58 protein-coding genes and 2 pseudogenes (2 of these 60 cut by a window edge) are annotated in these 55,133 nt (G+C 58.7%); 31 read left to right on the plus strand and 29 right to left on the minus strand.

Annotated features, from left to right (window positions below; genetic code table 11):
- Together ACQQZ8_RS01630 and ACQQZ8_RS01635 are read left to right on the plus strand one after the other, a co-directional pair.
- A protein-coding gene (locus ACQQZ8_RS01630; RefSeq protein WP_431711013.1) for an FUSC family protein crosses the window boundary here: on the plus strand, positions 1 to 164 show its final stretch. 919 nt of this gene lie to the left of the window's left edge; the window shows 164 of its 1,083 coding nt (coding positions 920–1,083); the start codon falls outside the window, past its left edge; the stop codon is at positions 162 to 164.
- 27 nt (positions 165 to 191) lie between these two features.
- Entirely contained in the window at positions 192 to 884 is a 693-nt protein-coding gene (locus ACQQZ8_RS01635) for a class I SAM-dependent methyltransferase (protein WP_431711014.1), read from the plus strand.
- A 41-nt stretch (positions 885 to 925) separates the two neighbouring features.
- On the opposite strand, the gene ACQQZ8_RS01640 is transcribed toward ACQQZ8_RS01635, so the two are convergent.
- Positions 926 to 1,465 carry an NUDIX hydrolase family protein gene (locus ACQQZ8_RS01640; protein ID WP_431711015.1) on the minus strand — a complete coding sequence of 180 codons (540 nt, stop codon included), beginning with the start codon at positions 1,463 to 1,465 and terminating at the stop codon, positions 926 to 928.
- 191 nt (positions 1,466 to 1,656) lie between these two features.
- On the opposite strand from ACQQZ8_RS01640, the gene ACQQZ8_RS01645 reads away from it, so the two are divergent.
- Positions 1,657 to 3,102 (plus strand): MDR family MFS transporter, encoded by a 1,446-nt coding sequence (locus ACQQZ8_RS01645; protein ID WP_431711016.1) that lies wholly within the window; start codon positions 1,657 to 1,659, stop codon positions 3,100 to 3,102.
- Between the two features lie 130 nt (positions 3,103 to 3,232).
- The gene (locus ACQQZ8_RS01650) at positions 3,233 to 4,009 is read left to right on the plus strand and encodes an SDR family NAD(P)-dependent oxidoreductase (protein ID WP_431711017.1); all 777 of its coding nucleotides are present in this window, start codon (positions 3,233 to 3,235) and stop codon (positions 4,007 to 4,009) included.
- 7 nt (positions 4,010 to 4,016) lie between these two features.
- Here the strand turns inward: ACQQZ8_RS01650 and ACQQZ8_RS01655 are convergent, their stop codons facing one another.
- From ACQQZ8_RS01655 to ACQQZ8_RS01690, 8 genes are all read right to left on the minus strand, one after another.
- Positions 4,017 to 4,916, minus strand: a complete 900-nt coding sequence (locus ACQQZ8_RS01655) for a hypothetical protein (RefSeq protein WP_431711018.1) — start codon at positions 4,914 to 4,916, stop codon at positions 4,017 to 4,019.
- Positions 4,917 to 5,004: 88 nt separating this feature from the next.
- On the minus strand, positions 5,005 to 6,030 hold the full coding sequence (locus tag ACQQZ8_RS01660; protein ID WP_431712109.1) for a pseudouridine synthase: 1,026 nt from the start codon (positions 6,028 to 6,030) through the stop codon (positions 5,005 to 5,007).
- A gap of 11 nt (positions 6,031 to 6,041) precedes the next feature.
- Positions 6,042 to 6,857: an Fpg/Nei family DNA glycosylase gene (locus ACQQZ8_RS01665; RefSeq protein ID WP_431711019.1), complete on the minus strand. Its 816-nt coding sequence runs from the start codon at positions 6,855 to 6,857 to the stop codon at positions 6,042 to 6,044.
- Positions 6,858 to 6,959: 102 nt separating this feature from the next.
- Complete coding sequence (locus ACQQZ8_RS01670; protein ID WP_431711020.1) at positions 6,960 to 11,621, minus strand: ATP-dependent helicase; 4,662 nt, start codon at positions 11,619 to 11,621, stop codon at positions 6,960 to 6,962.
- A gap of 141 nt (positions 11,622 to 11,762) precedes the next feature.
- The gene (locus ACQQZ8_RS01675; RefSeq protein WP_431711021.1) at positions 11,763 to 12,245 is read right to left on the minus strand and encodes a hypothetical protein; all 483 of its coding nucleotides are present in this window, start codon (positions 12,243 to 12,245) and stop codon (positions 11,763 to 11,765) included.
- A gap of 91 nt (positions 12,246 to 12,336) precedes the next feature.
- Positions 12,337 to 12,645 (minus strand): transcriptional regulator, encoded by a 309-nt coding sequence (locus ACQQZ8_RS01680; RefSeq protein WP_431711022.1) that lies wholly within the window; start codon positions 12,643 to 12,645, stop codon positions 12,337 to 12,339.
- Entirely contained in the window at positions 12,623 to 13,087 is a 465-nt protein-coding gene (locus tag ACQQZ8_RS01685) for a hypothetical protein (protein ID WP_431711023.1), read from the minus strand. The genes ACQQZ8_RS01680 and ACQQZ8_RS01685 overlap by 23 nt, the downstream gene beginning before the upstream one ends.
- 71 nt (positions 13,088 to 13,158) lie before the next feature.
- Positions 13,159 to 13,617 carry a 23S rRNA (pseudouridine(1915)-N(3))-methyltransferase RlmH gene (locus ACQQZ8_RS01690; RefSeq protein ID WP_431711024.1) on the minus strand — a complete coding sequence of 153 codons (459 nt, stop codon included), beginning with the start codon at positions 13,615 to 13,617 and terminating at the stop codon, positions 13,159 to 13,161.
- 45 nt (positions 13,618 to 13,662) lie between these two features.
- Here ACQQZ8_RS01690 and ACQQZ8_RS01695 point away from each other — a divergent pair, with 45 nt between their 5' ends.
- Both ACQQZ8_RS01695 and ACQQZ8_RS01700 read left to right on the plus strand, forming a co-directional pair.
- A complete protein-coding gene (locus ACQQZ8_RS01695) occupies positions 13,663 to 14,388 on the plus strand; it encodes a phosphatase PAP2 family protein (protein WP_431711025.1) in 726 nt (241 codons plus the stop codon).
- Positions 14,381 to 15,139 (plus strand): DNA methyltransferase, encoded by a 759-nt coding sequence (locus ACQQZ8_RS01700; protein WP_431711026.1) that lies wholly within the window; start codon positions 14,381 to 14,383, stop codon positions 15,137 to 15,139. The genes ACQQZ8_RS01695 and ACQQZ8_RS01700 overlap by 8 nt, the downstream gene beginning before the upstream one ends.
- A 69-nt stretch (positions 15,140 to 15,208) precedes the next feature.
- Here the strand turns inward: ACQQZ8_RS01700 and pcaC are convergent, their stop codons facing one another.
- From pcaC to ACQQZ8_RS01735, 7 genes are all read right to left on the minus strand, one after another.
- Positions 15,209 to 15,613, minus strand: coding sequence for a 4-carboxymuconolactone decarboxylase (pcaC, locus tag ACQQZ8_RS01705; protein ID WP_431711027.1), 405 nt, complete (start codon positions 15,611 to 15,613; stop codon positions 15,209 to 15,211).
- A 15-nt stretch (positions 15,614 to 15,628) separates the two neighbouring features.
- Entirely contained in the window at positions 15,629 to 16,429 is an 801-nt protein-coding gene (locus ACQQZ8_RS01710) for an alpha/beta fold hydrolase (protein ID WP_431711028.1), read from the minus strand.
- A complete protein-coding gene (locus ACQQZ8_RS01715) occupies positions 16,411 to 17,808 on the minus strand; it encodes a lyase family protein (protein WP_431711029.1) in 1,398 nt (465 codons plus the stop codon). Before ACQQZ8_RS01715 ends, ACQQZ8_RS01710 begins: the two co-directional genes overlap by 19 nt.
- Positions 17,809 to 17,924: 116 nt before the next feature.
- Positions 17,925 to 18,503, minus strand: a complete 579-nt coding sequence (pcaG, locus tag ACQQZ8_RS01720; RefSeq protein ID WP_431711030.1) for a protocatechuate 3,4-dioxygenase subunit alpha — start codon at positions 18,501 to 18,503, stop codon at positions 17,925 to 17,927.
- Complete coding sequence (pcaH, locus tag ACQQZ8_RS01725; protein ID WP_431711031.1) at positions 18,504 to 19,337, minus strand: protocatechuate 3,4-dioxygenase subunit beta; 834 nt, start codon at positions 19,335 to 19,337, stop codon at positions 18,504 to 18,506.
- Between the two features lie 43 nt (positions 19,338 to 19,380).
- Complete coding sequence (locus ACQQZ8_RS01730; RefSeq protein WP_431712110.1) at positions 19,381 to 20,574, minus strand: 4-hydroxybenzoate 3-monooxygenase; 1,194 nt, start codon at positions 20,572 to 20,574, stop codon at positions 19,381 to 19,383.
- Between the two features lie 173 nt (positions 20,575 to 20,747).
- The gene (locus ACQQZ8_RS01735; RefSeq protein ID WP_431711032.1) at positions 20,748 to 21,206 is read right to left on the minus strand and encodes a MarR family winged helix-turn-helix transcriptional regulator; all 459 of its coding nucleotides are present in this window, start codon (positions 21,204 to 21,206) and stop codon (positions 20,748 to 20,750) included.
- A 140-nt stretch (positions 21,207 to 21,346) separates the two neighbouring features.
- Between ACQQZ8_RS01735 and ACQQZ8_RS01740 the strand changes: the two genes are divergently transcribed.
- The 12 genes and pseudogenes from ACQQZ8_RS01740 to ACQQZ8_RS01795 form a co-directional block, all read left to right on the plus strand.
- Positions 21,347 to 22,276 (plus strand): SDR family NAD(P)-dependent oxidoreductase, encoded by a 930-nt coding sequence (locus ACQQZ8_RS01740; protein WP_431711033.1) that lies wholly within the window; start codon positions 21,347 to 21,349, stop codon positions 22,274 to 22,276.
- Positions 22,277 to 22,291: 15 nt separating this feature from the next.
- Complete coding sequence (locus tag ACQQZ8_RS01745; protein WP_431711034.1) at positions 22,292 to 23,188, plus strand: amidohydrolase family protein; 897 nt, start codon at positions 22,292 to 22,294, stop codon at positions 23,186 to 23,188.
- The gene (locus ACQQZ8_RS01750) at positions 23,181 to 24,362 is read left to right on the plus strand and encodes an acyl-CoA dehydrogenase family protein (protein WP_431711035.1); all 1,182 of its coding nucleotides are present in this window, start codon (positions 23,181 to 23,183) and stop codon (positions 24,360 to 24,362) included. Before ACQQZ8_RS01745 ends, ACQQZ8_RS01750 begins: the two co-directional genes overlap by 8 nt.
- A 63-nt stretch (positions 24,363 to 24,425) precedes the next feature.
- Complete coding sequence (locus ACQQZ8_RS01755) at positions 24,426 to 24,881, plus strand: MaoC family dehydratase (protein WP_431711036.1); 456 nt, start codon at positions 24,426 to 24,428, stop codon at positions 24,879 to 24,881.
- Between the two features lie 157 nt (positions 24,882 to 25,038).
- Entirely contained in the window at positions 25,039 to 26,568 is a 1,530-nt protein-coding gene (menE, locus tag ACQQZ8_RS01760; RefSeq protein WP_431712111.1) for an o-succinylbenzoate--CoA ligase, read from the plus strand.
- 228 nt (positions 26,569 to 26,796) lie between these two features.
- Positions 26,797 to 27,786, plus strand: a complete 990-nt coding sequence (locus ACQQZ8_RS01765) for an ABC transporter substrate-binding protein (protein ID WP_431711037.1) — start codon at positions 26,797 to 26,799, stop codon at positions 27,784 to 27,786.
- 73 nt (positions 27,787 to 27,859) lie between these two features.
- The gene (locus ACQQZ8_RS01770) at positions 27,860 to 28,831 is read left to right on the plus strand and encodes an ABC transporter substrate-binding protein (RefSeq protein ID WP_431711038.1); all 972 of its coding nucleotides are present in this window, start codon (positions 27,860 to 27,862) and stop codon (positions 28,829 to 28,831) included.
- Positions 28,828 to 29,664, plus strand: coding sequence for an ABC transporter permease (locus ACQQZ8_RS01775; protein ID WP_431711040.1), 837 nt, complete (start codon positions 28,828 to 28,830; stop codon positions 29,662 to 29,664). Before ACQQZ8_RS01770 ends, ACQQZ8_RS01775 begins: the two co-directional genes overlap by 4 nt.
- Positions 29,661 to 30,434, plus strand: coding sequence for an ABC transporter permease (locus ACQQZ8_RS01780; protein ID WP_431711041.1), 774 nt, complete (start codon positions 29,661 to 29,663; stop codon positions 30,432 to 30,434). The genes ACQQZ8_RS01775 and ACQQZ8_RS01780 overlap by 4 nt, the downstream gene beginning before the upstream one ends.
- Positions 30,424 to 30,861: pseudogene (locus ACQQZ8_RS01785) on the plus strand (ATP-binding cassette domain-containing protein); the annotation flags it as partial. The gene ACQQZ8_RS01780 and the pseudogene ACQQZ8_RS01785, both read left to right, overlap by 11 nt.
- Before the next feature lie 105 nt (positions 30,862 to 30,966).
- Positions 30,967 to 31,866: an IS982 family transposase gene (locus tag ACQQZ8_RS01790; RefSeq protein WP_431711042.1), complete on the plus strand. Its 900-nt coding sequence runs from the start codon at positions 30,967 to 30,969 to the stop codon at positions 31,864 to 31,866.
- A 31-nt stretch (positions 31,867 to 31,897) separates the two neighbouring features.
- Positions 31,898 to 32,356 (plus strand): annotated as a pseudogene (locus ACQQZ8_RS01795) (ABC transporter ATP-binding protein); the annotation flags it as partial.
- 80 nt (positions 32,357 to 32,436) lie between these two features.
- Here ACQQZ8_RS01795 and ACQQZ8_RS01800 read toward each other — a convergent pair.
- Positions 32,437 to 33,033: a PadR family transcriptional regulator gene (locus tag ACQQZ8_RS01800; protein ID WP_431711043.1), complete on the minus strand. Its 597-nt coding sequence runs from the start codon at positions 33,031 to 33,033 to the stop codon at positions 32,437 to 32,439.
- Positions 33,034 to 33,199: 166 nt separating this feature from the next.
- Between ACQQZ8_RS01800 and ACQQZ8_RS01805 the strand changes: the two genes are divergently transcribed.
- The 3 genes from ACQQZ8_RS01805 (at position 33,200) to ACQQZ8_RS01815 (ending at position 36,808) form a co-directional block, all read left to right on the plus strand.
- Positions 33,200 to 34,294, plus strand: coding sequence for a Rieske 2Fe-2S domain-containing protein (locus ACQQZ8_RS01805; RefSeq protein WP_431711044.1), 1,095 nt, complete (start codon positions 33,200 to 33,202; stop codon positions 34,292 to 34,294).
- Positions 34,295 to 34,334: 40 nt separating this feature from the next.
- The gene (locus ACQQZ8_RS01810) at positions 34,335 to 35,348 is read left to right on the plus strand and encodes a PDR/VanB family oxidoreductase (protein WP_431711045.1); all 1,014 of its coding nucleotides are present in this window, start codon (positions 34,335 to 34,337) and stop codon (positions 35,346 to 35,348) included.
- Positions 35,349 to 35,545: 197 nt separating this feature from the next.
- Positions 35,546 to 36,808: a multidrug effflux MFS transporter gene (locus tag ACQQZ8_RS01815; RefSeq protein ID WP_431711046.1), complete on the plus strand. Its 1,263-nt coding sequence runs from the start codon at positions 35,546 to 35,548 to the stop codon at positions 36,806 to 36,808.
- 329 nt (positions 36,809 to 37,137) lie between these two features.
- Here ACQQZ8_RS01815 and ACQQZ8_RS01820 read toward each other — a convergent pair whose 3' ends face one another.
- Positions 37,138 to 38,556, minus strand: coding sequence for an MFS transporter (locus ACQQZ8_RS01820; protein WP_431711047.1), 1,419 nt, complete (start codon positions 38,554 to 38,556; stop codon positions 37,138 to 37,140).
- A gap of 28 nt (positions 38,557 to 38,584) precedes the next feature.
- Entirely contained in the window at positions 38,585 to 39,655 is a 1,071-nt protein-coding gene (locus ACQQZ8_RS01825) for an MBL fold metallo-hydrolase (protein ID WP_431711048.1), read from the minus strand.
- A gap of 154 nt (positions 39,656 to 39,809) precedes the next feature.
- Here ACQQZ8_RS01825 and ACQQZ8_RS01830 point away from each other — a divergent pair, with 154 nt between their 5' ends.
- Positions 39,810 to 40,700 carry a LysR family transcriptional regulator gene (locus ACQQZ8_RS01830; RefSeq protein WP_431711049.1) on the plus strand — a complete coding sequence of 297 codons (891 nt, stop codon included), beginning with the start codon at positions 39,810 to 39,812 and terminating at the stop codon, positions 40,698 to 40,700.
- A gap of 124 nt (positions 40,701 to 40,824) precedes the next feature.
- A complete protein-coding gene (locus ACQQZ8_RS01835; protein WP_431711050.1) occupies positions 40,825 to 41,619 on the plus strand; it encodes an aspartate dehydrogenase domain-containing protein in 795 nt (264 codons plus the stop codon).
- A 31-nt stretch (positions 41,620 to 41,650) separates the two neighbouring features.
- Here ACQQZ8_RS01835 and ACQQZ8_RS01840 read toward each other — a convergent pair whose 3' ends face one another.
- A complete protein-coding gene (locus ACQQZ8_RS01840; protein WP_431711051.1) occupies positions 41,651 to 42,400 on the minus strand; it encodes an IclR family transcriptional regulator in 750 nt (249 codons plus the stop codon).
- A gap of 145 nt (positions 42,401 to 42,545) precedes the next feature.
- Between ACQQZ8_RS01840 and ACQQZ8_RS01845 the strand changes: the two genes are divergently transcribed.
- From ACQQZ8_RS01845 to ACQQZ8_RS01860, 4 genes are all read left to right on the plus strand, one after another.
- Complete coding sequence (locus ACQQZ8_RS01845) at positions 42,546 to 43,757, plus strand: thiolase family protein (protein WP_431711052.1); 1,212 nt, start codon at positions 42,546 to 42,548, stop codon at positions 43,755 to 43,757.
- A gap of 33 nt (positions 43,758 to 43,790) precedes the next feature.
- On the plus strand, positions 43,791 to 44,462 hold the full coding sequence (locus ACQQZ8_RS01850) for a 3-oxoacid CoA-transferase subunit A (RefSeq protein WP_431711053.1): 672 nt from the start codon (positions 43,791 to 43,793) through the stop codon (positions 44,460 to 44,462).
- Positions 44,462 to 45,118: a 3-oxoacid CoA-transferase subunit B gene (locus tag ACQQZ8_RS01855; RefSeq protein ID WP_431711054.1), complete on the plus strand. Its 657-nt coding sequence runs from the start codon at positions 44,462 to 44,464 to the stop codon at positions 45,116 to 45,118. Before ACQQZ8_RS01850 ends, ACQQZ8_RS01855 begins: the two co-directional genes overlap by 1 nt.
- Positions 45,119 to 45,231: 113 nt before the next feature.
- Positions 45,232 to 46,020 carry an IclR family transcriptional regulator domain-containing protein gene (locus ACQQZ8_RS01860; RefSeq protein ID WP_431711055.1) on the plus strand — a complete coding sequence of 263 codons (789 nt, stop codon included), beginning with the start codon at positions 45,232 to 45,234 and terminating at the stop codon, positions 46,018 to 46,020.
- A gap of 15 nt (positions 46,021 to 46,035) precedes the next feature.
- Here ACQQZ8_RS01860 and ACQQZ8_RS01865 read toward each other — a convergent pair whose 3' ends face one another.
- From ACQQZ8_RS01865 to ACQQZ8_RS01885, 5 genes are read right to left on the minus strand one after another with little or no spacing between them, the layout of a single operon-like run.
- The gene (locus ACQQZ8_RS01865; protein ID WP_431711056.1) at positions 46,036 to 46,278 is read right to left on the minus strand and encodes a DUF1653 domain-containing protein; all 243 of its coding nucleotides are present in this window, start codon (positions 46,276 to 46,278) and stop codon (positions 46,036 to 46,038) included.
- 9 nt (positions 46,279 to 46,287) lie between these two features.
- The gene (locus tag ACQQZ8_RS01870; RefSeq protein ID WP_431711057.1) at positions 46,288 to 46,779 is read right to left on the minus strand and encodes a MogA/MoaB family molybdenum cofactor biosynthesis protein; all 492 of its coding nucleotides are present in this window, start codon (positions 46,777 to 46,779) and stop codon (positions 46,288 to 46,290) included.
- Complete coding sequence (gene moaC / locus ACQQZ8_RS01875) at positions 46,769 to 47,245, minus strand: cyclic pyranopterin monophosphate synthase MoaC (RefSeq protein WP_431711058.1); 477 nt, start codon at positions 47,243 to 47,245, stop codon at positions 46,769 to 46,771. The genes ACQQZ8_RS01870 and moaC overlap by 11 nt, the downstream gene beginning before the upstream one ends.
- Positions 47,238 to 48,470, minus strand: a complete 1,233-nt coding sequence (locus ACQQZ8_RS01880) for a molybdopterin molybdotransferase MoeA (protein WP_431711059.1) — start codon at positions 48,468 to 48,470, stop codon at positions 47,238 to 47,240. The genes moaC and ACQQZ8_RS01880 overlap by 8 nt, the downstream gene beginning before the upstream one ends.
- Before the next feature lie 3 nt (positions 48,471 to 48,473).
- Entirely contained in the window at positions 48,474 to 48,725 is a 252-nt protein-coding gene (locus ACQQZ8_RS01885; RefSeq protein ID WP_431711060.1) for a MoaD/ThiS family protein, read from the minus strand.
- A gap of 36 nt (positions 48,726 to 48,761) precedes the next feature.
- Between ACQQZ8_RS01885 and ACQQZ8_RS01890 the strand changes: the two genes are divergently transcribed.
- The gene (locus ACQQZ8_RS01890; protein ID WP_431711061.1) at positions 48,762 to 49,937 is read left to right on the plus strand and encodes a ThiF family adenylyltransferase; all 1,176 of its coding nucleotides are present in this window, start codon (positions 48,762 to 48,764) and stop codon (positions 49,935 to 49,937) included.
- 2 nt (positions 49,938 to 49,939) lie between these two features.
- The gene (locus tag ACQQZ8_RS01895) at positions 49,940 to 50,347 is read left to right on the plus strand and encodes a molybdenum cofactor biosynthesis protein MoaE (RefSeq protein ID WP_431711062.1); all 408 of its coding nucleotides are present in this window, start codon (positions 49,940 to 49,942) and stop codon (positions 50,345 to 50,347) included.
- Between the two features lie 480 nt (positions 50,348 to 50,827).
- Here ACQQZ8_RS01895 and ACQQZ8_RS01900 read toward each other — a convergent pair whose 3' ends face one another.
- Genes ACQQZ8_RS01900 through arsB form a run of 4 tightly spaced genes read right to left on the minus strand, consistent with a single transcriptional unit; the run spans position 50,828 to position 54,392 of the window.
- Complete coding sequence (locus tag ACQQZ8_RS01900) at positions 50,828 to 51,487, minus strand: three-helix bundle dimerization domain-containing protein (protein ID WP_430267884.1); 660 nt, start codon at positions 51,485 to 51,487, stop codon at positions 50,828 to 50,830.
- Positions 51,488 to 51,496: 9 nt separating this feature from the next.
- Positions 51,497 to 52,942, minus strand: coding sequence for an FAD-dependent oxidoreductase (locus tag ACQQZ8_RS01905; protein WP_431711063.1), 1,446 nt, complete (start codon positions 52,940 to 52,942; stop codon positions 51,497 to 51,499).
- Positions 52,943 to 52,973: 31 nt separating this feature from the next.
- The gene (locus ACQQZ8_RS01910) at positions 52,974 to 53,390 is read right to left on the minus strand and encodes an arsenate reductase ArsC (protein ID WP_430267886.1); all 417 of its coding nucleotides are present in this window, start codon (positions 53,388 to 53,390) and stop codon (positions 52,974 to 52,976) included.
- Positions 53,391 to 53,402: 12 nt separating this feature from the next.
- Positions 53,403 to 54,392, minus strand: a complete 990-nt coding sequence (gene arsB, locus ACQQZ8_RS01915) for an ACR3 family arsenite efflux transporter (protein WP_431711064.1) — start codon at positions 54,390 to 54,392, stop codon at positions 53,403 to 53,405.
- A 209-nt stretch (positions 54,393 to 54,601) separates the two neighbouring features.
- On the opposite strand from arsB, the gene ACQQZ8_RS01920 reads away from it, so the two are divergent.
- Both ACQQZ8_RS01920 and ACQQZ8_RS01925 read left to right on the plus strand, forming a co-directional pair.
- The gene (locus tag ACQQZ8_RS01920) at positions 54,602 to 54,985 is read left to right on the plus strand and encodes an ArsR/SmtB family transcription factor (protein ID WP_431712112.1); all 384 of its coding nucleotides are present in this window, start codon (positions 54,602 to 54,604) and stop codon (positions 54,983 to 54,985) included.
- A 2-nt stretch (positions 54,986 to 54,987) separates the two neighbouring features.
- On the plus strand, positions 54,988 to 55,133 hold the 5' end (the start) of the coding sequence (locus ACQQZ8_RS01925; RefSeq protein WP_430267889.1) for a low molecular weight phosphatase family protein. The gene runs 289 nt beyond the window's last position; the window shows 146 of its 435 coding nt (coding positions 1–146); its start codon is at positions 54,988 to 54,990; the stop codon falls past the right edge of the window.

Consider the following 55,133-nt stretch of genomic DNA (forward strand, 5'->3'; position numbering starts at 1 on the left):
TGGCGCTGGTGGGTGTTTCACTGGTCTCCGGGCTATCCACCGCGGTGATGTACGACCGGATCGTTGAAACCCTCATCGGATCCGCGGTCGGCATCCTCGGCGTCCTGGCCGGCAGCCTCTTTGGACGCTTCCTAATGAAAATGCGGGGTATCACTCCGGCGTAGCACCCATGACCGTGCCATACTTCTGAGATGCACTCGCAACGCAGTGAGTCAGCGCTAAGGAACGAGCTCATTGACGGTCTGCAGCAGACGCACGCGCAGGCACGGATGAGCGGCTGGGATTTCTCAGCACTGGCGGGTCGGCTGCGTGCCGATGAACCCTGGTGGGATTTTGAACAGGACTGCTTTGCGGCGTTGCAGGCCAGTGAAATCGGTGCATTGGATCTCGGTACCGGCGGTGGCGAACGACTCAGCGGTTTACTCGACCGGTTTTCCCACGGTACTCAGTTACCGCCCACGGTGTTGGCGACAGAGGGCTGGAAGCCTAATGTCCCGATCGCTAGAACCCGGCTGGCCCCCTATGGGGTTCAAGTGATCGAATACGATTCTGAGATCAAACAGCACTTAGACTTGCCCGAGGGCCGGCTGGATCTGGTGATGTCACGGCACGAAAGTTTCGATCCGGGTGAGCTCTCCCGCGTACTGGTTCCGGGCGGAAGCTTCCTCACCCAGCAGGTGGACGGGTTTGATGCGCCGCAGTTACACCGCTGGTTCGCGGCACCATTTACCTATCCCGAAGTCACCGCGAAGAACTATGCCACGCTGCTGACGGAGAGTGGATTTCGGATCGAGCACCATGCTCAAACACTCTGGGAGTTGCACCAGCACGAGCCAATCGAGGTGACACAGCGGCGTTTTAGGATCTATGCCACGCGCTGCTAACGGACGCACCCCAGTCTTGGAGTGCGTCCGTTCGCAAGCTATTAGATGTTGATTCCTACATGTGCCAGCGCCTGACGCAGCACGTTTTCACGCCCGCCAACAAACTCGGACTGAATCTGCTCGCTGAGCGCCTCAGCGGGGGACAGCCAAGTCAGCTCCAAGGCATCTTGGCGGGGGGAGGACTCGCCGCGTACTGGAACGATGTAACACATTGCTACCGCATGCTGCCGGTCATCGGTCAGCCCGGTCTCGCTGGGTGCAGGGAAATACTCGGCCACTGTGAATGGCGCGGGGCTCGGTGGCAGCTGCGGCAGGACGAAGGTGCCCAAATCCTTTTCGATATGACGAATCAAGGCAGCCCGAATGGTCTCACGGTACATCACGCGCCCCGAGACGAAAGTCCGGCGCATCCGACCATCGCCATCGGCGGTCAGTAACAAACCGACCTCATTGACGTAGCCCAGCGGATCCAATCGGACGGGAATCGCCTCAACATAGAGCATGGGAAGGCGTTGGCGGGCCTCGTGAAGGTCTTCTTCACTTAGCCATCCTGGGTACGGGTCAGGTGTGCGCACATTCATATCTCCATCTTCTACCACGGGTTCACGAATGACATGTAGCCCGGGGTTGTGTTGCGCAATTCACCATCTCAGTTCTCTCCGGGCGGTAGCCACCGTTGACACCCACCGGTAAACTGGTTGAGCTTGTTCAACGACTGCTTTTGGGGTATTCGCCCCGCTTTTTGACCTTCACCATGAGACCGGGGACCGTCTTGACCACTTCCACACAGCGGCTAAGCACCAAAGACTTTACGACGATTGCGGTGCTGATCGTCTCGGCATTCGTGGTCATTTTGAACGAAACCATCATGAATGTGGCCTTGCCGGTGCTCATGGAGCAATTCCAGGTCACTCAGGACACGATCCAGTGGTTGACCACGATCTTCATGCTCACCATGGCCGTGGTGATCCCGGCTACCGGGTTCCTATTGCAGAAGCTGAGCACGCGCAGTGCTTTCGTGTTGGCCATGGGATTATTCACGGTAGGTACTGCGTTGGCAGCCGTGGCTCCGGGCTTCACCGTGTTGCTGATCGCCCGGATGATTCAGGCCTCGGGAACCGCGATCATGATGCCGCTGTTGATGACCACCATCCTGACGCTGGTTCCGGCCGAACGTCGCGGTGTGTTGATGGGCAACGTATCGATCGTCATTTCTGTAGCGCCGGCGGTGGGCCCGACGCTCTCCGGGATCATCCTGCAGTACTTCTCTTGGCACTTCATGTTTATCTCAGTGCTTCCGGTAGCGATCTTGGCCCTGCTAATCGGTACGCCACGACTGGATAAGACCCCGGGTGTTTCTCAGGCACCATTGTCTATCCCGTCGTTGTTGCTTGCGGTTCCGGGCTTCGGTGGTCTGGTCTTTGGGTTGAGCCGACTATCTGCCAGCGGACTGGATCTGATCAGCGCGGCTGTCTTGATTGTGGCGTTGGTCTGCTTGGTCAGTTTCACAATGCTTCAGGTGCGTCTGCAGCGCGAGGATAAGGCGTTGTTGGATCTTCGTTCATTCACCTACCGGCCTTTCACCCTTTCCTTGGTGCTGATGGTGCTGGCCATGGTGGCGCTGTTCGGGGTTATTATCCTGCTGCCAATGTTCTTCTCGATGGTGCTGGGCATCGATACGCTGACCACCGGCCTGATCATGCTGCCTGGTGGATTGCTGATGGGTTTATTGGCTCCGTTTGTTGGTCGCCTCTTCGACAAAGTTGGGGCTCGGCCGCTGCTGGTCCCCGGTGGCCTGATTCTGACTCTAGTGCTCTTAGGCTATGCACTGATTCTGGATGCCAGCACCCCAATCTGGTTGTTGGTGCTCATGCACCTAGTGATGAGCACGGGTATGTCGCTCATTTTCACCCCGGCGTTCACCACGGCGTTGAACCCGTTGCCAAGCCATCTGCACTCCCACGGTTCGGCCGTGCTTTCCACCTTGCAACAGCTCGGTGGAGCGGTGGGCACCGCCATGGTGATGAGTGTCGTGGCCGCTAGTACCGCGTCGAAAATTGCTGCGGGAATCGGCGAAACCGACGCCACCGTCCAGGGCTTCTCGGCCGGGTTCATTATCGGGATGGTCTGCGGAGTTGCGGTGACTATCATCGGTTTCATGCTTGGTGACAAGCAGCGTAAGGATGCCGAAGCCGAGACACCGGTGGCCGCACACTAAGTGTGATCCGCCCTCCTGCTACCTCTTCAAAAATCTGCGCGGCCAAACTAGGCTGTTTTCACCACGGCTTTTCGGTAATTAACGCTTAACCGATAGGCCAGGAGCGGATGTCCAGACGAAGAGGTGGCAGGTGCAGATCAAAGATTCGGTAGCGCTGGTAACCGGAGGACTATCCGGACTGGGGCGGGCCACCGCACAGAAACTGGCCGACGCTGGTGCCGTAGTCATCGTTGTTGACCTGCCGGACGAGCAAGGTGAAGCCAAGGCCGCAGAGCTGGGCGGACAAGTTCACTATCACTCCGCGGACGTCACCAACCCGGAACAGGTACAGCAGGCGGTGGATGCCGCTGTCGCCCGGGGTCCGCTACGGATTGTGGTGAACTGCGCCGGTGTTGCTACCCCCGGCAAGGTCTTGGGCCGCAACGGGGTGTTGCCTCTGGAGAAATTTGCCCGGGTCTTGGACATTAATGTCACCGGAACTTTCAACGTTATTCGCTTAGCCGCCGAAGCGATGAGCCGCACCGAAGCAGTGCCGGGTTTAGCCGGCACCGGCGAACGCGGGGTGATCATCAATACTGCCTCGGTGGCTGCCTTTGACGGGCAAATTGGGCAACCGGCCTATGCTGCGTCTAAGGGAGCGGTTTGCGCGATGACTCTTCCCCTGGCCCGGGAATTGGCCGCTTATCAAATCCGGGTGATGACCATTGCTCCGGGGATCTTCCATACCCCGATGATGTCCGGTCTACCGCAAGCCGCCCAAGATTCACTTGGTGCCCAAGTGCCACATCCCTCGCGTTTGGGCCAGCCCAGCGAGTATGCGGCATTGGTCGAGCATATTGTGCACAACGCGATGCTTAATGGTGAAACGATCCGCTTGGATGGTGCGATTCGGATGGCTCCGAAGTAATCAGTCCCTAATCTTCGACAGGCAGTCCGCGGGCCGCACGATGTTCGGCATGAGTGATCTGGTGACGTCGGTTCTCCGCGGCCAAGACCACGCTCAGGCCGCAGAGTGCACTGACAATCGAGAGCCACCAGGGGCCGGCAGCGTTGAGCCAGAGGGCCAAAGCGATGGCACTTGTGCCGATGGCAAACCCCAACGCGAGGGCATGGCGCCCACGTTCGGAATGTGCGGCCACCGAAGCGATAACGCTGATCCCTAGCAAGGCCACCAATGCTTTGAGGACATGGGTCTGGTCATCCCACCCGGCGGCAGCAAAATACAGTTGCCCAGTGACGACCAAGGAAAAGCCGGTGCTGAAACTCAGCGGAGCATCGGTCAGTAACCGTTCCACCGTGGTGCGGGCGGTATTCCGGTTGAGCATTCGAATTCCGAGCAGCCCTGCGGCACAACTAAGCACCGCCAAGACCACTGCGGCCCAGAACATGAAGGAGGCTGCCAGAGTCAAGGCACACCCCATAGTCGCGGCCATGACGCTGGAGTAGATACTCACCGCGCGTTGTCGTCGGGAGCTGAGCTGGCTGGGAAGTAGCGCATACAGCGAACTGAACAAAACAATCAGGGCCACCGCGGGCCACATCAAGTTTTGCACGGGTCGCACGTTAAGCAGTTCGCTCGACGCCCGTTCCATGGCACTGCTGGCGAACACCAGCACGGTCACCAGCAGCAGGATGGCGGCAAGAACAAATGTGCCGGCTCTGATCCAATCCAGGTTTTCCCGTGCCGGGTTGGGTCGATGATCGGGGGCCGCGTACGGTAATTGCACCGTGGCGCGTTGCCGCTTCTCGGCAAAGAGCTGCCGGGTGGAGTCCACCACCGATTGCAGATCTTGCCGGTCACTTGGGGTGGACATTTCATACCGTCTTTTCCGGCCCGGAAACCCCGGTGCCCAGTCTTCCGCTTGGTGATTGTTAAAGACTAGGAACAAAAACGGGCTATGGCTAGAGGGGTTTTGAGATCTGCTTTGGACTTTCAGACAGGTGTCGTTTTGAGGTGAAGCAGCGTTCCTGCCCGGTGAGCGGGTCGGTGAAGGCGATTGACTTAGCCAAGAGCTGCAGTGGTCGCGCATAATCATCCGGGGCTACATCCCATAACCTCGGGTAGAAGGCATCGTTAATGATTCCCAATCCCAGTGAGGCCAGATGTACCCGTAACTGATGGGTTTTCCCAGTGAGCGGATCAAGGTCCAATAACGCCACCGGCAACCCCGAAAAGTGCCCGTTGCTGTGCCCCTGGTCAGCCAAACGGATATGTGTTCGGGCGTTCGCTGGGCCTTGTTCCACGACGGAGCGTAGTTGTCCCTTGACCTTGGTCATGCGATTTTCATAGTCCATCGGTAAGTTCTCCAGCAGCTGCCGCAATTGTTCGGCATCGCGCTGAACCAGATTGTCATTGGGTCCAAGGACCTTGCCCGTTTCCAAGCCTGGTCCCGTTTCCAAGGGCACGACTGCTTGGTAACTCTTGCGGATTTCACGCCGTTCAAAGAGGCTTTGGTAGACTCCGCGGGTGGCGGGGTTCGCGGCGAAGAGTATTACCCCCGCGGTGGCACGGTCTAATCGGTGCATTGGCACCAGATCATCGATCCCGGTTTGATTTCTTAAGCGGACCAAAGCGGACTCTTGAATAAATTTCCCGCCGGGGGTGGTGGGCAGAAAATGTGGTTTATCCAGTGCGATCAGGTGCTCATCCTGATGCAGGATCTCGGCTTCGAAAGGTATTGGAGTCTCATTTGGCAGTGAACGGTAGTACCAGATGAAATCGTGCTCGCCCAACGGTGTGGTGACACTGAGCGGGGTGCCGCCCAGACCGACGATTTCTCGCTGGTCAAAGCGGCGCAGGATTCCCTCGGGGTCCACGTGGCCGAAGCGTTCCAGCAGGTAGTCGGCCACGGTGGGCCAGGGCCCGGACCCAGGCAGGCGCAGGCGAGTGGCATTGACGCCATTGCGGACAGGGAGCGGGGAGATCATTGCCATGGCCACTATTCTTCCAGTTTCTGGCACGCCGGGCAGTAATAGCAGTCTCGTTCGTGGGCACCGAATTCATCAGAAAGCGCCATCAGCTTCACTGGCGTTGCGCAACGCAGGCAGGGCTTGGCGGTGCGCCCATAGACCCAGAACGGATCGCGGGTACGCGCCGTTCCGGTAGTGACGCGGCGGGCACGATCCTTGTTCGCTTGCAATAGTCGATACGACATGGCCACAACCGCGTCCATGTCCGGCACCTGGCCGCACGGCGTGAGGGGGTGCAACCGGGTCAGGAAGAGGATCTCGCAACGGTAGATGTTGCCGATACCGGCCAGCAGCCGTTGATCCAGCAGCGCCGTGCCGATCGGGCGGTGCGGTTCATTCAGCAGGTTGCGCGCCGCGCGGTCCGCGTCCCAGTCGGTCCCCAACAGGTCCGGCCCCAGATGACCCACGAGTTCATTCTCTTCTTCGGCGGGCACCAGCTTCAATTGCTGGACTTCGAAGGCCACCGCGCTCACGTCCTGAGTTTCCAGTACTAGCCGAGCCAGATGGGCCGGGCGTTTCCAGCGTTCACCCGGCTGGTACAGGTCCCAGCGTCCCTCCATCATCAGGTGCGAACGCAGGCAGAGCCGGGAAGGCAGTCTAGATTCGTTGATGCTCAGGTGGATCAGCAGGTGCTTACCGCGGGAAGCTACTTCTTCGACTCGGTATCCGGACAGATCCGTGGTGGCTAGCTGCGGGACGCGGAACCTAGTACTGGTCAGCGTCGAGCCTGCCAGAGCCGCGTCCAGCCGGCGGGCCAATCGGTAGACGGTATCTCCCTCGGGCATGGGTCCTCCTTCGATAAAGTCGGTGTGCTGCACCCAATCTACGCGCAGTCGGCAGTGAGCGTGATCCGGCTGGGGGTCCGCTGGAGCTAGAGGCATCACAGCTCAACGGCGGAAGCGGATTCCCTGCGGGGTGGTGTAGAACCCTGCCTGCAGCAGCGCCTTGGATAAGCGGTGTTCGAGTACCGGCTGCCCGTTGACGGTGGCGATGGCGACCTTGTCCACCGCGGCGGTCCGCAGCGCGGCGACCACGGCACGGCCCAGCCGGTTCAGCTCCTCGTCCGTCGGGTCGCCGAAGGTCAGCACGGTTCGTCCGCCGCGTTCAAGGTAGAACGCCAGCTGCCCATCGACCAGACCGACAAGGGCCCCGGCCTTGCGCCCGGGGCGGTGCCCGGTACTGCTGCTCGGCCAGCGCAAAGCCGCACCATAGGGGTTGGCCGGGTCGGTGGCGGCCAACACGTGGACGGTCGCGGTATGCCGCGGTCCACGGTTTTCCGCGGCAAAGGAACGCAACCGGTCGACGGTGTTGGCCGAAGCGAATTGGGCGGCGCCCAACCCTTCGATGAAATAGCCGCGGCGCGCATGCCCGGCCTCTTCCAATTTGGCTAACATTCGGTAGATAGCCGCGAACCCACCCGGGATCTGCTCTGCAGCCACCGCACCTCGGGTTACCACCCCATAGCGTTCAAGCAGTACCTCGGCCGCGGCGTGCGTCCTGATCGTCGGGTCGCTCACCGGCGCAGGTAACTTACTCCAGCGCGCCCCGCCGCTACGCGTCGTTGAGGAAGGTGCCGGGGTAGAGCCAGCTAGCCGGGTCAGCCCGGAGAGCCGGTTCAGCCGTGCCGCTCGGGCGCGTGGGGTGGGTTTGGCGATTTTGTGGGCGGTATTTCCGTCGGCGAGGTAGCCGCGCAGTGGAGCAAAAGTGTCCGGGCTAATGAACCCTGCCCAGAACAAGGTCCAGCAGGCCTCATTGACCTCGGACACCGAAGGTTCAGTTGGTAGGTCGGCAGCCATCCGCTGGGCGAGTTCCGCAACAAAGTAGGCGCCGCTGTCGCCGAAAGCGTTCAGGGTGCGACGCTCCAATTCACTGAGTTCGTCAGCTTCCGGGACCTCCATGGTGAGCGTGGCGTGTTCAGCCGGATGCAGTGAAACCCACCCGTCCCTGCCGCCTGCAGCCCCTTGGCCGCGAATGAGCACATCCCCGGAACTGCATAATTCATCGAGTAATGCCGGCCGGAAGGTTGCGATGCGTGCGGGCAGAATGAGGGATTCGAGGGCACTGGCCGGGAGCGACACCCCCGCGAGCTGGGTCGTGGCCTCATACAGGCCGTCTGCTCCTTCCAAGGTCGAGCCGAGCTGCTGCCAACTAGGCAGGAAGCGTCCCAAAGCCGGCTGGTCCACCGGTTCGACTTCGGCCCGCAAGGCGGCCAGCGAACGAGTTCGAATGGTACGTAGTACCTGAACATCACAGTATTCATCGCCGGAGATTCCCTCGGGGACCAGCTCCAAGGGCCGAAAAGCTCCGATAGACAATCGTCCCGCGGCCACCAGAGCATCCAGGACCGGACGCACTACGGCCACCCCGAGCCCCAAACTGGCGGACGCCTCGGTGGGGGTGAAAGGCCCATGGGTGCGAGCATAGCGAGCCAGCAATTCCTGCACCGGATCGGCTACCGGTTCGAGGAAGGCTTCGGCGATCCCGACGGGCAATGGGGTGCCCAATGCGTCACGCAGCTTCCCCGCGTCCTCTACCGCGGCATAGACATTCACTCCGTCGCGGCGTAGTGGAAAAGCACGCCGGGCACTGACCAGCATCTCGGCATATCCGCGGGCCGTGGTTTCGTCGGTAGGTTGCTGAGTTTGATCGGGGTGGGTGAGGCGCGCGGCTAAGTCTTCGGCGCTTAGTGGGCCGAGCAGGCGGAGTAAGTCGGCTGCACCTTCTACCCCGCTCAATCTCCGGTCGGGGGCTAGCCGCTGCAATTGGGCAGCGAACTTTTCGATGACGTCTGCATCCAAAATTTCGCGCACATCATTACGCCCGAGCAGTTCGCCCAGCAGCACCGGATCGAGGCTCAGTGCCGCGGCACGTCGTTCGGCCAAGGGCGCATCGGACTCGTAGAGGAACTGTGCAACGTAGCCGAAGAGTAGGGACTGGGCGTAGGGCGAAGGGGTGGGAGTCTGTACCTCGATAAGGCGGATGCTCCGTGAGGCCACGTCCTTTAGGACCTGCACCAGTGCCGGGAGATTGTAAACATCGTTGAGGCACTCACGTACGGTCTCTAAGATGATCGGGAAATCCGGGTACTTGCGGGCCACATCCAGTAGCTGACTGGCACGCTGCCGTTGCTGCCACAGCGGGGTGCGTTTGGCCGGGTTGATTCGTGGTAGCAGGAGAGCGCGGGCCGCGCATTCGCGGAAACGCGCGGCGAATAGGGCCGAGTTAGCAACCTGGGTGGTGACTGCATCGATGATCTCATCGTCGGCGAAGTTAAAGAGTTCGGCTCCGGGCGGCTCATCCTCCATGGCAGGGATGCGCAGCACAATCCCATCATCGGCGGCCATGGCCGAGGCATCTAAGCCCCAGCGTTCACGCACTCGGGCTCCGATGGCCAAGGCCCACGGCGCATGCACGGCCAAACCCAACGGCGAATGGAGCATCACCCGCCAGTCGCCCAGTTCATCCACGAAGCGTTCGACCACGAAGGCTTGGTGACTTGGAACCGTACCGGTGGCACGCTTTTGTTCGTGTAAGTAGTTCAGCAGATTGCCGGCGGCGAATTCATCCAACCCCTGTTCACGCAGTTGTTGCAGCGCCTGCGCTTCGCTGGCGGCTAAGAGACCGGTGGTGAAGCGACCAAGCTCTTGGCCCAATTCGATGGGGCGTCCTTGCCCGTCACCATGCCAAAACGGGAGTTTACCCGGTTGCCCGAATGCCGGGGAGACCAGAACCCGGTCGTGGGTGATATCTTCGATCCGCCAGCTGGTGGCTCCGAGCGCGAACACGTCGCCAACGCGGGATTCGTAGACCATTTCTTCATCCAGCTCACCGACCCGTTTCGGGGCCTTGGAGTCTGCGGAACCCACCAAGAAGACACCGAAGAGACCGCGGTCAGGGATGGTACCCCCGGAAATCACGGCCAAACGTTGTGCACCGGGCCGGGCGGTCAATGTCCCAGCGTCCCGGTCCCACACCAGCCGAGGTTTGAGGGTGGCGAACTCATCGGAGGGGTACTTGCCCGAGAGCATGTCCAAGGTCGCGAGATAGGCGCTGCGTGGCAGCTTGGCGTAGGGTGCAGCCCGGCGCACCGTGTCGAACCAGGCTTCGACCTCCAGATCTTCCAAAGCCACCGCCGCGAGCGTTTGCTGGGCCAAGACATCCAAGGGGTTGGCTGGAACCACCAACTTTTCAATCTGCCCGGCGCGCATCCGGGTGACCACTAGCGCAGTGGAGAGCAAGTCCGCGCGGTGCTTGGGATAGAACACCCCGCGGGAGACCGAACCTACCTGGTGTCCGGCACGCCCCACACGTTGCAGACCCGAGGCCACGGAATTGGGGGATTCCACCTGAATAACCAGATCAACGAGCCCCATATCGATGCCCAGTTCCAACGAGCTGGTGGCGACCACGGCCCGGAGCCGACCGAGTTTTAGGTCCTCTTCGATCTGTGCGCGGGTTTCCTTGGCCACCGAGCCGTGGTGTGCGCGGGCCAAGACCGGAGCCTGTGGATCGGCAGCTGGGCTGGAACCTGCCTGGGCCATGATCGCCGCTGGGGAGCTCCCGATTGTTTGTGGGGTAGTGAAGCCCTGATGTTCCGCGTAGAGCTCATTGAGTCGACCGGTGAGCCGTTCGGCCAGCCGCCGCGAGTTGGCGAAGATAATCGTTGATTGGTTGGCCAGCACGAGTTCTACCAGTTGCGCCTCAACATGCGGCCAAATGCTAGCCCCCGCTGCCGGGGAAGAACCCGGCCCAGCGTCATGGGCTGCGGCCGCCGCGGGGAGATCGGTCATATCCTCCACCGGGACCCGCACGGTTAATTCCCATTCCTTCGTCGCGGGTGGGCGCACAATATTCACCGGTGCGGCACCCGCGAGGAAGCGGGCTACCTCTTCGGGGGGCTCGACCGTTGCCGAGAGGCCAATGCGTTGGGCCGGGCTGTCTAAAAGGTTATCCAACCGTTCCAGTGAGAGTGCTAAGTGACTGCCACGTTTGGTGGCCGCCATGGCATGGATTTCGTCAATGATCACGGTGGTGACGGTGGCGAGGGTGGATTTTGCCGCGCTGGTGAGCATCAGATAGAGCGATTCGGGGGTGGTGATCAGAATATCCGGCGGGCTCTTCACCAATGCGCGGCGCTCGGCTGCCGGGGTGTCACCGGAGCGCACTCCCACCGTGATCTCTGGTTGGCTGATCCCCATCTCATGGGCGGTTGCGCCGATGCCTGCCAACGGGGAGCGGAGGTTGCGTTCCACATCTACGCCGAGGGCTTTGAGCGGGGAAATATACAGGATTCGGGTCCCCGAGTTGTGGCTTCGCGGTTCGGGGATCCCCGGGAGTGTTGGGGTGGAACTGGTGGCGTTCAGTAGGGAATCTAACGCCCAGAGGAAAGCGGCGAGGGTTTTGCCAGAACCGGTGGGAGCGATCACCAGTGTGTGTTGATTTGCGGAAATGGACTCCCACGCCCCGGTTTGCGCGGCCGTGGGCTGATGAAACACATCGGTGAACCAGCGTTGGGTAGGGGCGCCGAAACGCGAGAGGATATCGCTCATGGGATCGATACTACGTTCTGTCTAAGTCCGTGACGTATATTGCCAGCTGCGTGCAAGCGAGGGCTGCTCAAGCTAATTTCCTCTGCAAGAAACCGAGAGAAGCCCAGGCACGCCGCTGATTAATGAATTATCTGCGTTGAGCTAAAGCGAGATATCTGTGCTTTTCGAAGTTTGCGCTGCTTGGGCAAGGCGCGCATTGTGTTGTGCACCGAAGCTTCTGCCGATGATATCTGCTGCTACACCCAAGCTGGCAATGAGCGCGAGGAAGTAAAGGCGGGAGGTATAACGGCCCGCTTCATGGATACCGGATAGCTGCTGCGAGATCGTGGTGAGCGCATCGGTAGTGAACCAGCCGTTGACTACTTGCTGTTGCGGTGCCCCTTGCGCTCTTGAATCGTTGCTTGACTTTGTCAGTTCGGCCACAGCCATCTGATTCTCGGCCGAACTTGGATCTCCAACACTGGCCAGGCCGATGAGAGTCAATAGGGCGCATACTGCGACGATGATCCAAACCCAGGCCCGATAAGCATGCTTGTTGAAGCTACGCGGCTGTTTAGCCTTCGAACGAGGTTGTGTCGGAGGGATTTGCTCGTTCGGCGGTGGGGACATTGGAACCTTGTCCATGGGTACTTCCTTTACGGGGTGCGAGGTGAACGAAAATACTCAGAATGCTCAGGACTATTTTCACCTTCACCCTATGAGCACACCCCGACAATTAGTCACCAAGGGTGATGTGGTGCAGGGCGGCCACGTGACCCACGTAGGCTTCTCTGCCCTGCTGACTCAAGGCGAGGCGTACATGGCTTCGGCCGAGTTTATTAAATCTTTCGATCTGTACGTACCCGGCTTCGCTAAGCAGCTTGAGGTGTTTGCTCAACACCGAATCAGCGACCTGGAGTCGGTCACGGACCAGGGCGAATTCCGCCCATTGCACGGGGGAGAGCATGGCGCAGATCCGTAGTCGGAGCGGGGCATGAATCAGCTCGTCGAAGACGCCGTTCTCAGAGGTGTTCTTCACGCGCATCCCGGAGTCGATCTTGTTGGTAAACCCGCTGCATCCGGGAGAAAAACCAGACTAACCCAAGGAATGTCACCAACCATTTCAAAGCGATCTGCCACCAGCTCGCTACATCCCAGAAATTTAGTAGCTGAAGGAAGAGCAGACCGAGCAGCGAGAGACCGGTGTAACTACCCGAAAAACGCAGAATGGTTCGAGGCTTGGAACGTGCGCGCGTGGCAAACCACATCCAGAGGCCCAAAGGGAGAGCAAGAAGGAGTAGCAGCAGACCGGCGGGGTAACCGATCACCGGCATGAAAGTCACTATGCTGGCAACTGCCGCAGCAAGTACGGGGTAGAAACCACGTGGTGAGTCGCTGGTTTTAACCATATACTTCGCATCTTGCATGGCCAAGGCTAGGGGTTCTTGTGGCTCAGTGGAGGAAGATTTATCCGGTAAGTGTGTCATCACACCTCGACTTTCCATTATGGAAAATCGTATCTTTCCGTAGTGGAAAGCGTCAACAGCTACCCCGGGGATTAAACGTGGTGGTACTTGCCGCCCGCCAAAATATCCTGTGCACGGTAAAGCTGCTCGGTGAGAATCAGCCGGACCAATTGGTGGGGGAACACCAATTTGGACAGCGACCAGGTGAAATTAGCTCGGGCATGCACCGAGGCGTCCACCCCATAAGCCCCACCAATGATGATCACTACATTGCGCGAGGAGTCGATGGGGGTGCGCAGGGTATTGGCCAGTGTGGGGGAGTCCACGTTCTTCCCGCGCTCATCTAACAGCACCACGAAATCGCGCTCATCGATCTTCCCAAGGATCCGTGCCGATTCCTCGGTCCGCGCCGCATCATGTTCCCGCGACGAATGGTTCAGTAGCTGCCATGACAGGTCAAAGGGTTTCTTCAGCCGCTTCGCATAGCGGTCGATGCCTTCATCCACCCAGGATTCATGTTTTTTGCCGATTGCCAACACCTTGATCGTCATACCTTCCATTCTTCCGTAGCGCCGTGGGCTACTACGATGAAAGACATGCGTTCTTCCTGGTACTTCCGGCAAGGCTCGACATCCCGTCCAGCGCAAATTGGTTGGATCATCTTCGGGCTGATCGTCACGATGTTCTACTTCACCCGGCGAGTCATCGTTTCCCTCGGGGTGGGCGGCTGGGTCGACACGGTGGATGCGCCAGTGTATGACTGGGTGCTAGAACATCAGATTCCGTGGGTGCAGGGTTTGGCCAAGGTGCTCTATTGGTGGGGATCCACTCCGGGGATGACCGCCACGATGATAGTGCTGACGCTCTGGCTCTGCTGGGCTAAACGTTCGTGGTGGCCACTGGCCACGGTGGCTTTCACCGCCCTGGGATCGGTGCTGACAACGATACTGCTCAAGCGGGTGGTGGCGCACGACCGCCCCACCGGGGTAGATCCATCCTTCCCGCCGCCCGAGTCCTATTCTTTCCCCAGCGGACACACGCTGAATGCGACGGCACTCATCGGCATGATCAGCTATTTGGCTATCGTCTACGGTCTCTATCGTTGGCGGTGGTGGTTATCAATGTGTGCGGCGTTATTCATCCTGCTGATGGGGGCCTCACGGGTCTACTTGGGCCATCATTGGGTTTCCGATGTCATGGTGGGATTGCTGATTGGTGCTGGCTGGGGTGCCGTGGTGGCGATCTTGCATTATTACTTCGTCCCACGTGCCACAATGACCAGTTCGCGGGTACCGGGTGAGAACCGAGCAACCGATGGGTGAGCAGCGCACTGAGCCGGGGCCAGGCACCGGGCGGCTTTCCCCGCTGCAACCACGGCTGCGTGCACACCAGTCCACGTTCCTTGCCGAACATCCCGGACCGGAGCACGAAGCGATCCATATGATCGCGGCAATCGTGGATCACGTCATTGAACGCTGTAGCAACCCCCGGGACGTAGTTTTTGATCCCTTTGCCGGGTATGGCACCACCCTCAAAAGGGCGCTTGCTTTGGGGCGTGAAGCAGTGGGAATCGAACTGCTTCCAAACCGCGTGGATGAGTTACGGAAACAGATCCCGCAAGCCCACGTGATCGAGGGAGATTCGCGCGAACTGCTGCGTCTGCTGCGCGCTGTGCAGCCGCCACATCCGCGAGTTCCAGTAGATCTGATCCTCACCTCGCCGCCGTATATGACTGAGCGGGATCATCTGGCGGACCCCTTGAGTGGATACCTGCAAAACGATGGTCACTATGTTAGATACCTGCGCGAATTGGAGCTGGTTGCTGCGCAATGCGCGCGTAGTGTGGTTCCCGGTGGCTGGGTGATCTGGAATGTGGCCGATATTCATCACCAAGGGCACACCACCCACTTAATCCGGGATTGCGCCGAGGTATTGGGCAGACACCTGTCTCAGGTGGGGGTCAGCGAAATCTTCTGGGATCGTTATCCGCATGACCTTGTCGCGGATGCCTTGCTTGTCTATCAGCGCCCTGACACGTCTTGTGAGCGCGTGGTGGACGCCGTAGAAAACTAACGCGACGCGCGATCCTGCGCCACCAAAACCGCTGGCAGCTTAGGAACGCGCGTCGCGCAGGACAGGGTGTTAGTTCTGACCGGATTCGTATTCGGCCAGTACCTGCTTGCCGATCTTAAAGGCCACGTTTGCTGCCGGGACCGAGCAATAGATCGCCGACTGCAGGAAAACTTCCTTGATCTCATCCGGGGTCATTCCATTGCGTAGTGCAGCGTGCACATGCATTTCTAACTCTTCCCAGTAGCCGCCGGCGATCATCGCGGTGAGTGTGATGGCGCTGCGGGTGGTTCGTGGCAGCCCGTCACGGGTCCAGATAGTTCCCCAGGCATAGCGGGTGATCATTTCCTGGAATTCGTCGGTGAAGTCTGTGGAGTTGCTGCTGGCACGGTCCACATGTTCGTTACCTAGTACTTCACGGCGCACAACCATTCCGGCATCGTAGGTGTCTCCGGGTAGGCGTTCGTTCTCCCTCATGGGTGTTTTCAGCTCCTAGACGGTTGGGGTGAAGAATTTGATGAGCAGTTTGGCGGTGGTTTCTGGGTCCTCTGCCGGGGCTAGGTGGGCGGCCTTCTCAACGATTGCGGCCTCACCTCGCTGGACGTGTTCAGCAATAAATTCAGCATCGGCTGGTGAGCAAACCTGATCGTGTGCACCATTGATCGCGATGATTGGATCGCTAATTTTCCCCAACGAATCGCGCAGATCGAATCCGGCCAGAGCGCCACAGACGTGGGCGTAGGCGAAACGGTCGGCATCCTGCAGGTTGTGCAAGAGATCGGTGGACACTACCGGGTTCTGTTCGATGAATCCCGGAGCGAACCAGCGCTGAGCGGACCCGGTAACCATGGTCGGGGTGCCGGCCTGAGCCACCAGCTCTGCACGTTCGGTCCAAGCCTCGGCGGTGCCGATCTTCGCGGCCGAACAGATGATGGATAGCCCCTGAAATTTTCCAGGTGCATCATGTCCCAGCTGTAGGGCGATAGCGCCACCGACCGAAACGCCGGCGTAGTACACCGTGCTGTCCGCGGCGACGACCCCGTCGGTGACTAGATTGTCGAGTAGCTGTACCACCCCGGTGGCCAGCTCGGACATGGTGAACTCTTCGGTGGACGGGGCGCTGGCACCGTGGCCGGGCAGATCCCAACCCACGACTTGGAACTTCTCCTTGAGGTAGGGCAGTGCCGGCCCCCAAAGCTGGAGGACAGCGGTACCCAGTGAGGGACCAACCAGCAAGGTGGGTAGCGCGGAATCCGCGTGAAGTAGGGAGGGGGTTAGAACTGGGATTGCCATGATTCCTTCCATGCCGAGTATTCGGCCAGTACGTGGGTGATATATCGGTCGGTGGCGCCGAGGTAGTCTGCTGGATCAAGCAACTGATCTAATTCCGGCTCGGAAAATTCCGCTTCCGATAGCTGTTCGCGCAGCAGCTGCCGCAATGAAGGGCCATCGCCTAACGAAGCGATGACGAGTTGTTGAATCGCGGGTTTACCGCCCGGGAACGTGGGGGCGAGCACGGTGGCGATGCGCTCGGAGAGCAGCGCATCTCCGGAAAGCTGCATGTTCTGCGCCATCCGTTCCGAATGCACGCCCAGCCCCTCGGCCAAGGTAGCCGCATGGTGGGCGGCGCCGGAAGCTAAGCGCAAGAGTTCGCGTAACGCGGACCATTCGCTGTGCCACCCACCATCGGGCCGCTCATCCACGGCCGTTCCGGCTGCGGTGAAGACGGTGGCCAGTAATCCCGGAGCGCTCAACGCCGCATTGCGCAACAGCACCGAATGTACCGGGTTCTGTTTTTGCGGCATGGCTGAGGATCCACCCTTACCGGCCTCGCGAGGTTCGGAAAGCTCGGCAATCTCTGGCCGTGAGGCGGTGAGTACGTCAGCGCCGAAAGTCCCCAAAGCGGCGGTCACCGCAGCGAGTGCGGAAGCCACAGTGGTGAGCGGGATGCGGTTGGTGTGCCATGGCGTGCGAGCATGTTCAAGGTTCAGTTCGCGCGCCAAATCCGCGGTAAGTTCAGCGCTGCTGGGGGCCGCGTACGCGGTGTGCAGAAATTGTTCCAGCGAGGCTAGAGTTCCTACCGCGCCGCCCCATTGCAACGGGAAGCTCAACTTTTCCAGCTGGTCGGTGGCAGTGCGTATCGCGCTGAGCCAATTGCTGGCCCGTAAACCAAAGGTGATGGGCAGGGCATGCTGGGTCAATGACCGGGCCACACAGGTGGTGGTGCGGTGGGCTTCGGCCAGGTTGGCTAGGGCTGTGGCAGTGCGCCACAGATCCTGTACCGTGCTCTGGATAACCCGGGAGACCATGAGCATAAGTGCCGAATCAATGATGTCCTGACTGGTGGCCCCACGGTGCAGCGCACTGGCCGCAGAAGCCGGTGCCTGATGTGCTTTAAGCTGCTCACGCATCATGCCCAGCAGCGGAATCAACGCATTCGCGCCATCCGGGGTGCGGGAGGCCAACTGCTCAAGGTCATAAAGTTCCACCCGGGCGATCTGCGCTACGGCGTGTGCCTCAGCCACGGTGCACAGTTCCGCGTTGGCTTGGACTTTCACCCAGGCACTCTCCACGTCCAGCATTGCTTGGACAAAAGCGGCATCGCTGGCTAGTTTGCTGACCGGGGAACCGGCCCACGCCGGGGTCAGTACCCCGTAGTCCATGGAATCCATCCACTTCCTCACTTAATGATCCAACAAGAGTCTAGGCGTTGAACCGACAAAACCCCGCAGCTGTTTCGGCACCATCCGGTGGAGGTGAAACAGCCGCGGGGCGTCGGGTATCGGTGTTAACTTTCGCGTGGGTAAGACAGGAACACGGTTTCGTCTTCACCCTGGAGGCGAATATCGAAACGCAAGGACCCATCCGCTTCACGGGTAGCGATCAAGGTCTTACGACGATCCTCGGGTAACGCTGCAAGTAAGGGGTCGTTGGCCAACGCCTCGGTGTCTTCGGGCAGGTAAATCCGGGTGAATAGACGATTCAGCAAGCCACGGGCAAAAACCGTGAGCATGATGAATGGGGCCTTCCCGGCTTCGGTAGGCCCGGGATTCACGGTGGTGAAGGTGTAGTGCCCGACATTGTCGACCGCCACGCGTCCCCAGCCGGTGAAGGTGTAGCCGTCGCGAACTAGCGAACCATCGCGGGCCACCACCTTGCCGTTTTCGTCGGCCTGCCAGATTTCGAGCATGGAATCCGGAATCGGATCGCCATTGCCGTCGCTCACCACGCCGTGCAATCGCACGGACTGCGGGTGTGCCTGATTGACCAGCTCTTCACCCTTGGTAAAAGGCAGGGCAAAACCGTAGAACGGGCCAATGGTCTGTCCCGGGGTGGGGACCAGCTTCAGTTCAGGTGCGTTCGCCATTTAGTGATCTCCCTCTTCGTCTTCCATCCAGGTACGGTTGCTGCCGGTGAGCACAATGTCCCAGTTGTAGCCGGTGGCCCACTCGTGGGAAGTGATCGAATGGTCGTAGGTGGCGACCAGTCGGTCACGGGCCTTCTGATCGGTAATCGCCTGATAAATCGGATCCAAGGAGAATAGCGGATCGCCCGGGAAATACATCTGGGTGATCATGCGCTGGGTGAAGTCGGTGCCGAAAAGCGAGAAGTGGATATGCGCCGGACGCCATGCGTTATGGTGGTTCTTCCATGGGTACGGGGCAGGCTTAATCGTGGTGAAGGAGTATTCACCATTTGGACCGGTGATGGCACGACCTACGCCGGTAAAGTTCGGGTCGATCGGTGCCGGGTGCTGGTCGCGCTTGTGCACGTAGCGTCCGGCGGCATTTGCCTGCCAGATTTCGATCAGCTGTCCGGCGACTGGACGGCCGTCGCCATCGAGCACCTGGCCAGAGACCACAATTCGCTCACCGATTGGATCCCCATTGTGCTGAATGGTCAGGTCTGACTCTAGGATATGGACATCGCGCTCACCGAAAGCCGGGGCGTACAGCTCGATGGTTTCCGGGTCTGCGTGGTGCAGATCCTTGGTTGGGTGACGCAACAGGGATGAGCGGTAGGGTGCGAAATTCACCCGAGGCTGAGTTTCAGCCTGCTTCCCGGTCAGGACCTCCTGACGGTAGGCCTCATGAATATCGGTGATTTCCGCGGTGATCTCCTCTTGCGAGGCAGTAGAAGCTGCGGGATCGAGGATGTGCGGATTATTGAACGATTCGTCCTGTGTGGTTTCGCCACTCACTGTGTGCTCCTTTCGAGATGCAAGTGTTTGAGGTAGTGGTGTATTAAGCATGTGGCCAACCGGTGTACGACTCAGCGAGGTATTGCTGGCCGTAACGGGAGGAAGTCACTGTTTCTAGCTCGCCCAAGGCTCGGCGTGTCATGAATGGGTCGGCGTTGACCGGGGTATGCAGCATGGAGGTCATCCAATACGAGAAGTTCTGTGCCTTCCACACCCGTTTGAGTGCTAGATCGGAGTAGCCATCCAGAAGCGCCGTACGCTGCGTCGAGTAGAAGGAATCAATGGCTTCAAAGAGCACTTTCACATCCGCGAAGGCCAGATTTAGTCCTTTAGCGCCGGTCGGCGGAACGGTATGTCCGGCATCGCCAACCAAGTACAGCCGGCCGTGCGATAGCGGCTCGCGGACGAAGGAGCGGAAGCCCAGCACAGTTTTATCGAAGATAGGCCCGGTCTTCAGCTGGAAGCCGTCAGCCCCGTCCACGCGTTTTTGCAATTCGTTCCAAATTCGATCCTCGCTCCAGTCATCCACGTTTTCGCCCGGATCACACTGGAAATACATGCGTTGCACCGTCTCGGAGCGTTGTGAGATCAGCGCGAACCCATGCGGCGAGTTGGCGTAAATCAACTCCGGTGAAGACTTTGGTGCCTCGGTAAGGATGCCAAACCAGGCGAAGGGGTATTCGACCTTGAAATCGTTGCGTTTGCCCTCGGGCATCTGTCGGCGGGCGAAAGAGCGTGAGCCGTCGGCGCCGACAACAATATCCGCATGAACTTCAAAGACTTGACCCGCGGCATCGGTAAAGCGGAACTTGGGGGTCTCTGAGTCGATATCGAGCAGTTCGGTGACTTCTGCCGAGTAACGCAGATCCCCGCCGTCGCGTTCCCGCGCGGCTGCGAGGTCCACGAAAACTTCGTTCTGTGCGTAGAGGGTGACGGTCGCGTCGACCAGATCGCGGAAGTCGAGGGGATGGGACTCACCGTTAAACCGGAGATCGATTCCGGCGTGCTCATCGCCGTGGGTCAGTACGCGGCCATTCACCCCGGTATCGGTCAGCATCGATACGGCTTGAGCTTCAAGGATCCCGGCACGGTGGGTGTTGCGAATGGTTTCGTGGTCGCGTTTTTCGACGACGATATTCTCGATGCCGTGGCTGGCCAGCAGATGCGAAAGCATCAGTCCGGCTGGCCCTCCGCCGATGATGCCAACTTGGGTCTTAATGATCTGTGGGGGAGCAATTGTCACGGAAACAACCTATCAGTGTGCTTAGATCCGCAGGTTCACGGTCGGGGCCGTGAAGTCATGGCGGTCAGGAATATGAATTCCTATCTAGCGTGCCCGGCGTCCAGTACATAATCATCTTCACTCTCATTCAATGAGAATAATCCTCCGAGGAGTGAGTCCTCAGGTCGCTAGCCTAAAGCAATACGCGTCAGCAATTCGCGCAACTGTTCACGTTCGGTCGTATTCAATGCGCTGAGCGTTTCATCTTCGCTCCGTGCAGTGGCCTGACGCGCCCGTTCATAGAGCGCCCGACCGCTGTCGGTAGCAAGGATGACTTTTGAGCGGCGGTCATTCGGATCGGCCATGCGAGTGACTAGCCCACGCTTTTCTAAGTCGTCGACCAGTGGCACGATCTGGCTCGGATCCAGTGAAAGAAAATTGGCTAAGTCACGCTGAGTAGGTGAAATATCATCGCAGGCCAGCGAAAGTACCGAGTAAGAGCGCACGCGCAAATTTAATGGCTTCAGGGCCTGATTTCCCTGAGCCGACCCGATGGCGCGCATCCGGGCGATCAGGAAGTTTAGCTCCCGAGAGAGGTCGCTTTTCATAAATTGCTCTGCTTTCGATACGGCGGTGACGCTACTCATGCCAATCCTCCTCGATTTCCTTGAAAAAATAAATCATTGACTTTTTCAAGAATTAAAGATGTTATGTATATGAGCAAGGTTCCCACGATCTGATCGGTGGGGCAATGGCCAATGAACAGTTACCGCTATAAGGAGAAGTCATGTCGTTAGCAGGAAAAGTCGCAGTAGTTACCGGTAGCGGACGAGGCTTGGGTCTGAGCTACGCGCAGGAGCTGGCCCGTCAGGGTGCTGCAGTGATCATCAACGACATGGATCAGGCGGCCGTAGATGCGGCGGTGGCGAGCATTACCGAAGCTGGCGGCAAAGCCGCTGGCGTGGTCGCTGCCGTAGGCAGTACCGAAACCGCCAAGGCCCTGGTGGCAGGTGCCGTGGAGAACTTCGGACGTCTGGATATTCTGGTGACTAACGCCGGTGTGCTGCGTGATAAGTCGCTGTTGAAGATGAGCGATGAAGACTTTGATCTGGTGATTAACGTTCACCTGCGCGGCACCTTTACCTGTGTGCGCGAAGCCTACGCATATTTCAAGGAAAATGGTGTGGCCGGTCGGGTGATTGCCATTGGTTCACCCACCGGGCAGCGCGGTGCTTTCGGGCAGACGAACTACGCGGCTGCCAAGGCTGGCATCGCGGGGATGGTGCGCACTTGGGCCCTGGAAATGAAGCGGGCGGGAGTCACCGCGAACGTTGTGATCCCGGTCGCCGCGACTGAGATGACCAAGACCATGCCGTTCTTCCGCCCCGCGGTTGACGCCGACGAGCGTGGCGAAGCGATGCCAGAGTTCTACCGCAAGGAGCTGGGCTTCGGCACCGCCGCCGACGTGGCCGGGCTGATCGCCTACCTTGCCTCGGATGCGGCGCAGAACGTGACCGGACAGGCCATCGGGGTGGGAGGCGATCGCATGCAGCTGTGGAGCCACCCGGAACCAATCATTAGCGAATTCCACGATGGTGGCTGGGACTACCAAACCCTACACAACGAATTTGACGCACGCCTAGGTGACAAGCAGCAGTCCGTGGGTGAGAAGTTCCCCGAACTGCCAGAAGAGCTTGCTGCGCAGGTTGCGAAGTAAGGACAGCGACCGATTATGAGCACACGCTATGAACTAGGCATCGACTTCGAGAAGATCGACGCCATCGATATGCACGTGCATTTGGAAGTCGATGAGTGCGGCCACAAAGCGATGCCCGAGGAATTCTTTGAAGCCTCGGCCAAATACTTCAAATCCGAAGAGCGCACCCCTTCGATCGACCGGATCGCCGAGGTTTACCGCGAGCTGAACTTGGCGGCCGTGGTCTTTACCGTGGATGCACGCACCGCACTGGGCCACGACCCAAATTCCATCGAGGATCTGGTGGCTGGCTGTGCCCGGAACAATGATGTGTTGCTGCCTTTCGGATCGGTAGATCCGCGACGCGGTCAGGCTGCGCTGGACGATGCCCGCTATCAGGCCACTGAGCTGGGGGTACGTGGCTTCAAATTCCATCCCTCAGTGCAAGGGTTCGATCCTTCGGATGAAATTTACTATCCGTTGTGGGAGGTGCTGCAGGAACTCGGGTTGCCAGCCATTTTCCATACCGGACAAAACGGTATGGGTGCCGGACTGCCCGGAGGACGCGGCATCAAGCTACGTTACTCTAACCCGCTGCTGCTCGATGACGTGGCCGCTGACTTCCCGCAGCTGACGATCATCATGGCCCACCCTTCGGTGCCGTGGCAGGACACCGCTAACTCGATCGCCACCCATAAGGCCAACGTGTTTATCGACTTGTCAGGCTGGAGCCCGAAGTACTTCCCGGAATCCTTGGTGAGACTTAGCAACAATGTGCTCTCCTCCAAGGTGCTTTTCGGGACTGACTTCCCTTTGATCACACCGAGCAAGTGGTTCGACGCCTTTGCGCAGCTGCCACTGCGTGACGAGGTACGTCCCAAGATTCTCAAAGCTAACGCCTTGAAAGTTCTAGGAGTGAGTGTCGGTGACTGAGAAACCCCTTAGCGATCTCTACGGTAACTGGGATCTGCTTTCCAGTGGTGAACAGCAAGCGCTGGGCCGGCTGCGCAAGGTGCTCGATGAGCATGTGCGGCCACTAGTCAATGACTACTGGGAGCGTGCGGAATTCCCCACGCAGATCATCCAGCCACTGATCGACGCGGATTTGATGACCCCGCCGGAACTCAACGGTGAGCAGCCTTCGGGGCTGTACGCCGGGTTCCGCAACTTTGAGTTGGCCCGGGTTGATGCCTCGGTGGTGACCTTCTATAACGCGCAGTCCGGACTGTTTAGGACCACCGTGAACTTGGGCGGGACCGAGGAGCAGGTGGCGAAGCTCGAACCTTTGATCACTTCCTACCAGTACAAGGGTGTCTTCGCACTCACCGAAGCCGAACATGGATCGGACATCGCTGGGGGATTGGCCACCAGCGCTCGCACCGAGGAACGTGAGGGGCAGTCCGGCTGGATTATCAACGGGTCCAAACGTTGGATCGGTGGAGCAGCTCAAGCCGATACCTTGGCAATCTTCGCCCGCAGCAGCGAAGACCAAAAGGTTAAATGCTTCCTAGTTCCCACCGATGCCCCCGGCGTTCAGATCACAAAAATTCACGGCAAAACCAGCCTGCGCATCATGCAGAACGCGGATATTGCCCTGGAGGAAGTCTGGGTTCCGGAAACCGCGCGCCTCGGGCGGATCAACAGCTTCGCCGATGTGGCCGCTTGCCTGCGCAATATGCGCTCAGACGTCGCCTGGATCGCCACCGGTGTGGCAGCTGGAGCTTATGAAGCGGCACTGAAATACGTGACCGAGCGTCAGCAATTCGGACAGCCGTTGGCAGCATTCCAGCTAATTCAAGAAAAGCTGGCCCATATGCTCGCCAACGTCACGGCCTCGCTGAGTATGGTGGTCCGGCTAACCCAGCAACAGGACGCCGGGATTTACAAGGACGAGAATTCGGCCATGGCCAAGATGTTCACGGCCCGGATGCTGCGGGAAACTGCCGCATTGGCTCGCGAGGTCTGTGGCGGCAACGGAATCCTGCTGGAGACCGACGTGGCCCGTTATCACGCGGATGCCGAAGCAATTTATTCCTACGAAGGAACCCACGAGATCAATTCGTTGATTATCGGTCGGGCCGTCACCGGAATCGGGGCCTTCCGCTAAGCCGGAACTGGAACCCCAGAGATTTTTACCCAAACTAACGCACGTCTACCTAAGGAGCACACCATGGCAAAGACCTTGATCAGCTACGAAGAATTGGCCAACGCCGCCGGGACCGATCTGGGCTACAGCGAGTACCGTGAGGTGACTCAGGAACAGGTCAACATTTTCGCTGACGCCACCGATGACCACCAGTGGATCCACACCGATCCGGAGAAAGCTAAGGAAGGACCATTTGGTGGGCCGATTGCGCATGGCTACTTGACCTTGAGCCTGCAAATTGCTTTCTGGACTGAGCTCTTCGATGTGACCGGGGTGAGTACCAAGGTGAACTATGGGCTGGAAAAAGTTCGTTTCCCTTCCCCGGTTCCCGTCGGCGCGAAGATCCGTATGAAGGCCGCCATTGCCGAAGTTACTGAGGTTCCTGGCGGTTATCAGATTGCCGTTGACCAGGTTGTCGAAGTCCAAGATGCGCCGAAGCCTGCCGTGGTTTCGCGTGGGCTATACCGTTTCTACGCCTAACCATCAAGGTGCTTGTCACCGGTAGTGATTCGCCCGGATCGCTACCGGTTTTCGGCCCGCACCGGGCATCAGCGAAGCCGAAACTCATTGCGCCGCAATTCACTAGCTTGTACACCTCCTGCCGAGACACTGAGGCAGACACTCATAGGGAAGAATGATGCTTAATAAAGGACTTGGTAGTTGGATTCATAAACGTCGAGTGAAGTCCGGCGCTGATATCGCGCTCATTCTCGACGACTACCAGCTCAGCTACGCCCAGCTGGCCACCCGTATCGACCGGCTAGCCGCAGTCTTTGCCGAACGCGGGGTCACTTCCGGCACCCGGGTGGCGTTCTTGGGCGGAAACCATCCGGCGTTCTTAGAAACGCTCTTTGCGTGCAATATGCTCGGGGCCATCTTTGTCCCGTTGAATGTCCGTTTGGCCCCTGTCGAGTTGAACTATGCGCTCAATGACTCGGGTAGCCAGATGCTGATCTGCTTGGAAAATCTGGATGACCAAGCGCGGCTGGCTTTGCAAGACTCGTCAGTACGTGAGTACCTGACGGTTTCGAATACCCCTGAGGCGCCTTCGGAATATGAGACGGCTTTGCACGCCAGTAGCGGGAACTATCGTGATACCGCAGTGTCCTTAGAGGATGCCTCGATCATTCTCTATACCTCCGGAACCACCGGTAAGCCCAAGGGTGCGGTGCTCACGCATCAGAATCTGACCTGGAACTCGTTGAATGTGCTGGTCGATTACGATGTCACGAGCAAGACCGTCGCATTGCTGATCGCACCGCTGTTCCACACTGCCTCGCTCGGGATGGGGGCGCTTCCGGTGCTGCTCAAGGGCGGAACCCTGGTGCTGCAGGAACGTTTCGTGCCTGCCGAAGTTCTGCAGGCCATTGAAAAGCATGGCGTTACCTCGCTGTCCGGTGTCCCCACCACTTATCAGCTGCTGGCCGAAGACCCGGCGTGGGCGCAAACTGATATCTCCACATTAAAGATGCTCACCTGTGGCGGTTCAGCCGTCCCGGTGCGCGTTCTGGAAGCCTATGAGGCCCGTGGGCTGGGTTTCTCCGGTGGTTATGGCATGACCGAGACCTCTCCGGGGGCCACGTCACTACGTGCCGAGCACACCCGGGCGAAGATGGGTTCGGCCGGCCTGCCGCACTTTTTCACTTCGGTCCGCATTGTGGATGGTTTGGGTGCAGATCTCCCCGCGGGTGAGGTGGGAGAAATCCTGATATCCGGCCCCAATGTCATCAAGGAGTACTGGCAGCGACCGGACGCAACCGAAAGTTCCTATTATGACGGTGGCTGGTTCCGCTCCGGTGACATGGGATATCTGGACGAAGATGGCTATTTGTTCATTTCCGACCGGTTGAAAGACATGATTATTTCCGGTGGTGAGAACATCTATCCGGCCGAAGTTGAGCAGGCCATCATGGAGATCCCCGAGGTCGAATCGGTGGCGGTCATCGGGGTGAGCGACGAAAAATGGGGCGAGGTGCCGTGGGCGGTGCTGGTTCTGAAAGAAGGTGCGGAGTTAGACACCGAGGCCTTGATTAATCATCTGAATGGACGCTTGGCACGCTATAAGATTCCCCGCACTGCGGTGTTCACCGATTCGTTGCCACGAACCGCCAGTGGAAAGATTCGCAAGGCCGAGTTGCGCAACCAGTTCGGGGCAGCTCAATCCTAGCTCTTGGGGGTCGGTGAATGCAGTGTCCTCACTGTGTTCACCGACCCCGCAGCATTCCCTTCACGACAAGGGACGTTCCTGATCGAGTGAGAAAAAAGAAGCCCAAATGTAACAATCTCAACTATTGACTTATTCAATCATGCGAATAGGGTTAGGGTGTGGGGTAGATCACACCGCTTCGGTGCACTCGCAATAGGGTCACCGGACGTATTTACATAAGGGGAGAATATGACCAAGCGCCTAACCACAATCTTGGCCAGTGCTTCAATTCTGGCTTTGACACTAGTGGGATGCAGTTCCGAGTCACCCTCGGGCGGCGAGTCCTCAACGCCAGCCGGAGAAGGAAACGGTGAACTCACTAAAGTCGTCGTGGGCATCTTGCCTATCGCACCGTCAGCCGCCGTTCAATATGGCATCGACGAAGGCATCTTCGAGAAGCACGGACTGGAAGTGGAAGTTAACACCTCCAACGCCGGCGCCGCGATGCTCCCGGCTGTTTCTACCGGTGAACTACACCTTGCAGTAGGTAACCCCTTGTCGGTGATCACGGCGGTTGAACGTGGCTTGGATATGAAGATCGTGACTGGCTACTCGTTCTCCAAGGGCGAGGGTGAAGATGCCAACGCGGTAATCGTCCGCAAGGATTCGGGTATTGCGAACTGGTCGGATCTGGCCGGAAAGACCACGAGTATTAACGCCCTGCGAACTCAGGGGGATCTGACGATCATGGAGTCGGCCGAGCTCGACGGAGCTAACCCGCAAGACCTAGAGTTCAGCGAAATGCCATTCCCGGATATGCCAGCACAGTTGGATCGCGGAAACGTTGACGCCATTTGGGTACCGGAGCCATTTATGTCCCGGGCACTGGCCGATGAAAACAACCAGCTCTTGGGCTACCCGAACCAAGAAGCAATCCCGAACATGCCAACCATGGTGACTTTCACCAGCGGCGATTTCGCTGAGGAAAACCCCGAAGTAATCGCGGACTTCCAGGCCGCGCTGCAGGAAATCCTGCCGATCACTGATGGGGATGACCAAGTAATTCGTGACATGCTGCCGGACTTCATCAACATGGATCCGGAAGAAGCGCAGGCGATCGTCATGGAGGCCTGGAACGCTGAGGTTCCCACCGCGGAACTGGAACAGCTGGCAGTTATGGCCGAGAAGTTCGGCTTTATCGATAGCGCGCCAAATATTGCCGAGATGATCGTCAACTAGTTCGGTCGCCGTTGTAACCGTCCGGGTCGTTGCCTTGGTAACGGCCCGGACTGAAATCATTTGGAGAAGTCTCATGAAACACTCGCTCAAACTGGCCCTCTCGTCCTTGGCAGTCTTGGCGCTCGCCGCTTGTAGCTCCGGTTCCCCCAGTGGCTCCGATGAATCCGCGGCCGGCAACGCCGAACTGGAACAGATCACCGTGGGAGTGATCCCGATCGTTGACACCGCCCCCATCTGGCTGGGCGACGAGAAGGGATTCTTCGAGGAAGAAGGGCTTGACCTCACCATTGAAACCGCGACCGGTGGCGCAGCAATTGTTCCTGGCGTGCAATCCGGTAGCTATGATTACGCATTTTCGAATTTGATTTCCCTCATGGTGGCCAATGACAAGGGCCTAGACATGAAGGTTGTGGCCAACGGCATCACCACCACCGGTGACACTTCCTCGGATGTGGGCTCGGTAATGGTCACCGAGGATTCGCCGATTTCTTCGATGAAGGACCTGGCCGGCAAGAAGGTTTCGGTCAATAACCTCTCAAACATCGGTGACACCACCATCTCCGACCTAGTCGAACGTGATGGCGGGGATCCCTCGACCATCGAATTCGTCGAGGTGCCTTTCCCTGACGCGCCAGCAGCATTGGAAAACGGCATTGTCGATGCCGCCTGGATCCTGGAACCCTTCCAATCCTTGGCTCTAAGTGAAGGCGCGAAGATGCTCTCGGCAAACTTCGCAGAGTTCGATCCGGAGCTGGATGTTGCTGTGTACTTCACCGCGGCCAGCAATGTCACCGAAAACGCCGAAACCACTGAGAAATTCACTCGAGCCATGAACAAGTCCTTGGAGTATGCGGCGGAGAATCCAGCCGAAGTTCGCGACATTGTGGGTAGCTACACGCAGATTAGCGACGAGGTTCGCGCCGAGATGATCCTGCCACGTTTCCGGACCGAAATTAACCGCGATTCGGCGCAGCGGCTTGGGGACGCCGCACACAAGTACGGAACCCTCGAAAACCCAGTTGACCTCGACAAGCTGCTTCCATGAGTGCAACCGCAGTAACTGAAAAGACTCGCCGAACGGCACGCGCCGCGGCGAAGAAAAAGCGTGGTGCGCCACGGCCGGTCTGGGGGTTGCTGGGAATTGTAATCTTTCTCGGTATCTGGGAGCTGGCCCCCATTCTGGGCCTCGTGCAGGCTCGCTACCTGCCACCGGCCTCGGAAGTGCTGATCCAGCTGGGACGCGATTTCTTGATGATCGCCTTCTGGGAGGCCGTGGGTGAAACCATGCTGGCCTGGGTGATCGGGCTGAGTGCAGCCATCGTGCTGGCCACGGTGCTGGGTCTGGTGATTGGGATGTCCGGGTTCCTGCGCCGCTTCACTCATTCCTCGGTCGAGTTCCTTCGCCCGATCCCCTCGGTGGCGTTGATTCCCCTGGCCGTGCTGATGTACGGCACCAAGATTGAATCCTCGCTGATGCTGATCATTTACGCCTGCTTCTGGCAGGTTTTCATTCAGGTGCTCTACGGGGTAGCCGACGTGGATAATATGGCCATGCAAACCGCGCGCTCCTACGGGTTCTCCTGGGTGCAACGGGTTCGCGATGTCATCTTCCCAACCATGCTCCCGTACCTGATGACCGGTATTCGTTTGGGGGCCTCGGTGGCGCTGATTCTGGCGATCACCGCGGAACTGATTATCGGTTCTCCGGGACTGGGACACGAAATTATGTTGGCGCAATCCGGTGGTGCGATCGCCGGCATGTACGCACTGATTGTGGCCACCGGGCTGATCGGTGTAGTCATTAATATTGCGATGCGCGCCATTGAAAAACGGGTTCTATCCTGGCACGCATCGGTGCGTGGGGAGGTCATCGTATGAAATTCCTCAAGTCTTTTGGGTTCTTGGTGGCCCTGCCGGCCATTTTGGTTGGCTGGTGGTGGATCGCTTCGAGGAATACCGATAGCTTCTTCGTTCCGGTTCCCGCCGAACTGGTGGACACCTTCATTGAAACTTGGGTAGGCGAGCGCTTCTTCTCAGACGTGCTGCCTAGTGTGTGGCGACTGATCATGGGAGTGGTCGCAGCCATTGTGCTCGGCATCCTGCTGGGGCTGCTGGTTGGTCTTAACCGGACCGCTCGGGCCATTACCGAACCGGTCTTCGAATTCTTCCGTGCACTTCCACCACCGGTGTTGATTCCGGTACTGATGCTGTTGGTAGGCATTAACGACGGGATGAAGGTTGCGGTGATTGTCTCCGGAGCTATCTGGCCGGTGCTGCTCAATACCATCGAAGGGGTGCGCTCCATCGACCCGGTGCAGAATGAAACGAGTCGCTCCTACGGGATTACCGGGTTCTCCCGCATCCGCTATCAGGTGCTACCCTCGGCCACCCCGGCGATTATGGCCGGTGTGCGTCAGTGTCTGTCGATTGGCCTGATCCTGATGGTGATTTCCGAAATGTTCGCCTCCTCCTCGGGGCTGGGCTTCACTATCGTGCAGTTCCAGCGGTCCTTCGCGGTACCCGAAATGTGGTCCGGCATTGTCGTGCTTGGCCTGATCGGTGTGCTGATGTCCTTTATTTTCCAGTGGACCGAACGCCGGATCTTGCGTTGGTACCACGGCCTGAAAGAGGTTGAAAATGCAGTCTGATCCAATCAAAAGTACCGCTGTTGAGGGCCAAGGCCCGGCCGGTCGGACCCTGCCGGAAGGTCAGGCGCTGCTTTCGGTGCGTGGCCTGCAAAAGATCTACCAGACTGATGCCGGGCCGATTGAAGCGGTCCGTAATCTGACTTTCGACCTCGGTCGCGGTGAACTGGTGTGCTTGGTCGGTCCTTCGGGTTCGGGTAAGACCACCTTGCTCAAATGTATCGCTGGCTTGCTTGGAGCGACTAGCGGTGAGGTGCGGCTGGATGGCCAGAAAGTCACCGGGCCACCGAAGAAGATGGCGGTAGTTTTCCAGGAATACGGTCGCTCGCTCTTTCCCTGGTTGCGAGTCGCGGAAAATGTCGAATTGCCGTTGAAGAATGCCGGAGTGCCGAAGGCCGAGAGGAAGAAACTGGTCGCCGACGCCCTAGATGAGTAAGTCCTAAACTACTCCAACACAAAAGACCTCCTGAAACAGATCAAAAAATCTGGTCAGGAGGCCTTTTAACGTTTGACGGAGAGTGTTAAGAATTATGGTGTGAACAAAAACCTAAACACTCTCCTGACAACACTTTACGTGTTCATCACCGACCATGTCATCCCGACCCTGCCCACCAGGCCATGCCGCGGACGGCGGCAATTACTCACTGACGCTGAATTGCTCTGCTTGGCCGTGGCCCAGCACTTGCTGCACGGGGACGCTTCCGAATCCCGGTGGATCCGCTACGCCCGCACCCATCTGACTGGCATGTTCCCGCATATTCCCCAGCAATCCGGATACAATAAGAGGATCCGCGCCGCCGCGCCCCTGGTCTCCCACACCCTGACTGTCCTGGCTAAAGATGTCCCCACCTGGAACGACGTGCTGCGCCTTCTGGATTCCACCCCGGTGCCCTGCGGCCAGTCACGCGAAACGGTGAAACGCTCGAACCTGGCCGGACAGGCCGGCTACGGGTACTGCGCATCGCATTCACGGTATTTCTGGGGCTTTAGGCTTTATCTGATCTCCACCCCCGATGGCATGCCCGTCATCTGGGGGTTGGCCAACCCGAAGATCGGCGAGCGTGAAGCGATCGCCGCGATGCTCGATGCCAGTAGCGACCTGGTCTGTGACGGGCAGGTCATCCTGGCGGACAAGGGCTTCGCGGGCAAGCAGTTCGAAGCGTTCATCACCGAGGACCTCAAGGCGCATTTGCTGCGACCGGACCGGAAGGATGAGAAACCGCGGTTCGGGGACTTCGGCGGGATCCGCCAGTGGGTCGAGTCGATCTTCGACACTCTCAAGGGGCAGCTGGGTTTGGAACGCCATGGGGCTCGCACGCTGGAGGGGGTGATGGCTCGGGTAGCGTGCAAGCTGTTGGCCATGGCGGCCGGGATCTGGCATAACTGGAAGATTGACGCCCCGCGCAAGCGTTCGCTGGTCTCGTATGACCACTGAATCCGCGGGGCGATCATTAGGAATTAATCATCTAGAGGCCGTAGGCCTAGACCATGTGCCAAAGTCCTACCCGTGGCAGCTTTCCGGTGGTATGCAGCAGCGTGTGGCGATCGCCCGCGCGGTGGCTTACCAGCCGGAGGTTTTGCTGATGGATGAACCCTTCGCAGCCGTTGATGCGCAGACCCGTGCGGACCTAGAAGATTTGATCCGTACCGTGTGGAAGAAACTAGGCGTGACCGTCTTGTTCGTCACCCACGATATTGACGAATCAGTGTATCTCGGCGAGCGCGTGATTATTCTGTCCTCTTCACCCACTGTGGTTCAGGAGGATTTGGTGATCGATCTTCCTGATGAGCGCGATCAGCTCAACACCCGGTCGTTGCCGCGCTTTACCGAATTGCGTCACCACGTCTATGAGCAGATTCAGTTGGCGAAGAAGGGTCACCGCCCGGATCAGGCGATCACCCAAGTGGTCACGAATCCGAAGTAGCTCTTCGCACAAGCGACTGAAGAGAAGAAATCTCCTGCCCGGGGTCTTAGCTGAGATTCCGGGCAGGAGATTTTTGAGTCTTAAGGCACTTCTCCGGCTGGATAGAGACGCTCGATGAGTTTCAGGCCGCGATGCGCCCAGTTGATCTCTGCCTCAGCACGATCTAGCAGCCCTTCATAGGTAAACGCCTTGAAAGCGATGATGGCATCATGTTGTTCTGCCGGTGAATTGCTCAGGCGGCGTGCGAGCATGGGGCTGCGTCCTTGCTGGATGTCTGCGACGGTCTGGAGCCAACGGTCGCGCAGCTGCCGGTGGTAGGCCGCATGATTTTCGAAGTGAGCGCGGGCAGCGTCAGGGCTGGCCCATTCCAAATAGGCCGCTTTGAGGTGGGCTGGGTCACGGGTTCGAGCATATTCCAAGTCCTGCGCCATCCAGTGCTGAAAGTCAGCTAACCCCAGATCGGTGAGGTGGTACTGACGCTTCTTGCCACGCGGACCCCAAGGAATGTCTTCGCCCTCAAGAAGGCCGGACGCTTCCATGCGTTTGAGCTCGGGATAAATTTGTGAATCCGGGGCGTGCCAGACGTGTCCTACCGAAGATTCGAACTGTTTATGCAGGTCATAACCCGTCATCGGTTCGACGGTAAGTAGCGCCATGAGTGCATATCGTAGGCTCACTATGACATCCCTTCGTAAAATGTGTTGCAAACCACTATCTCTATAGGTAGTTTAGAGGTATCTCAACTAACTATCTTCATAGTTAGTTGAATTCCTGAACTTCACACTTTTTCATTTCTTGCCACGGGTCATGAGCTTGTCCGACTGGCAGGGTGAAAGGATCACGATGACAAGCACCGCAGCTTCCACTACACATACCGCCAAGATTCTGAGTCATCCACTGAACGCCTGGTACGTGGCAGCGTGGGATCATGAAGTGACGCGTACTCCGATGTCACGACGCATCACCAATCGTCCGGTGGTGTTGTACCGTACCGAAGACGGCAAGGCCGTAGCCTTGGCCGACTCCTGCTGGCATCGCTTAGCGCCACTTTCCCTAGGGAAAACTACTGGCAAAGATGGGATCCAGTGCCCGTATCACGGAATCGTTTACAATTCAGCCGGCCGTTGCATCAGCATGCCCGCACAAGAAACCATCAACCCCAGTGCCACCGTGCCCTCCTTCCCTGTCGTGGAGCGTTACCGATATATCTGGGTTTGGCCGGGGGATCCTACTCTGGCTGATCCAGACCTCGTGCCAAATATGGATCAGATGGATTCGGATCAGTGGGCTGGTGACGGGCAAACCATTCACGCCGAATGTAATTACCAGCTGATTCTGGATAATCTCATGGACTTGACTCACGAGGAATTTGTTCATTCATCCTCAATTGGGCAAGACGAACTGAGCGAGTCCGAATTCATCACGGAACGTGATGGAAACAAGGTCACCGTCACCCGCTGGATGCGTAATATCGATCCACCACCGTTTTGGCGCAAGAATATGCGCGATAAGTTCCCGGATTTTGAGGGCAAAGTCGATCGTTGGCAGATCATTCACTTCGAAGCCCCATCTACCATTCGTATCGACGTGGGAGTAGCGAAGGCAGGCACCGGTGCCCCGGAGGGGGACCGGAGCCAGGGTGTGAACGGGTTCGTCATGAACACCATTACCCCCGAAACCGATCGCACTTCGCATTACTTCTGGGCCTTCATGCGTAACTACCGACTGGACAGCCAGCTGATCACTACCCAGCTGCGCGATGGCGTGCATGGTGTCTTTGGCGAGGACGAGCGGATGCTTAAAGCGCAACAGGAAGCGATTGATGCGAACCCGGACTACGAGTTCTACAACTTGAATATCGATGCCGGGGGCATGTGGGTACGCCGCATTCTTGTATCCATGATGGCTGCCGAGGGCCGAGAGAATGCCGCGAAGTAGAACTGCCGAATCACGCGGACGAAGGACGGTGCAAGTTTAGATGGCGGCAACAAATATTGAAGTGTGGCAACAGGCCACGGTGGTTCACCGGGAACAGGTTGCCGAAGGAATCCTTCGCATTGAACTGGAACCGGACATGCCCAAGCGCGCAGAGCCGGGATCGCATATCGATCTGATCATCAGCATCAATGGTAAGGACGTCAAGCGGTCCTACTCGGTGGTTGAGACCAGCGCCGATGGGAATCGGCTGGTTATTAGCGTGCTGCGCGCCCCACTTTCGCGCGGGGGCTCGATATTCATGCATGACCTGCAGATCGGACAGCGGCTGAACATCACCCAACCCTTGCAGAATTTCCCGCTACGGGTGGGCGCGGAACGCTATGTGCTCCTCGCCGGGGGTGTGGGGATAACTGCGATCCTGAATATGGCCACGGTACTAAAGAAGCTCAAGGCCAATTACACCCTGGTGTATGTCGGTCGTAGCCGTTCAGCTATGGCCTACCTAGAGCGGTTACAGCAGCTGCATGGTGAGCGTTTGCAGGTGCATGTCGACGATGAGGGCAGCTCGTTGCACATCCCGGAGCTCTTAGCAGGGGTTACTGATGGCACCGAGCTGTACATGTGCGGCCCGATACGTTTGATGGATACGGTGCGCCGGGACTGGTTGCAACGCGAACTGGAGCTTTCGGCGTTACGTTATGAAACCTTCGGCAATAGCGGGTGGTATGACCCGGAAGAATTTATCGTCCGGGTGCCGAAGCTGGGCCTAGAAGTCACGGTTCCCCCCGGCCGCTCCATGCTTGAAGCGCTGGAAGATGCCGGTGCACAGATGATGTTCGACTGCCGTAAGGGCGAATGCGGCCTATGCGAGGTACGAGTTACCCAGCTTTCCGGTGGCATCGACCACCGCGACGTGTTCTATTCTGAACGGCAAAAACGGCAGAGCAGCAAAATGAACTGCTGTGTTTCCCGTGTGGTCAGCTCAGGCACCGGGCTCCGCTCCGACGCCCCAAGCTCCGGCTTTCCGGCAGTGGTGACCATCGAACCGAACTAACGCGCCGAGCGTAGTGGCTAAACTATTCCAGCGCCTATAAGCGAGATGGAAATTCACCGGTAACCGCATCCGACGTCCAGTTTCGGCAACTTCAGGCCTGATCTAGTCCCAGCATTGCGATCCGGCTAGGAGTAAGTTGTTTCGGTAGTCGGAACATCCGTATTTTCGCACCAGCCGTTGTAGCTCATGCTTAGAAGATGGAGCGAAAAACTGAGGTAACCACCGTAAAACATGGGCCGGATGCGTCCCGGGCCACCGCGTTCCCGCGACAAATTAAACCTAACGGGGAACCTCAGCTACGATTTCTTTTCATTCTGGCCGTGCTGACCACCATTTCACCGTTCGCTACCGACATGTACCTGCCAGCCCTTCCTCTGATTGTGAAGGAGTTGAACAGCGATGCGCCCGCGGTGCAGCTGACGCTGGCCGCGTTCTTGCTCGGCATTGCGCTTGGGCAACTTGTCTTTGGCCCGCTGGCCGACAAATTCGGCCGAAGGAAACCGCTGATTGCGGGAACTGCTCTATGCCTGATCGCCTCGGTAGCCGCCACCTGTGCCCCCACCGTTGAGTTTCTCATCGGAGCTCGACTGCTGCAGGGCTTCGCTGGAGCGGCAGGCATTGTGATTGGCCGAGCCGTCGTAGCTGATCTCTTCCGTGGAGTTGCCGCTGCCCGTGCTTTCAGTCTTTTGGCGGTGGTCGGTGGTCTGGCACCGATTTTGGCCCCACTCTTTGGAGGATTACTTGTTGAGCCGATCGGTTGGCGAGGCATCTTTGGGGTGTTGCTCGCGTTGACCGTGGCGATGCTGCTTATCTCAATTTTTGCCATCCCGGAGACGAGTCAACACACGAACACCTCTGCCGTGCGTATCGCGGACGGCTTGCGACTACTGCGTATTCGCGGGTTTGCGAACTACACATTGTTGAAGTTCTTCGTCTTTGTCGTATTAATGGGGTATATCGCGGCATCGCCGTTTGTCTTCCAGAACATCCTAGGAGTCAGTCCACTGGTCAGCGGACTGCTTTTCGGGCTTAATTCGGTGGGAATGATTCTGGCCAACAGCATCAACGCCTGGCTTGTTAAATCTCAAGGACCACGCAAACTTTTGCGGGTGGGGTTGACCATCATGAGTCTGGGTGCGGTGAGTCTGGCCGTATTGGTGATTACTCCGGCATCGGTATTTCTCTACCCGGTTCCGCTGTTCTTCATTATTGGAGCACTGGGATTCGTCAACGGAAACTCTGTGGCACTGGCCATGGATCAGGCCCGGCATGCTGCCGGCACAGGATCCGCCTTCATCGGTTGCGCCCAGTTCTTTGGCGGGGCTGCTGTCGCGCCACTGATGGGTATCGCCGGCGAGCAGAGCATGATGCCCTTAGTCCTCGTCACTCTCGTAGCAACTTTCGCGGCAAATATTTTCTACTTCTTGGCCAAGGAACGGCCAAGCACCGCGGTTGGTTAGCGCCGCAAGGGGCAAAGTGTCAACGTGGGTTGGGCTGAGCTCAGTATTAGGTTGCATGAGAATGAGCCGCTCGGCCGAAGCGACAGTGCGGCGCCAGTGGCGAGGATCAAAAAATCCGCTGAAGTGTAGCTGCGTACAGCGTACTTTGCGCGTTTAGCCCCTGCCCACTGAGCAAACTAGCTTTCCGCGGTGACCCGGTGCAGCCGAACAGTTAGCAGTGCGAGGAACCAGTACCAGCAGACACACCAGAAAATGCTGTAGGCTCGTCCGCACTCGTTCATCACAAGCGGGGACGGGCCTACAGCGGGTATCTCGGAAGGTGAAGGTGGCTAGACTTGCAGAGTGTGCTCGGTGTGTTCTACACCCTTCGTTGGTTCCGACTTGCTACTGGGAGCGCTGGTGCTCATCTCGGAATCTAGGTTTTGGATATCTGAACGTGAGCGATCCGTGGCGAACAAGAGTGCGATCAGTGACATGGCCGAGAACGACATCCACAATAGGGCCACCAGCCAGAGGTCTCCGCCGCCAGCGATCACTAGTGCCGTCGCGATCATTGGAGTGAACCCGGCGCCCAAGGTGGAAGCCATTTGGTAGCCGATTGAGGTCCCCGAGTACCGTACCTTGGTTGGGAACAACTCGCCCGCGAACGCCCCGTATGGTCCGGAGGTGAAGCCCTGTACCAGGCTCAGACCCAGCACGATGGCCAGCAAGAAAGCCATGGTGTGGCCCATTTGGAGAAGTGACATGACAGGGAAGGCCAGAGCAATGGCCCCAATATTGCCCCAGATCAGTATTCGACGGCGACCGAGACGGTCGCTGAGTTTGGAAGCCACAATGATGAACACAACCGTGAATACCCCGCCCACGGCTTTGAGGTTCAGTACTTCGTGCTGGGCCAAGATCGCCTGCTGTACGGCATAGGCAATTGCCCAAGCACCCATGAGGCCCTGCACCATCTGCCCGGAGAGACCTGAAACCAATGCGATCAACAGGGGCTTGCGGTGATTGCGGAAGAGCTCGGCAACGGGGATACGCTGCTTCGCCTTCTCTGTCGCGGCAGAGACCTCGGTGAATACCCGCGATTCGGAAACCTTCATTCGAATGAAGATCGCCAGCATCATCAGCACGGCAGAGAAAACAAATGGCACACGCCAACCCCAACTGAGGAACTGCTCTTCCGGCAACAGGGTCATTGCCGAGAGGAATAAGGTGCCCACAATGGTGCCTGCCGGAGCGCCCATGTAAGCGAAGGATGCAGCAAACCCGCGGGAACTCTTCTTAGAGCTTTCGAAGGCCAACAGCATCGCACCACCCCATTCGCCGCCTACAGCCAGTCCCTGGAAGAAACGCAAGGTCACCAGAAGCAGCGGGGCCCACAGACCGATTTGCGCAGTGTTGGGTAGCAGACCAATGAGAGTGGAGGCGATACCCATGGCCAGAACCGTGGTCAGCAAGATCGTCTTGCGACCAACCTTGTCGCCGAGGTTGCCAAAGATCAGTGCGCCCAGCGGGCGAGCAATATATCCGATCGCCAACGTTCCAAAGGAGACGAAGAGGGCGACCCCCGGATCGAGGTCTGCGAAGAAAATTTTGTTGAAAACAATGCCCGCCGCGGTGGCATACAGAATGAAGTCGTAGTACTCGACGGCAGTGCCGAGAAAACTGGAGAAGAGAATTCTGCGCATTTCCTTCGGGTTGGCGTGGTAGGTTTTGCCTTCAGGTGCGGGAGTCGAGTTGTTCTGACTCATGACAGAGTCCTTTCGAAAATTGTTGAGCCTAGATGTTGGCCGGGAACGAATTGCTAACCTCTGTAGCCGTACGTGCGGCAGGGCCGAAGGGAATGACCTCTAAATCATTGGGAATCGACAGCGGACCCGAGTAAGTGGTGTGCGCTTCTTGCCACGCCGCTGGGGGAGAATAGCTCGGTACCAAGTGGTGTAGTGCCAGATGCTTAGCCCCGGCCCGGGATGCAATTACGCCAGCTTCTTTCGCGGTGGTGTGCGCTCGCCGGTGGTGATCCATCGTTGCCTGTAGCATCTGAGCATCCGAGTACTGGGCGGCCAGAATGTCTAAATTAATAGCCTCATGTAGCAATAGGTCGGTTCCCTGAGCTAAGCGCACCATGTTTTCGCACGGGGCGGTGTCACCGGAAATTGTGACTGATCCTGCCACCGTCTCGAAGCGGAAAGCGTAGGCTGGCGCGGTCGGGTGATGAGAAACCAGAATGGCGGTCACCGTAACCTGCTCGTCACGGAAGACTTCGATTGGTTCCATCTCGGGGGAGACATCGGTATCCGGGTCGAATGCCAGGTCTGCTGGTAGTTCGATTTCGAGTGCCTCGAACTGTTCGACCGGTGATTTAGCTAGTGAATCAAAAATTCGATCATTGCAGTCGGTGGCGTAGGCTCCCAAAATTCCGTGCAGCAGACCGTTCACCCCAGGGGTCGGACGGTGCGGGGCGACTGCGTCGGGAGTGCTGGTCGCGCGGGGGGAGAGCGGTGGCAGTTTACCGCGGTCACTCGGGCCGACAACGGGAATGGGGCCGCGGGGAGTGTTCTTTAGTTCGAAAGCCCCAAAGAGTAGCAGTGAGGGCAAATCCACCGTGTGGTCCGAGTGCATATGGGTAATGAAAATGCCGCCGAGGTTGGACATCGCTAAGCCCGCAGCATTGGCTTGACGCCCGGCGCCCTGGCCGCAGTCGACGAGATACCAGGTTTCGCCCACCACAACGGCCGTCGCGATACCAAAGCGCGGAGTACCTTCGTGGTCTTTCCACCAGCGTGGACCACCGGCGGTACCGAGGGTCACGATATAGGGAATGAGTGGGGTGTCCGGTGACTGGCTCATGAGTTGAATCCACTTTCCAGAGAATTAGAAAAATTAAGGACAGGGCGACGCTGGTGAGCGAGGCGCGATGTCTGTCTAGGTATTGATTCAATTGTGGTGTTGCGCATCACATTTTCCTAGCTAGTATTTTTGTAGAGACTCATAAGGAGAGCTAATGAGTGATGTGACCTTACGGCAATTGGAATATTTCGCCGCTGTGGCAGAAACCCAGTCGGTAACCAACGCGGCTCGGCTGTGCCACGTCAGCCAAGGGGCGGTAAGCCTTGCGCTCGGGCAGTTAGAAAATGCGCTTGGGGTTCCGTTAGCACTGCGGCACCGTGGGCGTGGAGTGGCGTTGACACCCGAAGGTCAGGAGGTGGCTAAGCGTGCCCGCCTGATCACCGAACAAGTGGAACAGTTGCGCTTAGCAGTGCTCCACACCCACACCGGACTTTCCGGCAGATTGTCCATTGCGGTGTTCAGTACGGTGGCAGTGCATGTGATGCCGCATCTGATTGAGTGGTTCGCATCCAAGCATCCGGACATTAAGCTGGGGTTCGTTGAAGGTAATGGGCCGGAAATCCAGCAAGCACTCGTCAGTGGGCGGGCACAGCTGTCGATTGGATATCAGGCTCAATTCGGGGAAGGCTGCGAAACGGAATTGATCCATGAATTTCATCGACGTGTAGTGCTCAGCCCGAATCACCCCTTGGCTGATTTTGAAGAGATCAGTTTCGCCCAGTTGGCCCAGTATCCGGCCGCCTTCTTGAGTCTTGAGCCCGCCTTGCAATTTACGCTAGCCGAGTTCGAAAGATACGATGTGCAGGCCAACGTGGGGTGGCTGATGTCCAGCGTGCCAGCCATTCACTCCGTGGTTGGACGTGGATTGGCCTATTCTCTGTTGATGCAGCCGACCGAAAGCAGCATGGAGAATCGGCCGCTGGTATTCCGTCCCTTAGCGGATAAGACGAGCAGTAATTCGCTGGTTGCAGCCATGCCGCTAGGGATTGACCGTAGTGCCATGGTTAACGAAGCACTAGCCTGCTTACGCGCTCAGTGGGCCTAAAGCTGTCAATTTATCGCCGGGGTAACTGTTGCCGCAACGGTGAAGTACTACTCTAAGCTGGCCAAAGAACGCACCGGTCAAAACCCGGACGTGCGGAGTCGGTCGGAAAACGGGAATGAGGAATATGCGCAGGCAATGCCGAGTCGGAGTACTCGGGCACGGAGCCATTGGATCGCGGGTCGCGGCAGATATCGCTGCCGGTCTGGTGCCGGGGGCTAGTCTGGCCGGAATTATGGTGCGAAGCGAACTCAGGGACGCTCCGGCGCGAAGACTTTCGCTCTCGGCGGCCCTCACCGAGTGCGACGTGATTGTCGAATGCGCCGGACAACAAGCACTTGAAAGCTATGGCGAACAAATCTTGAGTTCCGGCACCGACCTGTTGATGACCTCCATCGGCGCACTTGCCGATCCGCGTCTGCACACGAAACTGCATGCCGCGTTCCCCGGGCGGTTGTTCTATACCTCCGGTGCCATTGGCGGGTTGGATCTCTTAGCCGCCGGGGCTCGAATGGGTGACTACCAGCGCGTTACGGTTACCACGCGAAAGCTTCCCCACTCACTCATCCAGCCGTGGATGAGTGAGAAGCAAATAGCGCAGCTAGAGCAAGCCACTGCCGCCAGCGAGGTCTTTTCCGGTTCTGCTCGCGACGCGGCCCAGCTCTTTCCCAAGTCCCTGAACGTGGCCGCCGCGGTCGCTCTGGCCATCGGTGACTGGTCTGTGGTGCAAGTTAGGCTTCTGGCCGACCCTGCGGCGAGACTAACCGAACACCGCATTCACGCCAAGGGAACTTGCGGTGAATACGATTTCACGATTCAGAACGAACCAGCTGCCGAGAACCCCAGAACCAGCGGCGTGGTTCCCTATGCGGTGCTGCGCTCACTGAATTCCATCGTTGCCCAGTCCGGCGGGTTGATCTAATAAGGTAACCCGACAAGAGCATGGCGGTGACTTAGAGATCTGCCAGATGACCTAGCGCACGCGAGATTCCGCGGGCGGCGGTGCGAAGCGCCATGGCGACTGCCGGTAGTGAAGTGGTTTCGCGCGGTACCACCACCGAAAGCACCGCCACCGCATACCGTTGACCATCAAGGATCGGGGCCGCCGCCCCGGTCGTTTCGGGATCGATGAGTCCATCCAGTGTGGCATACCCCCGACGTCGAATTTCCGCCAGCTCATGGCGCCATTGCGGATGGTGGTGCTCTAACGTCTCCGCGCGGCGCGATAGGTAATCATCCAGCACATGCGGAGCGGAAAAAGCCAGGAGCGCCAGACCCATCGAGGTGCTGTGCACCGGCATCCGTCCGGCCACCGACGCCTGATTGACCACCGAACCGGGACGTGAAAGCCGTTCGATCACCAGCACCTCGTCCTCATGCAACAGCGCTAGCTGGGTGTTTTGCCCTAAGAGCTGATTGATATCTTCCATAAAGGGCAGTGCGGCGGAACGTAAATCTTGGGTGGTGGCGCTGCGCGTGGCTAGCTCCCAAAGCCTGAGACCGAGGGAGACCTTGCCATCCTTATCGCGGGCGAGAAGTCCGTGACTCACCATGTCATCCAACAGCCGGTACATCGTGGCTCGGGGGATCTGCGCCCGTCGCGCCAGGGTAGCTACCGACATGCTTGGATTTTTGGAATCAAAGGAATCCAAAATCCGCACGAGCCGGTCAAGCATTGAATCCCCGCTGGGAGAATTGGCCATGGCATAACTCTAAACCACCCCGTTGGCCACGCGACCGGACGTGTCACAGGGCACAAAAACCTTGAATGTGGATTCCAAGATTGATAAAGTTCATTTAACGAACTTAAGTTCACGATGCGAACATTTCGCGGTGAGGGAGTAAACCATGCAGCAGGCCTATCTATACGATGCGATTCGTACCCCTTTCGGTAAGTTGGGTGGCACGCTATCTGGTCACCGCCCGGATGATCTGGCCGCACATGTCGTTCGTGAGATCGTGGCGCGTGCCCCACAACTGGACCCAACAACGATCGATGAGTCGATCTTTGGCAACGCCAACGGTGCAGGCGAAGAAAACCGCAACGTTGCTCGCATGGCCACGCTCCTTGCCGGGTTGCCCACCTCCATTCCGGGCACCACGATGAACCGCCTGTGTGGTTCCTCGCTGGATGCTTCCATCGCCGCTGCCCGTCAGGTGGCCACCGGGGACGCTGACCTCGTACTGGTCGGCGGTGTTGAGTCGATGAGCCGTGCTCCATGGGTTTTGCCGAAGACCGAACGCCCGTTCCCGATGAGCAACCTCGAACTGGCAAACACGACGCTGGGTTGGCGTCTCGTGAACCCGGCCATGCCGCAGGAATGGACCGTGTCGCTGGGTGAAGCTACCGAGCAGCTGCGCGAAAGATACCAGATCAGCCGTGAAGATCAGGACAGTTTTGCGGCCGCATCGCACCAAGCCGCCGCGGCGGCCTGGGATGCGGGCAGATACGACAACCTCGTGGTTTCCGTACCGCCTGCCTCCAAGCGCGGCAGCGAGGTCACCCGCGATGAGACCATCCGCGCAGACTCCACCGCCGAAACCCTCGCCGGACTGCGCACCGTATTCCGCTCGGCCGACAACGGAACTGTCACCGCTGGCAACGCCTCACCGATGAACGACGGCGCCTCGGCAGCTTTCATTGGTTCCGAGCGTGGCGGAGCGTTGCTGGGTGCCGATCCGATTGCCCGCATCGTGTCCAACGGTGCCTTAGCTTTGGATCCGCAGTACTTCGGTTTTGCGCCGGTTGACGCAGCCAACAAGGCCCTGGCCAAGGCCGGGCTCTCCTGGAGTGACATTGCTGCGGTGGAACTGAACGAGGCCTTTGCCGCACAGTCGCTGGCGTGCATCCGCGCCTGGGACATCGACCCAGCCATCGTCAACGCATGGGGTGGCGCAATCGCCATCGGCCACCCACTGGGTGCCTCTGGCCTGCGCATTCTGGGCACCTTGGCTCGTCGCCTGCAGGAAACCGGCGAGCGCTACGGCGTGGCAGCGATCTGCATCGGTGTGGGTCAGGGTCTGGCAGTGGTTATCGAAAACGTCAATGCTAGCGCCTAAGTACGGCGAAAACTTTCAAGCTAAGGAGAACTCATGGCACCACGTATTGCCAGCTCGGCGGCTGAAGCCGTCGCAGATATTAAGGACGGTTCAACCGTTCTGATCGGCGGATTCGGTAACGCCGGCCAGCCCATGGAACTGATCGACGCACTGATGGATTGCGGCGCGACCGATCTGACCGTGGTGAACAACAACGCGGGTCAGGCCGATGCCGGTCTGGCGCTGCTGATCAAGGAACGTCGGGTCAAGAAGATCATCTGTTCCTTCCCCCGTCAGTCGGACTCCTGGCATTTCGACGAGGCCTACCGGGCCGGAGAAATCGAACTTGAGCTGGTTCCGCAGGGTAACCTTGCCGAACGAATCCGGGCCGCCGGTGCCGGGATTGGTGGTTTCTTCACCCCTACCGGCTACGGCACCTTGCTGGCCGAAGGCAAGGAAACCCGGATGATCGACGGCAAGGGCTATGTATTAGAGAGCCCGATTCATGCCGATTTCGCGCTGATCAAGGCGCTGAAAGCGGATACCCACGGTAACCTCGTGTACCGCAAGACCGCTCGCAACTTCGGCCCGATTATGGCGACCGCGGCAAAGCAAGCAATCGTTCAGGTTGATGAAGTGGTGCCGGTTGGCAGCATTGATCCGGAGGTTGTGGTGACCCCGGGAATTTACGTGGATACCGTTGTGGCACTGGGAGGAAAGAAGTAATGAGTACCTTTACTACCACCGAAGCAAAGCTGAGCCGCGATGAGATGGCGCAGCTGGTTGCCGTGGACATTCCAGCCGGCGCTTTCGTGAATCTGGGCATTGGTCAGCCGACCAACGTGTCGAACTTCCTGACCGAGGAACAGGGCGTTACCCTGCACACCGAAAACGGGATGTTGGGGATGGGCCCGGTCGCCACCGGCGATGAGGTTGACGAGGACCTGATCAATGCCGGCAAGATCCCGGTGACCGAACTGGACGGTGCTTCCTTCTTCCACCACGCGGATTCCTTTGCAATGATGCGCGGCGGGCACCTGGATGTCTGTGTACTGGGCGCTTTCCAAGTCTCTCAGGCTGGAGATCTCGCTAACTGGCATACCGGCGCCGAAGGTGCGATCCCGGCCGTGGGTGGTGCCATGGATCTAGCGATCGGTGCCAAGCAAACCTGGGTGATGATGAGCCTGTTCACGAAGTCCGGTGAGTCAAAGCTGGTCGAAGCTTTGAGCTACCCGGTGACCGGGTTGGGCTGCGTGTCCCGGATCTACACCGAAGTGGCGATCTTCGAGCTGCGTGAGAACAAGGTGTTTGTGCGCTCCACCCACGGCATCAGCTTTGAAGAGTTGGCTGCCAAGGTTCCGGTGGAACTGACCAAGGCCTAAAGCTCAAGTAGATTAGTGGGGGTCTGCGCACACGATATTCAATCGTGAGCGTGGGCCCCTTCGTCACTGGTGCTCAAGGTGTGAGCCCGTTAGATAGGAAGCGAAGAACGATCGTGAGTAGTGAAATCTCCGGGAACACGGGAACCTCGGTACAGTCCTTGGCTCGGGGTTTGCAGGTGATCCGCAGTTTTGATGCCGAGCACCCGCGGATGACGCTCAGTGAAGTGGCCACCCGGACCGAGCTCTCACGCGCAACCGCCCGCCGCTTCCTCCTAACCTTGGTGGAGTTGGGGTATGTGCGCTTCGACGGGAAACTTTTCGAACTGACCAGCCAGGTGCTGCAACTGGGGTATGCCTACCTATCCAGTGCTACTTTGCCGCAAATGATCGAACCAGTGCTCGAGGAGCTCTCCGCGCAGGTGGGTGAATCTGCGTCGGCTTCAGTGCTTGAAGGCAGTGAAATCATGTATATCGCGCGAGTACATACTCGGTCGATTATGCAGGTGGGTATCTCGGTGGGTACCCGGTTCCCGGCACTGAGCACTTCCATGGGGCGGGTGCTCCTAGCCTTCGAAGAGCAAGAGACCATCGAAAAAGTGTTGGCCGCCGGTGGGGATGCGCTGACCCCACGGACTTTGACCGATACGCAGGCACTGCGCGCCGAATTACTCCAAGTCGCCCAGCAGGGGTTCGCAGTGGTGGATCAGGAACTCTCGGTGGGTTTGCGTTCAGTGGCGGTGCCGGTGCGAGGCGCCGACGCTCGGGTGGTGGCAGCGTTGAATGTGTCGATGAGCGTGGGGCCGGGAAGCGAAGCGGATGCTTATGAAGCCGCGCAACGCGTGCTCCCTGCTCTGCGGGTGGCCGCGGCCAAGGTAGAACAGGCGCTGGCCGCCAGCAAGTAGCTTCCACGTGGTGCGCTAGGCGATCTTCACGAAGCGCGGCCCGCGGTACTCCTCGCGTTCCACGTGTTCGGCGAACATCTCCAGCGGACGAGCCCAAAAACTGTAGTCATCGTAGAGCTTGCGATAAAACACCAGCGGCTCTTCGGTCTCACTATGCCGGCCCACAGCCAGCACCTCATAGCGTTGCCCCTTGAAGTGTTCGTAGATGCCCGGTTCGATACTCAACGGTGTGGCCTTTCGTTCGGTGATGCGTGGCAAAGTAGGGGCTTAGCGCGGACCGTGCCCGGCAAGCCCCGAGCGTTGGGTCAACAGGTGGTCAAGAATAGGTTCTAAGACTGCCAGCCCATCTTTGACCCCGCCGCTGGAACCGGGCAAGGTGATTACAAAAGTGTTACCAGCAAATCCGGCAACGCCACGTGTAATTATGGACATCGCCGTGGATGCTTCCCCGCGGCGGCGGATTGCGTCGATGATTCCGGGCAGCTCTACCTCCAAGAACGGGGCCACCATTTCCGGGGACTGATCATCGGGGGACACTCCGGTTCCTCCGGTCACGATCACCACCTGTCTCTGGGCTGCCAGTGCGTCCCGCACAGCTTGGCCCACGGGTGGTCCGTCGGCGACTACCGCGGGGTTTTGGACGCTGAAACCCTGAGTGGTCAGCCACCGGCAGATCAGTGGCCCCGTCGTATCGGCTGAGTGGCCGGCGGCGGCACTGGTGGAGGCGACAATTACCGCGGCGGTGCGGTTAGTCTTCACGGACCCAGTCACCGCTCTTGCCCCCAGACTTGGAAATGACCTGAACCGAACGCACTGCGGCATGCTTGTCCACGGCCTTGACCATGTCATACAGCGTTAGCGCGGCCACGCTGGCGGCGGTCAAGGCCTCCATCTCTACCCCCGTGACGCCCTTGGTGGTCACCTGTGCGGTGATACGCACCGTGGAATCCTCGGCGGTGAAGTCAATAGACACCTTGCTGATCGGCAGTGGGTGGCAGAGCGGGATCAATTCCCAGGTGCGCTTGGCGGCCATAATGCCAGCCACCCGCGCGGTGCCCAACGCTTCACCCTTGGGCAGATTGCCACTCATTAGCAGTTCGATAACTTCTGGGCGGGTTGCGAAAATCGCCTCAGCGGTAGCTACTCGTTTGGTCACTTCTTTGTCACTGACATCGACCATATGGGCGCTGCCATCGTCACGCAGGTGGGTGAGTTTCTCAGACATTCAATCTCCAGGTGTTAATAATCTGCCCGGCGGATAGTTCACTTACGCCAACCGGAATGTGCACTAGCGCGTCGGCGTGGGCCAGATCATGGACCAGATGGGAGCCCGGGTCTAGGACGGTGACCCGGCCTTCGCGGATGAGAGCGCGCCGCACCTGATGTTTATTCGCTGGGGAGTTAACCCCGGCAGCTAGCGGGTACGACTCTGGCTGCGGCTCTGGCAAGCGATTCAGCTGGCGCAAGAGGGGTGCTAAGAATAATTCGGCCGAGAGCAGCGCGCTGACTGGGTTTCCCGGAAAACACAGCACCGCGCACTGCTCCAGACGCGCGAAGCCCTGCGGACCACCGGGTTGCATGGCCACATGGTGGAAGTTTCCGCCGCGCGGCGCTAAGGACTGGCGAACCACTTCATAGGCGCCGGCGCTAATCCCACCGACGGTCAATACCAGATCCACTTGGGTCTGTAGCTGGTCTATAGCCTGCGTGAACCGTGCCGGGTCATCGGGCAATTGGAGGGTGCGTACGTATACGCCGTAGTGCCGGAGCCAGGCCGCGAGCATCGGGGAGTTTGCGTCGGGGATCTGCCCTTGAACGGTGGTGTCACCGCCGAGTTCATCGCCGGTGGTGCACAGTGCTACCCGTAGTGACCTGTGCACCGGGATCTGTTGCAGACCACTGGAAGCCAGCGCTGCAATCATGGTGGGAGTCAGCCTTGTGCCCGCGGCAGCCACCAAAGCGCCAGCGGCCAGATCTTCGCCGAGGGGACGAATGAACTGTCCGGCAGCACTCGGGGCACTGAAGCTAGCCTCACCGGTGGGGATACCGTGCCCGACACGCACCAGCTGCGGGAAGGCTCCGGCGACGGAGCGTTCTACCGGGATGACGGTGTCCGCACCTTCCGGAATCATTGCTCCAGTCATTACCGGGCTAACGGTGCCCGGTACCAAAGAAATTTGTGGATCCCCGGCGGCGGCGGTGTACCCCAACGGTAGGATCACCGGGATGCTCACACTGGCGGATGCCAGATCCGTGCTGCGTGCCGCGTAGCCGTCCATCTGCGAATTGGTGAACGCTGGGATCGGCAGGGTCGCGAAGATATCCTCGCTAGTGACCCGATCAGCAAGAACCGGGCTGTTGATATCAAGCAACTCGGTACCCAAAGCGGCGAAAACCGGTCCGAGAAGTTCATTCAACTCGGCACGGTGCGATTCAAGAGTACACACCATCGGCTATCCGCCAGCAAAGGGCGGTAGGACATCCACGGTCAACTCGTCATCGCTGCCCAACGCTCCGGCATCGCGCCGCACCACCCCATTGATCAGGAAACTTCCGGCGCGTAACACTTGAGCCATCTGCGGGCCGTAGGTTTGGGAAAGCTGAGTGCGCAGCTCGGCCAGAGTCTCGGGGCGAACCCAAGATTCTTCTTCGGTACCTGCTGCCGCCGCCGCGGCCGCGAAGTAGCGTATCGTGATCTTCGACATGACTTCATGCTATCGCGCTAGAGCAAACAGGAGGCGATGATGAGCGAAAGTACCTTCCCCGCACTGGTCGCCCCCGGTGCGCCGTTGAGCGAAGAACAATCCCAGCGCGCCGCCCGCCAATTGGCGCTACCCGGGTTCGACATACTCGCGCAGCGTCGGTTGGCGGCTGCGCGGGTCTTAGTCATAGGGGCTGGAGGATTGGGTAGCGCCAGCATCCCGTACCTTGTGGGGGCGGGTTTGGGCACTATCGGGATCGTGGATGATGACCTCGTGGAGCTATCGAATCTGCACCGCCAGATCACCCATACCACCGCGAATATCGGGCTACCCAAGACCAGCTCACTGGCACAAGCCGCCAAGGCACTGGATCCCAATGTGCGAATCATTGAACATAACCTGCGGCTAGATTCGAGCAATGCCCTAGAAATTTTTGCGAACTATGACCTCGTCATCGATGGCAGCGACAACTTTCCTACTCGCTACCTCAGCAATGACGCAGCCCAGTTGAGCGGTATTCCGCTGATCTGGGGATCAATCCTGCAGCACCACGGTCAGGTGTCCGTGGCTTGGCATGCGCACGGCCCGGGCTACCGGGACCTGTTTCCGGTGCCTCCCGCCCCGGGCACCGTCCCGGACTGTGCGGCCGGGGGAGTGCTGCCCGGACTATGCGGAACGGTCGGATCGTTGCTGGCCACCGAAGCGCTCAAACTCATCGCCGGGATCGGTCACCCGCTGGTGGGTAAGGTGCTAATTTATGATGCGCTGGCCGCCAACACCCGCACCTTGGAATACTCCCGGGATCCGCAGGCACCTGCAGTCACCGAATTGATCGACTACGAAGTGTTCTGCGCCGGTTCGCTACCCGAGGTGCAACCCATCGAGGCGACGGCGCTCGCCGCGTCTCTAGCCAGAACCGATGCCCCGGCGCTGTTGGATGTGCGCAATGAGGACGAACGTGAGCAGCAGTATGTTGCTGGTTCCTTGCACATTCCGTTGCCCGAGCTCGAAGCGGCCATCGAGTCCGGTGCCGCACTGGAGCAGATCCCGGCCGAAGTTACGGTGTACTGCGCTCGCGGACCGCGCTCGCAGCGCGCAGCCGCACTACTGGCAGCGCGCGGAATCAACGCCAACTACCTTGAAGGCGGCCTGCCCGCCTTGGCCGCAGAGAAACCACAACTGCTGGTAGAACCACAGAACGCTAAAGGGGTCTGAACTTGAGCTACGCGCTGATTACCGAAGAGATCATTGATGAGCAGGCCGTCCGCGACGCGGTGCAATCCGATACCTCCGGTGCGCTGGTGATGTTCCACGGCATCATCCGCAACCACGATGGCGGCCAGTCGGTGAATTCGCTGGACTACTCGCATCACCCGCAGGCTCAGGAATTCTTGGCGAAGATCATCGCTGAGGAAGAAGAACGCACCGGACTGAAGCTGGCTGCCGTGCACCGCGTGGGCCCGTTGCAGATCGGTGATGCCGCACTGGTTGCCGCCGCAGCCGCCGCACACCGCAAGGAAGCCTTCCAAGCCATCGAAAATCTAGTCGAGCGGATCAAGGCCGAGGTGCCGATCTGGAAGAAACAGCATTTCACTTCTGGCAGCTCCGAATGGGTGGGGCTGTAACCACACTGCAGTGGGTCATTGCCCGTGCGGATAGAACGACCTAGCACGCGGGAATCGAAGATGACCAAGCTTTCGATTCATCCAAAGGTGGTGTGAAGAAAATACTTGAAGCAGTGTCGATGCCGCTTTTTGAGGGTAGCGAGAAGCTCCGATTGTTGCTGAGGGGCTCACAAGAAGTGACTTGCAACTGATAGCTGTGTAATGATTTCGCGCAAATGGTTGCAACCCATGGTTGCGAGAAAATCCGAGCATTGAGTTTTCAAAGGACTTTCCTGTGAAGTAGTGTGACTGTCAGCTTCATGTGGCGGTTAATAACAAGAAGAAATGGCGGCTTTCCGCGCACACATCATGTGCTTCATTCAAACGTTGAAGGCGGTGCACTTGTACTCCACATGAGTACAGTGCACCGCCTTCAACATCTCCGCAGATCATTAGTGCCTAGACGATCATTCGCGGTGATCAAGTAATCCTTGGGCGGGACTAGCGTGGATCCTCGTTGATGTCCTGCCACAACTGCTTGACCTTGGCGTCCAGATCCGCGAGTACCTGATGAATCTCTGCATCGGACTTACCATCGGGGTCTTCAACCTGCCAATCCACATACTTCTTACCTGGATAGATCGGGCACGTATCGCCGCAGCCCATGGTAATCACATAGTCTGCAGCCCGGACAACATCATCGGTCAGCGGCTTCGGATAAGCATCGCGCGTGTCCATACCAAGCTCACTGAGCAGCTGACGGGTCTCTGGGTGAAGATCATGGGCAGGAAGCGACCCAGCCGAGCGCACTTCAACACGATCCCCGCCAAGCTTCTGTAATAGGGCTGCAGCCAGTTGCGACCGGCCCGCGTTCTGAACACAGACGAACAACACCTGCGGAACTTCATTGTCAATGCGGTCCATGGACTGAGCCAAGGCACGCAAGCGACTGTCTGCGAAGTGCCCTGCAGTTGCCGCGAGGTACGTGCGAATTTTCGCGGTGCGGCCCAAGGCCGTGTAGGACTCGAATACGTAGCGTTCCACCATTTCTGGTGTGAAGATCCCTTCGTAGCGTTCTGCCAAGTGCGCGGCGGTGCGTTGAAGGACGTGGGTGTCTTTAGTGGTGGCGTCTTCGGGAGTCGAGACCGGCGAATTGCTCATGACAGTTCCCTAACTTTTCTTCTCGGACAGCAGTTCGGTGTGGCCGTGCAAGGTGCCAGTAGCAAACCCGATCGTGATCGGTTCAGGTGCACCACAGCAAGAATCAGCACTGGTTTCCGGGCTTCCGCAGCTGGAGGCCGCGGTGTCGGCGGACGCAGGCAGATCGCAGGACCCGCCCAGGTCGGTGGAACATACACCTGTTTCGGGCAGTTCGAGTTCCACCTGGTCGGCGGCTGTCCGGTCACCGGCAAGGGCAGCGGCAATGGATCGGACTTGCTCGTATCCGGTGGCCATCAAGAAGGTTGGGGCGCGCCCGTAGCTTTTCATTCCTACGATGTAGAAGTTGGGATCGGGGTGCGCGAGGACTCGTTCGCCGTGGGCCGTGACGGTGCCGCAGCTATGGAATTCTGGATCGATCAATGGGCCCAGCTGCCGTGGCGCTTCAACGATCTGATCCATGTCCAGACGCAGTTCCGAGAGGATCGACAGATCTGGTCGGAATCCTGTGGCGGGGACGAGGAAGTCCACGTCGATGCTGGTGGCATCAGCGAGGTTGACGGTGAGCCGGTGACCGGTCTCCAGTGAGGTGATCGCAACATTCTCTAGAATGCGGATGTCGCCGTTGTCAACGAATCGGCGCAGGGAGGTTCCGAGCTGGCCACGGGCGGGCAGTTCGTCTGCTGCGCCGCCACCGTAGAGCCGCACTGGGTTCGCTGTGCCTCGTAGTCCCCACAAAATCGTTGTGGTCGGGTGCTTTTGGCGTAGCCGTCCAAGGCTGATGAGCGTATTGGCGGCCGAGTGTCCAGCACCTAGTACGAGGATCGTCTTTCCAGCGAAGTGTTGCGCATCGGCGTTCAAGGGGTCGGGCAATGGGGAGGTGATGAAACCGGCGTCTCGTGCCTCGGCTTCGCCGATCGCGTCGATTCCGGATCGTCCCACCGGGTTGGGCTGGTTCCAAGTTCCGGAAGCGTCAATCACGGCCCGAGCGATGAATTCCTGCGCCCCGGCATCCGTGGCTGTGCGGACTAGGAACAGGGAGTCTGGTCGCTGCTTGGAGTTTGTTTTGTCCACGCCTTTGCCGTCTGGTTGGATGCGGGTGACGTGGGTGACGCGTTGCCCATAGCTAATCTTGGGTGCCAGGGCTGGGTGGTTCGCCAAGGGTTCTAGGTAGTCGCTGACCATCTCTGCTCCGGTAGGCAGTCGGGTTTCCCGCGGTGCGTCCCACTGGCCGGCGTAGGTGTCGGTGGGGGTTTCCAGCAGGCGTCGGGCTGCTGCGTCGATGTTGTAGCGCCAGGTGGAGAAGAGTTTGATGTGGCCCCATGACAGCATGGTCGCACCGGCCGTGGGGCCTGCTTCCAGGACTCGAACGTCCTGGTTCCGTTCGAGCAAGTGGGCTGCAGCGGCCAGGCCCACGGGGCCGGCGCCGATGACAACAACGGGGTGAGTTTGATTCATGGTCTTCTACTCCTTCTTAAAGCGGCAGGTGTTACTTGGTGGGCAGAAGCTCAGCAATGAGGGTTTCAATGCGGGTGCGGATTTCGTCGCGGATCGGCCGCACCGCCTCGACGCCTTGTCCTGCGGGGTCATCGAGCTTCCAGTCTTCATAGCGCTTGCCGGGGAACACCGGGCAGGTGTCTCCGCAGCCCATGGTGATGACGACGTCGGATTCTTTGACCGCTTCGGTGGTCAGTACCTTGGGGACTTCGGCGGACATGTCGATGCCGACTTCATGCATCGCGGCCACGGCGGCAGGGTTCACGCTGTCGGCGGGGGCGGATCCGGCCGAGCGGACTTCGATCTGGCCTTGGGCGAGGTGGCTGAGGAACGCGGCGGCCATTTGGGAGCGTCCGGCGTTGTGGACGCAGACGAACAGGACGGAAGGCTTGGTTTCGGTGGTGTTCATGAGGGTGCTTTCTTATGCGTCGGTGGTGGTTGAGCGGAAGAATTTTCTGGACCATAAGGCGACGTAGACCAGTGCGACGAGCACCGGTACTTCGATCAGTGGTCCGACGACACCAGCGAGTGCTTGACCGCTGGTGACGCCGAAGGTTGCGATGGATACAGCGATGGCCAGTTCGAAGTTGTTGCCAGCAGCCGTGAAGGCAAGGGTGGTGGTGCGGGCGTAACCCATACCTAAGCCTCGGCCGATGAGCATGCTTGCGCCGAAGACCACGCAGAAGTAGACCAGCAGTGGCAGGGCAATGCGCACGACGTCCAGTGGTTGGGCGATGATCGCATCGCCTTGCAGGGCAAAGAGGACCACGATGGTGAACAGCAATCCGTAGAGGGCCCACGGGCCAATCTTGGGAAGGAACTTGTTTTCGTACCACACCTGTCCCTTGGCTTTTTCTCCCAGGGTGCGGGTGAGGAATCCTGCCACCAGTGGAATGCCGAGGAAGATGAGGACCGACAGCGTGATGGCCCAGACGGAGAATTCGGCGCTCGTGGTGGGAAGACCCAACCAGTTAGGTAGAACCTGGAGGTAGAACCAGCCCAGTGCCCCGAACGCGATGACCTGGAACACCGAGTTGATGGCGACCAGGACTGCTGCTGCTTCGCGGTCGCCGCACGCCAGGTCGTTCCAGATCAGCACCATGGCGATGCAGCGGGCCAGCCCGACGATGATCAGGCCCGTTCGGTACTCCGGCAGGTCTGGGAGGAACAGCCACGCTAGAGCAAACATGAAGGCTGGGGCGAGCACCCAGTTGATCACCAGGGAAGTGATCATCAGCTTCTTGTCGCCGATCACGCGGTGGGTTTCGTTGTATCGCACCTTGGCCAGGACTGGATACATCATCACCAGCAGGCCGATGGCTATCGGCAGGGAGACCCCGGCGACTTTGACGGATTCTAAGGCTTGGCCCAATCCGGGAATCAGCCGTCCTAGGCCAAGTCCCAGGGCCATTGCGGCGAGAATCCACACGGGTAGATACCGGTCAAGGGTTGAGAGTTTGGCAGTTATGTGCCCCGTGTCAGTTGGGGCGGCAGCGTTTGTCACGGCGAGTTCTCTCCAAAAAACTAGACATCGACGTTGTTCGATGTTTCGAGTATGCTTGCATATATCGATAAATGTCAATCTCCCGATGGGGACTCAACGAAAGTGACGGCGAATCAATGAGCACCACGGTCGCAACGCCTTCAACCCAGCAGACGAACGAGCTTCCAGCATCAGAAGAAACGCCTTGCTGTGTCCCAGCCCAAGGGCACCAGTCGCTGTTGGCGGAAGAAGCCGAAGTGCTCGCCGCGCGCTTCAAAGCATTGTCTGACCCGAATCGATTGCGCATCTTGTCGATCGTCTCCAGCAGTGCAACCGCCGAAACCTGTGTCTGCGATTTGTCTGAACCCCTGAACCTGGGACAACCAACCGTCTCGCATCACCTGAAGATTCTGGTGGAGGCAGGACTGCTACACCGCGAGAAACGAGGCGTCTGGGCCTACTACTCACTAATTCCCGGTGCCTTAGACTCCCTGGCATCCACACTGACTCCGAAGGGCTAACAATGAACACTGTCAACGAGCAAACGGAACGCCCTTCCGTGCTTTTCGTCTGCGTCAAAAACGGCGGTAAATCGCAGATGGCAGCGGGACTCATGACTCACGAGGTCGGGCAAGCCGTTTCCGTCGGCTCGGCGGGCACCCGCCCCGG

This window comes from Glutamicibacter uratoxydans (assembly GCF_050753455.1).
GTDB lineage: Bacteria > Actinomycetota > Actinomycetes > Actinomycetales > Micrococcaceae > Glutamicibacter > Glutamicibacter uratoxydans_A.

Bases quoted from the DNA above. Each gene is read 5' to 3' on its own strand.
- ACQQZ8_RS01660 (WP_431712109.1), bottom strand. From the start codon at position 6,030: ATGATCTCCCCGCTCCCTGTCCGCAATGGCGTCAATGCCACTCGCCTG.
- ACQQZ8_RS01735 (WP_431711032.1), bottom strand. From the start codon at position 21,206: ATGAGTAGCGTCACCGCCGTATCGAAAGCAGAGCAATTTATGAAAAGC.
- ACQQZ8_RS01920 (WP_431712112.1), top strand. From the start codon at position 54,602: ATGAGCACCACGGTCGCAACGCCTTCAACCCAGCAGACGAACGAGCTT.
- ACQQZ8_RS01820 (WP_431711047.1), bottom strand. From the start codon at position 38,556: ATGAGTCAGAACAACTCGACTCCCGCACCTGAAGGCAAAACCTACCAC.
- ACQQZ8_RS01775 (WP_431711040.1), top strand. From the start codon at position 28,828: ATGAGTGCAACCGCAGTAACTGAAAAGACTCGCCGAACGGCACGCGCC.
- ACQQZ8_RS01810 (WP_431711045.1), top strand. From the start codon at position 34,335: ATGGCGGCAACAAATATTGAAGTGTGGCAACAGGCCACGGTGGTTCAC.
- ACQQZ8_RS01770 (WP_431711038.1), top strand. From the start codon at position 27,860: ATGAAACACTCGCTCAAACTGGCCCTCTCGTCCTTGGCAGTCTTGGCG.
- ACQQZ8_RS01835 (WP_431711050.1), top strand. From the start codon at position 40,825: ATGCGCAGGCAATGCCGAGTCGGAGTACTCGGGCACGGAGCCATTGGA.
- ACQQZ8_RS01890 (WP_431711061.1), top strand. From the start codon at position 48,762: ATGATGAGCGAAAGTACCTTCCCCGCACTGGTCGCCCCCGGTGCGCCG.
- ACQQZ8_RS01665 (WP_431711019.1), bottom strand. From the start codon at position 6,857: ATGCCCGAGGGAGATACCGTCTACCGATTGGCCCGCCGGCTGGACGCG.
- pcaC (WP_431711027.1), bottom strand. From the start codon at position 15,613: ATGAGGGAGAACGAACGCCTACCCGGAGACACCTACGATGCCGGAATG.
- ACQQZ8_RS01670 (WP_431711020.1), bottom strand. From the start codon at position 11,621: ATGAGCGATATCCTCTCGCGTTTCGGCGCCCCTACCCAACGCTGGTTC.
- ACQQZ8_RS01910 (WP_430267886.1), bottom strand. From the start codon at position 53,390: ATGAACACCACCGAAACCAAGCCTTCCGTCCTGTTCGTCTGCGTCCAC.
- ACQQZ8_RS01805 (WP_431711044.1), top strand. From the start codon at position 33,200: ATGACAAGCACCGCAGCTTCCACTACACATACCGCCAAGATTCTGAGT.
- ACQQZ8_RS01740 (WP_431711033.1), top strand. From the start codon at position 21,347: ATGTCGTTAGCAGGAAAAGTCGCAGTAGTTACCGGTAGCGGACGAGGC.
- moaC (WP_431711058.1), bottom strand. From the start codon at position 47,245: ATGTCTGAGAAACTCACCCACCTGCGTGACGATGGCAGCGCCCATATG.
- ACQQZ8_RS01745 (WP_431711034.1), top strand. From the start codon at position 22,292: ATGAGCACACGCTATGAACTAGGCATCGACTTCGAGAAGATCGACGCC.
- ACQQZ8_RS01675 (WP_431711021.1), bottom strand. From the start codon at position 12,245: ATGGACAAGGTTCCAATGTCCCCACCGCCGAACGAGCAAATCCCTCCG.
- ACQQZ8_RS01680 (WP_431711022.1), bottom strand. From the start codon at position 12,645: ATGCGCGTGAAGAACACCTCTGAGAACGGCGTCTTCGACGAGCTGATT.
- ACQQZ8_RS01655 (WP_431711018.1), bottom strand. From the start codon at position 4,916: ATGTCCACCCCAAGTGACCGGCAAGATCTGCAATCGGTGGTGGACTCC.
- ACQQZ8_RS01755 (WP_431711036.1), top strand. From the start codon at position 24,426: ATGGCAAAGACCTTGATCAGCTACGAAGAATTGGCCAACGCCGCCGGG.
- ACQQZ8_RS01635 (WP_431711014.1), top strand. From the start codon at position 192: ATGCACTCGCAACGCAGTGAGTCAGCGCTAAGGAACGAGCTCATTGAC.
- menE (WP_431712111.1), top strand. From the start codon at position 25,039: ATGCTTAATAAAGGACTTGGTAGTTGGATTCATAAACGTCGAGTGAAG.
- ACQQZ8_RS01715 (WP_431711029.1), bottom strand. From the start codon at position 17,808: ATGGATTCCATGGACTACGGGGTACTGACCCCGGCGTGGGCCGGTTCC.
- ACQQZ8_RS01885 (WP_431711060.1), bottom strand. From the start codon at position 48,725: ATGTCGAAGATCACGATACGCTACTTCGCGGCCGCGGCGGCGGCAGCA.
- ACQQZ8_RS01690 (WP_431711024.1), bottom strand. From the start codon at position 13,617: ATGACGATCAAGGTGTTGGCAATCGGCAAAAAACATGAATCCTGGGTG.
- ACQQZ8_RS01815 (WP_431711046.1), top strand. From the start codon at position 35,546: ATGGAGCGAAAAACTGAGGTAACCACCGTAAAACATGGGCCGGATGCG.
- ACQQZ8_RS01780 (WP_431711041.1), top strand. From the start codon at position 29,661: ATGAAATTCCTCAAGTCTTTTGGGTTCTTGGTGGCCCTGCCGGCCATT.
- ACQQZ8_RS01700 (WP_431711026.1), top strand. From the start codon at position 14,381: ATGGGTGAGCAGCGCACTGAGCCGGGGCCAGGCACCGGGCGGCTTTCC.
- ACQQZ8_RS01685 (WP_431711023.1), bottom strand. From the start codon at position 13,087: ATGACACACTTACCGGATAAATCTTCCTCCACTGAGCCACAAGAACCC.
- ACQQZ8_RS01905 (WP_431711063.1), bottom strand. From the start codon at position 52,942: ATGAATCAAACTCACCCCGTTGTTGTCATCGGCGCCGGCCCCGTGGGC.
- ACQQZ8_RS01840 (WP_431711051.1), bottom strand. From the start codon at position 42,400: ATGGCCAATTCTCCCAGCGGGGATTCAATGCTTGACCGGCTCGTGCGG.
- ACQQZ8_RS01880 (WP_431711059.1), bottom strand. From the start codon at position 48,470: ATGGTGTGTACTCTTGAATCGCACCGTGCCGAGTTGAATGAACTTCTC.
- ACQQZ8_RS01830 (WP_431711049.1), top strand. From the start codon at position 39,810: ATGAGTGATGTGACCTTACGGCAATTGGAATATTTCGCCGCTGTGGCA.
- arsB (WP_431711064.1), bottom strand. From the start codon at position 54,392: ATGGCCCTGGGACTTGGCCTAGGACGGCTGATTCCCGGATTGGGCCAA.
- ACQQZ8_RS01825 (WP_431711048.1), bottom strand. From the start codon at position 39,655: ATGAGCCAGTCACCGGACACCCCACTCATTCCCTATATCGTGACCCTC.
- ACQQZ8_RS01765 (WP_431711037.1), top strand. From the start codon at position 26,797: ATGACCAAGCGCCTAACCACAATCTTGGCCAGTGCTTCAATTCTGGCT.
- ACQQZ8_RS01710 (WP_431711028.1), bottom strand. From the start codon at position 16,429: ATGGCAATCCCAGTTCTAACCCCCTCCCTACTTCACGCGGATTCCGCG.
- ACQQZ8_RS01845 (WP_431711052.1), top strand. From the start codon at position 42,546: ATGCAGCAGGCCTATCTATACGATGCGATTCGTACCCCTTTCGGTAAG.
- ACQQZ8_RS01695 (WP_431711025.1), top strand. From the start codon at position 13,663: ATGCGTTCTTCCTGGTACTTCCGGCAAGGCTCGACATCCCGTCCAGCG.
- pcaG (WP_431711030.1), bottom strand. From the start codon at position 18,503: ATGGCGAACGCACCTGAACTGAAGCTGGTCCCCACCCCGGGACAGACC.
- ACQQZ8_RS01855 (WP_431711054.1), top strand. From the start codon at position 44,462: ATGAGTACCTTTACTACCACCGAAGCAAAGCTGAGCCGCGATGAGATG.
- ACQQZ8_RS01900 (WP_430267884.1), bottom strand. From the start codon at position 51,487: ATGAGCAATTCGCCGGTCTCGACTCCCGAAGACGCCACCACTAAAGAC.
- ACQQZ8_RS01640 (WP_431711015.1), bottom strand. From the start codon at position 1,465: ATGAATGTGCGCACACCTGACCCGTACCCAGGATGGCTAAGTGAAGAA.
- ACQQZ8_RS01850 (WP_431711053.1), top strand. From the start codon at position 43,791: ATGGCACCACGTATTGCCAGCTCGGCGGCTGAAGCCGTCGCAGATATT.